General features: G+C 43.6%; 43 protein-coding genes and 5 tRNA genes (1 of these 48 only partly in view). 12 read left to right on the top strand and 36 right to left on the bottom strand.

Annotated elements, in window-relative coordinates:
• From ACQKMP_RS08560 to ACQKMP_RS08570, 3 genes are all read right to left on the bottom strand, one after another.
• Nucleotides 1–575 carry the 5' portion of an SAF domain-containing protein gene (locus ACQKMP_RS08560; protein ID WP_042185555.1) on the bottom strand. It extends 166 nt beyond the left edge of the window, so 575 of the gene's 741 nt are visible here — the first part of the coding sequence; the start codon lies at nt 573–575; its stop codon lies beyond the left edge, outside the window.
• 178 nt (nt 576–753) lie between these two features.
• Entirely contained in the window at nt 754–1,653 is a 900-nt protein-coding gene (gene purU, locus ACQKMP_RS08565; RefSeq protein WP_042193405.1) for a formyltetrahydrofolate deformylase, read from the bottom strand.
• Between the two features lie 65 nt (nt 1,654–1,718).
• Nucleotides 1,719–2,828 carry a deoxyribonuclease IV gene (locus ACQKMP_RS08570; protein ID WP_042185553.1) on the bottom strand — a complete coding sequence of 370 codons (1,110 nt, stop codon included), beginning with the start codon at nt 2,826–2,828 and terminating at the stop codon, nt 1,719–1,721.
• Nucleotides 2,829–3,000: 172 nt separating this feature from the next.
• Here ACQKMP_RS08570 and ACQKMP_RS08575 point away from each other — a divergent pair, with 172 nt between their 5' ends.
• Nucleotides 3,001–3,465 carry a DUF2621 domain-containing protein gene (locus tag ACQKMP_RS08575; RefSeq protein WP_042124904.1) on the top strand — a complete coding sequence of 155 codons (465 nt, stop codon included), beginning with the start codon at nt 3,001–3,003 and terminating at the stop codon, nt 3,463–3,465.
• 40 nt (nt 3,466–3,505) lie between these two features.
• Nucleotides 3,506–4,411 carry a TIGR01777 family oxidoreductase gene (locus ACQKMP_RS08580; protein ID WP_427469174.1) on the top strand — a complete coding sequence of 302 codons (906 nt, stop codon included), beginning with the start codon at nt 3,506–3,508 and terminating at the stop codon, nt 4,409–4,411.
• Between the two features lie 28 nt (nt 4,412–4,439).
• On the opposite strand, the gene ACQKMP_RS08585 is transcribed toward ACQKMP_RS08580, so the two are convergent.
• The 14 genes from ACQKMP_RS08585 to ACQKMP_RS08650 all read right to left on the bottom strand — a co-directional run bounded on the left by ACQKMP_RS08585 (nt 4,440) and on the right by ACQKMP_RS08650 (nt 17,393).
• Complete coding sequence (locus ACQKMP_RS08585) at nt 4,440–6,095, bottom strand: DUF6382 domain-containing protein (protein ID WP_042185549.1); 1,656 nt, start codon at nt 6,093–6,095, stop codon at nt 4,440–4,442.
• An 18-nt stretch (nt 6,096–6,113) separates the two neighbouring features.
• The gene (locus ACQKMP_RS08590) at nt 6,114–6,623 is read right to left on the bottom strand and encodes an A24 family peptidase (RefSeq protein ID WP_042185547.1); all 510 of its coding nucleotides are present in this window, start codon (nt 6,621–6,623) and stop codon (nt 6,114–6,116) included.
• 24 nt (nt 6,624–6,647) lie between these two features.
• The gene (locus ACQKMP_RS08595; protein ID WP_042185545.1) at nt 6,648–7,640 is read right to left on the bottom strand and encodes a TadE/TadG family type IV pilus assembly protein; all 993 of its coding nucleotides are present in this window, start codon (nt 7,638–7,640) and stop codon (nt 6,648–6,650) included.
• An 18-nt stretch (nt 7,641–7,658) separates the two neighbouring features.
• Entirely contained in the window at nt 7,659–9,917 is a 2,259-nt protein-coding gene (locus tag ACQKMP_RS08600) for a hypothetical protein (protein ID WP_042185543.1), read from the bottom strand.
• 60 nt (nt 9,918–9,977) lie between these two features.
• Nucleotides 9,978–10,652 (bottom strand): TadE family protein, encoded by a 675-nt coding sequence (locus ACQKMP_RS08605; RefSeq protein ID WP_427469175.1) that lies wholly within the window; start codon nt 10,650–10,652, stop codon nt 9,978–9,980.
• Complete coding sequence (locus tag ACQKMP_RS08610; protein WP_042185540.1) at nt 10,649–10,837, bottom strand: Flp1 family type IVb pilin; 189 nt, start codon at nt 10,835–10,837, stop codon at nt 10,649–10,651. Before ACQKMP_RS08610 ends, ACQKMP_RS08605 begins: the two co-directional genes overlap by 4 nt.
• A gap of 13 nt (nt 10,838–10,850) precedes the next feature.
• The gene (locus ACQKMP_RS08615) at nt 10,851–11,726 is read right to left on the bottom strand and encodes a type II secretion system F family protein (protein ID WP_042185538.1); all 876 of its coding nucleotides are present in this window, start codon (nt 11,724–11,726) and stop codon (nt 10,851–10,853) included.
• A gap of 10 nt (nt 11,727–11,736) precedes the next feature.
• The gene (locus ACQKMP_RS08620; protein ID WP_042185536.1) at nt 11,737–12,540 is read right to left on the bottom strand and encodes a type II secretion system F family protein; all 804 of its coding nucleotides are present in this window, start codon (nt 12,538–12,540) and stop codon (nt 11,737–11,739) included.
• A gap of 22 nt (nt 12,541–12,562) precedes the next feature.
• Entirely contained in the window at nt 12,563–13,804 is a 1,242-nt protein-coding gene (locus tag ACQKMP_RS08625; RefSeq protein ID WP_427469176.1) for a CpaF family protein, read from the bottom strand.
• A complete protein-coding gene (locus ACQKMP_RS08630; protein WP_427469177.1) occupies nt 13,797–14,960 on the bottom strand; it encodes a hypothetical protein in 1,164 nt (387 codons plus the stop codon). The genes ACQKMP_RS08625 and ACQKMP_RS08630 overlap by 8 nt, the downstream gene beginning before the upstream one ends.
• Before the next feature lie 187 nt (nt 14,961–15,147).
• Nucleotides 15,148–15,582 carry a DUF6526 family protein gene (locus tag ACQKMP_RS08635; RefSeq protein WP_427469178.1) on the bottom strand — a complete coding sequence of 145 codons (435 nt, stop codon included), beginning with the start codon at nt 15,580–15,582 and terminating at the stop codon, nt 15,148–15,150.
• Nucleotides 15,583–15,618: 36 nt separating this feature from the next.
• Complete coding sequence (locus tag ACQKMP_RS08640; RefSeq protein ID WP_042185528.1) at nt 15,619–16,527, bottom strand: copper amine oxidase N-terminal domain-containing protein; 909 nt, start codon at nt 16,525–16,527, stop codon at nt 15,619–15,621.
• A 74-nt stretch (nt 16,528–16,601) separates the two neighbouring features.
• Nucleotides 16,602–17,021 carry a thiol-disulfide oxidoreductase DCC family protein gene (locus tag ACQKMP_RS08645; protein ID WP_427469179.1) on the bottom strand — a complete coding sequence of 140 codons (420 nt, stop codon included), beginning with the start codon at nt 17,019–17,021 and terminating at the stop codon, nt 16,602–16,604.
• Between the two features lie 93 nt (nt 17,022–17,114).
• Nucleotides 17,115–17,393, bottom strand: a complete 279-nt coding sequence (locus tag ACQKMP_RS08650; protein ID WP_042124803.1) for a hypothetical protein — start codon at nt 17,391–17,393, stop codon at nt 17,115–17,117.
• A 339-nt stretch (nt 17,394–17,732) separates the two neighbouring features.
• Here ACQKMP_RS08650 and ACQKMP_RS08655 point away from each other — a divergent pair, with 339 nt between their 5' ends.
• Entirely contained in the window at nt 17,733–18,212 is a 480-nt protein-coding gene (locus tag ACQKMP_RS08655) for a glutathione peroxidase (protein ID WP_042124801.1), read from the top strand.
• Between the two features lie 174 nt (nt 18,213–18,386).
• Here the strand turns inward: ACQKMP_RS08655 and ACQKMP_RS08660 are convergent.
• Both ACQKMP_RS08660 and ACQKMP_RS08665 read right to left on the bottom strand, forming a co-directional pair.
• A tRNA-Leu gene (locus ACQKMP_RS08660) sits at nt 18,387–18,469 on the bottom strand.
• An 83-nt stretch (nt 18,470–18,552) separates the two neighbouring features.
• Nucleotides 18,553–18,918, bottom strand: coding sequence for a helix-turn-helix domain-containing protein (locus ACQKMP_RS08665; RefSeq protein ID WP_149645200.1), 366 nt, complete (start codon nt 18,916–18,918; stop codon nt 18,553–18,555).
• A 230-nt stretch (nt 18,919–19,148) separates the two neighbouring features.
• On the opposite strand from ACQKMP_RS08665, the gene ACQKMP_RS08670 reads away from it, so the two are divergent.
• Nucleotides 19,149–19,772 carry a hypothetical protein gene (locus tag ACQKMP_RS08670; protein ID WP_427469180.1) on the top strand — a complete coding sequence of 208 codons (624 nt, stop codon included), beginning with the start codon at nt 19,149–19,151 and terminating at the stop codon, nt 19,770–19,772.
• 74 nt (nt 19,773–19,846) lie between these two features.
• Here the strand turns inward: ACQKMP_RS08670 and ACQKMP_RS08675 are convergent.
• The 12 genes from ACQKMP_RS08675 to ACQKMP_RS08730 all read right to left on the bottom strand — a co-directional run bounded on the left by ACQKMP_RS08675 (nt 19,847) and on the right by ACQKMP_RS08730 (nt 25,821).
• A tRNA-Leu gene (locus tag ACQKMP_RS08675) sits at nt 19,847–19,929 on the bottom strand.
• Between the two features lie 6 nt (nt 19,930–19,935).
• Nucleotides 19,936–20,007: transfer RNA gene (locus ACQKMP_RS08680), tRNA-Glu, on the bottom strand.
• An 84-nt stretch (nt 20,008–20,091) separates the two neighbouring features.
• The gene (locus ACQKMP_RS08685; protein WP_340974473.1) at nt 20,092–20,952 is read right to left on the bottom strand and encodes a cation transporter; all 861 of its coding nucleotides are present in this window, start codon (nt 20,950–20,952) and stop codon (nt 20,092–20,094) included.
• A gap of 139 nt (nt 20,953–21,091) precedes the next feature.
• Nucleotides 21,092–21,283 (bottom strand): hypothetical protein, encoded by a 192-nt coding sequence (locus ACQKMP_RS08690; protein ID WP_379423106.1) that lies wholly within the window; start codon nt 21,281–21,283, stop codon nt 21,092–21,094.
• 48 nt (nt 21,284–21,331) lie between these two features.
• Entirely contained in the window at nt 21,332–21,505 is a 174-nt protein-coding gene (locus ACQKMP_RS08695) for a hypothetical protein (RefSeq protein WP_427469226.1), read from the bottom strand.
• Entirely contained in the window at nt 21,459–21,938 is a 480-nt protein-coding gene (locus ACQKMP_RS08700; protein WP_427469181.1) for a class I SAM-dependent methyltransferase, read from the bottom strand. Before ACQKMP_RS08700 ends, ACQKMP_RS08695 begins: the two co-directional genes overlap by 47 nt.
• A gap of 48 nt (nt 21,939–21,986) precedes the next feature.
• Nucleotides 21,987–22,412, bottom strand: coding sequence for a GNAT family N-acetyltransferase (locus tag ACQKMP_RS08705; RefSeq protein ID WP_427469182.1), 426 nt, complete (start codon nt 22,410–22,412; stop codon nt 21,987–21,989).
• 23 nt (nt 22,413–22,435) lie between these two features.
• Complete coding sequence (locus ACQKMP_RS08710; protein ID WP_427469183.1) at nt 22,436–22,885, bottom strand: oxidoreductase; 450 nt, start codon at nt 22,883–22,885, stop codon at nt 22,436–22,438.
• Nucleotides 22,886–23,268: 383 nt separating this feature from the next.
• Nucleotides 23,269–23,892: a hypothetical protein gene (locus ACQKMP_RS08715; RefSeq protein WP_427469184.1), complete on the bottom strand. Its 624-nt coding sequence runs from the start codon at nt 23,890–23,892 to the stop codon at nt 23,269–23,271.
• A gap of 851 nt (nt 23,893–24,743) precedes the next feature.
• Nucleotides 24,744–24,832: transfer RNA gene (locus ACQKMP_RS08720), tRNA-Ser, on the bottom strand.
• A gap of 7 nt (nt 24,833–24,839) precedes the next feature.
• A tRNA-Asn gene (locus tag ACQKMP_RS08725) sits at nt 24,840–24,915 on the bottom strand.
• Nucleotides 24,916–25,068: 153 nt separating this feature from the next.
• A complete protein-coding gene (locus ACQKMP_RS08730) occupies nt 25,069–25,821 on the bottom strand; it encodes an MBL fold metallo-hydrolase (protein ID WP_427469185.1) in 753 nt (250 codons plus the stop codon).
• Nucleotides 25,822–25,947: 126 nt separating this feature from the next.
• Between ACQKMP_RS08730 and ACQKMP_RS08735 the strand changes: the two genes are divergently transcribed.
• On the top strand, nt 25,948–26,379 hold the full coding sequence (locus ACQKMP_RS08735; protein ID WP_427469186.1) for an Lrp/AsnC family transcriptional regulator: 432 nt from the start codon (nt 25,948–25,950) through the stop codon (nt 26,377–26,379).
• A 200-nt stretch (nt 26,380–26,579) separates the two neighbouring features.
• On the opposite strand, the gene ACQKMP_RS08740 is transcribed toward ACQKMP_RS08735, so the two are convergent.
• A complete protein-coding gene (locus ACQKMP_RS08740; RefSeq protein ID WP_427469187.1) occupies nt 26,580–33,407 on the bottom strand; it encodes an S-layer homology domain-containing protein in 6,828 nt (2,275 codons plus the stop codon).
• A gap of 203 nt (nt 33,408–33,610) precedes the next feature.
• On the opposite strand from ACQKMP_RS08740, the gene ACQKMP_RS08745 reads away from it, so the two are divergent.
• Nucleotides 33,611–34,249: a pentapeptide repeat-containing protein gene (locus ACQKMP_RS08745; protein WP_379423118.1), complete on the top strand. Its 639-nt coding sequence runs from the start codon at nt 33,611–33,613 to the stop codon at nt 34,247–34,249.
• Nucleotides 34,250–34,262: 13 nt separating this feature from the next.
• Here the strand turns inward: ACQKMP_RS08745 and ACQKMP_RS08750 are convergent, their stop codons facing one another.
• Entirely contained in the window at nt 34,263–34,733 is a 471-nt protein-coding gene (locus ACQKMP_RS08750; RefSeq protein ID WP_427469225.1) for a SprT family protein, read from the bottom strand.
• 120 nt (nt 34,734–34,853) lie between these two features.
• Between ACQKMP_RS08750 and ACQKMP_RS08755 the strand changes: the two genes are divergently transcribed.
• Nucleotides 34,854–35,216, top strand: coding sequence for a hypothetical protein (locus ACQKMP_RS08755; protein WP_042124766.1), 363 nt, complete (start codon nt 34,854–34,856; stop codon nt 35,214–35,216).
• 65 nt (nt 35,217–35,281) lie between these two features.
• Nucleotides 35,282–35,419, top strand: a complete 138-nt coding sequence (cmpA, locus tag ACQKMP_RS08760; protein WP_094874036.1) for a cortex morphogenetic protein CmpA — start codon at nt 35,282–35,284, stop codon at nt 35,417–35,419.
• A 75-nt stretch (nt 35,420–35,494) separates the two neighbouring features.
• On the opposite strand, the gene ACQKMP_RS08765 is transcribed toward cmpA, so the two are convergent.
• Nucleotides 35,495–35,665: a hypothetical protein gene (locus ACQKMP_RS08765; protein WP_156113060.1), complete on the bottom strand. Its 171-nt coding sequence runs from the start codon at nt 35,663–35,665 to the stop codon at nt 35,495–35,497.
• Nucleotides 35,666–35,787: 122 nt separating this feature from the next.
• The gene (locus tag ACQKMP_RS08770) at nt 35,788–39,150 is read right to left on the bottom strand and encodes a DUF5107 domain-containing protein (protein ID WP_427469188.1); all 3,363 of its coding nucleotides are present in this window, start codon (nt 39,148–39,150) and stop codon (nt 35,788–35,790) included.
• 174 nt (nt 39,151–39,324) lie between these two features.
• Between ACQKMP_RS08770 and ACQKMP_RS08775 the strand changes: the two genes are divergently transcribed.
• Complete coding sequence (locus tag ACQKMP_RS08775; RefSeq protein ID WP_427469189.1) at nt 39,325–40,218, top strand: helix-turn-helix domain-containing protein; 894 nt, start codon at nt 39,325–39,327, stop codon at nt 40,216–40,218.
• Between the two features lie 79 nt (nt 40,219–40,297).
• Here the strand turns inward: ACQKMP_RS08775 and ACQKMP_RS08780 are convergent, their stop codons facing one another.
• Complete coding sequence (locus ACQKMP_RS08780; protein ID WP_427469190.1) at nt 40,298–40,792, bottom strand: DinB family protein; 495 nt, start codon at nt 40,790–40,792, stop codon at nt 40,298–40,300.
• 168 nt (nt 40,793–40,960) lie between these two features.
• Between ACQKMP_RS08780 and ACQKMP_RS08785 the strand changes: the two genes are divergently transcribed.
• From ACQKMP_RS08785 to ACQKMP_RS08795, 3 genes are all read left to right on the top strand, one after another.
• Nucleotides 40,961–41,524 carry a CGNR zinc finger domain-containing protein gene (locus ACQKMP_RS08785; RefSeq protein WP_042185500.1) on the top strand — a complete coding sequence of 188 codons (564 nt, stop codon included), beginning with the start codon at nt 40,961–40,963 and terminating at the stop codon, nt 41,522–41,524.
• A 138-nt stretch (nt 41,525–41,662) separates the two neighbouring features.
• Entirely contained in the window at nt 41,663–42,748 is a 1,086-nt protein-coding gene (locus ACQKMP_RS08790) for a stalk domain-containing protein (RefSeq protein WP_427469191.1), read from the top strand.
• Nucleotides 42,749–42,936: 188 nt separating this feature from the next.
• The coding region (locus ACQKMP_RS08795) for an acyltransferase family protein (RefSeq protein WP_427469192.1) at nt 42,937–43,529 on the top strand (593 nt) is incomplete at its 3' end.

The following is a 43,529-nucleotide window of genomic DNA, read 5'->3' on the forward strand; positions in this document are numbered from 1 at the left end:
TCTGTTCGCACATAATTCACGGTGACTCCAGATATAAACACCTCCTTTGCAGGTTCACTAATTGAGCTCTGCACGATCAGTTCCTCCTCTTCCTTCTTGTTTGGGCTAAGCGATTCACTCCGCCTCTCTCGGTCTCCATCAACAAGATAAATATCTACCTTATCCCGGCTGCGCAGTGAACCATTGATGGCATAGATCGCTTCCTTTGGTATAGGGAAAATCCCTTCATCCTTGAGAGGTTCTAAATCACTAACATCCACTAAGGATGCCGTCAAAATACTTCCGTTGGTCAGATTTACATTCGTAATTTTATGCTCCACTTGTGCGATTTCTGTAATTACACCCGAAGGTATATCCTTGGTCTGAACAGAATCCAGATATAAATCACTTGCTTTCAGCTCATAGTTTTTTGGAAGAAGCTCCCCGCCTTCCACCTTGATTTTGACCACAGTTCGGGATAGTACGTAGGGCTTGAAGTAGAGATCATAGCCTAGCAATCCGCCGACTCCAGTAATCAAAATGAGACTTGCGAAGAAATAATTGCGTTTCAACAGTTGCCTACGCTGTAAAGCCAAGCCTTCCACCTCCTCAAAAACACAGTTTTGAAAAACGACAAAAAGCAACTTGGCGTAAATAGCCAAGCTGCTGGTAAAATGCTTTTTTACCTGTAGAGATTTAGAGAGCTATTAGATTATAGAGTTCCGGTAAAAGCGCTCAGGTTCATACCATAGGCTCTCACCGGAAAATAACCTTTTATTTAAACACTACGGTCTTATTTTGATGGACGAGGATACGGTCTTCGATATGCCACTTCACTGCACGAGCCAGAACAACCCGTTCAATGGTGCGTCCAATCCGCTTCAGCTCGATGACATCATCACCGTGACTTACCCGCTGCACATCTTGTTCAATAATCGGGCCACCATCAAGCTCTTCTGTAACATAGTGAGCAGTTGCTCCGATAATCTTTACCCCGCGTTGGTACGCTTGAGCGTAAGGATTACCGCCAATAAAGGCCGGAAGGAAGGAGTGATGAATATTAATAATTTGGTGGCGATAGTGCTCAATAAACGACGGTGAGATAATCTGCATATACCGAGCCAGAATTATAACATCAATGTCGTCTCCGATGACCTCAAGCTGACGTTTTTCCGCCTCAGCCTTAGTATCAGCTGTAACTGGAATATGGTGAAAAGGAATGCCGAAGGACTCGACATACGATTTCATATCCAAATGGTTGCTCACGACGAGAGCGATGTCGGCTTCTAGATCACCAGCTTGCCACTGCCAGAGCAGCTCCACAAGACAATGGTCTTCTTTAGAGACAAATATGGCTAATCTTTTCTTATGACGAACATTGAAAATTTTCCAGTTCATCTTGAAACGTTCAGCCACCCCACCGAACAAAGAACGTATCTCTTCCAGACGATCTCCTAATTCGGGAAGGTCAAACTCAACTCTCATGAAGAACATTCCGCCATCTGGATCCATTGTGTACTGATCCGATTGCACAATATTCGCGCCATGCTGATACAGAAAGTGTGATACAGCCGCCACGATTCCCGGTCCGTCAGGACAAGAAATGAGCATACGCGCCCGGTTGGAATAAGACTCAACACCTGACGAATTGTTTCTTTTTACGTGTAATTCCATGATCCTCATCCCATCCCCTCATCTACATGTGCAATCTGAAGTCTAACTTATGCGTGAACGAGCACTTACTTGCCTGCTAACCATGCAATCAAGCGATGATTAATGGCTTCCTCGCTCAATTGCGGGAACAGCTCGGCAGCGATGACTTCATCATATAGACGCTCCAGCGGTTCACGTGGATCAGCTTTTTTAGCTTTGGCATCGTTCTTCAGCATCTCCCAGACATTAAGCACAAATTGACGGGAATCGATCTCTTTATTAGCAAAAAACTCACGCAGTTTTTCAACATCCTCTATAAACTCCGGTCCAAATCGTTCCGCTACGTTTCCACGGAGCAAAGCGATCTCCACCTCATACATCGGACGCTGTTTCTTTGCATCTTTACCAACCCACGGCGTCTCTAAAATGAATGGCAGACCTGCCAATTTCTCATGATGGACGATTTTGTTAATCGTATCAAAACCGATCCAACCCGAGCCAATTGGAGTGTGACGGTCTTTACCTGCTCCACATGGATTTTTGCTGTCATTGATATGGATAACCCCAAGACGATTCAAGCCGATAATCTCATCAAACTTGTTTAGAACGCCATCCAAATCATTAACGATATCATAGCCAGCATCATGAATGTGACAAGTATCAAGACATACGGACAAACGCTCGTTATGTTCAACCTTATCAATAATAGAAGCAATCTCCTCGAAGCTGCGCCCGATCTCTGTTCCTTTACCAGCCATAGTTTCTAGGGCGATATGAACTTCAGTTTCATTAGTTCCCCCAAGAACCTCATTAAGTCCATCTGCAATCCGCTGAATACCGTATTCTGCATCCTTATCAGTGAAGGCACCCGGATGTAATACGATATGCTTGACCTCAAGCGCATGCGTACGACGGATTTCCTCTTGTAAGAAATCAACGGCCAACTGATACGTGTTCTCTTTATAGGAAGCGAGATTAATAATGTAAGGTGCGTGGACGACAATCTCCTCCACACCGTTTTCTTTCATTGCTTGCTTTCCTTCAACCGGATACATGGCATCAATCGGCTTGCGGCGCGTGTTCTGTGGCGCTCCTGTATATATCATAAATGAGCTGGAACCATACTCATTTGCTTCATTTGCTGCGGTCAAAAGACCCTTGTCCGAGCAAGACACGTGTGAACCTATTTTCAGCATACTTCTTCCCTCTTTCCTTCACGAATTACCCCCTATTCTACCGTGATCAGAAAAATAAATCTAGACAAGGTCAATATGCTGGGTTCTGCTTCGCAAAACTTTGGAAATAAGCTATACTTTAATATGAGATTAAATTATGTGAGAATACTCATTGCCAAAAGGTGGTGTATGCATGTCTATCCAATCAGGACTTGGTTTATTATCCGCAACACCGAGCAATTGGTTCATGAACTCTATCGCTTTCTGGACATTTATGCTGCTGGGTTCCATGTGTATCGGCGGTTTTTTTATGTTCCGGAAATTCCTAAAGGTGTTGCCGAAAGCTGATGGAAAATCAAAGCTGGACTGGCAAAATTACTGGGTAGAACGCAGTCGTTCACTCTGGAGTGATGAATCAAAAGCTTTCTTAGACCAGCTTGTTCAGCCTGTGCCTAGCCCTTTTCGCGATATCGCCAAACATTCCATTGCTGCCGAGATCGGTAAGATCGCTGTGGAAAGTAATGCAAAAGAGGTAACTCGTGATCACTGCATTAAAGGTTACATAGTCGCCACACCACGGCGTGACAATCGTTTCCTCGTCAATTTTCTTGAAAAGAATAAAATCGACTACTCTGCTTACCAGCATTTGTTCAAGTGATTGATAATCTGATGTTGCGTTCAGAACGGAGGCCAACCTTATGAAATATGTAATATGTGGCGGCACCGGTTTTATTGGCAGCGAACTAGCAAAATACTGGCTACTAGCAGGCAATGAAGTTGCAATCGTCGGTCGCAATCTACCTAAGGCTGCACCTTATCATCCTAAGCTGAGTTACCACACATGGGACAGCCTTAACAATGATCAAGTGCCTATAGAAAATGCGGATGCCTTGGTCAATCTTGCTGGTGCTTCTCTTAGCCAGCGTTGGAGTCCAAGTGGTAAAAAGGCAATCATGCAATCCCGTCTTGCAACCGTTTCCGCTGCTGCTAAGCTACTCGACCGTTTGAAACACAAACCTTCTGTAGTCATTCAGGCGTCCGCTGTAGCTATTTACGGAACCTCTTTGCAAGATACCTTTAGTGAATCATCACCAGCCCATGTCATGGACTTCCCTTCAGAAGTGGTTAAGACCTGGGAAGAGGCTACTGATGAAGCATACAAGAATATCCGTATGATCAAGTTGCGTACTGGGGTTGTGCTCGGCAATGAAAGCGGTGCTTTCCCAAAAATGAAGCTACCTTATTTACTGGGCTTTGGTGGTAATATCGGCGCGGGAAACCAGTGGGTATCCTGGATTCACCTGACGGATATCGTCCGTCTAATCGATTTTTGTGTTCAGAATCCCACCATCGCCGGACCTGTTAATGCGACTGCACCACATCCGGTCACGAACGAAGAGTTCGGTAGAACGATCGGCAAAGTATACAAACGGCCGCATTGGTTCCCACTACCCGCCATTCTGTTAAAAACAGCAGTAGGTGAATTGTCTGAGATCTTGCTCAAAGGACAACGCGTTCTTCCATCGGCGGCATTAGAACATGGCTTTATCTTTACCTTCCCCACACTTCAAACCGCTTTAGAAGATTTGAAAAGCCAAAAATAGCAGAATTAACATTCTTTGCTTGTACTCTTCATCCCATGTGGAATGTGTAACTTCCTTTTACAATCTTAAATACGGTCCCCTCTGACAGCGGGTACTCTTTGTAAGGGATCATGGCTTCGCCTTGAAAAAGCGTTCCATTTCTGGAGTCGAGATCCTTTAGTACGTATCCGCCAGGGCTCCTAGATATCTCCGCATGTACTCTAGAAGCTCCTTCCGATCTTTCTACATACTGAGCTACTTCTGCCGATCGGCCAATGATAAAGCTAGTTCGGTTTAACGCTATGGTTTCCGACTCTGCCTCTTCCTCATCGCTTCTTTTGAGATAAGGAACATTTCGAGCTAGCTTCTCATTTCGTTTGCCTTGCTCAGGTGTTTCCTCCCGTGATAATAAAGCGGTTGGGGCTATTGGACCTGGTGGTATTACAAAACTATCCTCCTCTTTCCTTGATTCAGATCGCACAGACGGAATGTTAGATAAAGGGTCGGATGGATGCTGATCTCCCTTTGGAATCGATGCTGCTGGACGCACAGGGGTCACAGGATACCTACCGAAATCCCACTCCAGTTCTCTTCGATTCGGACTCCGGTTTGTATCTTCAGAATCCTCACTCGTATGTTCCTTTTCTTCGTCACTTCCAAACCTAATTCTTTCGCTCCATACCATCCAGCTAAAAGTAGCCAAGGCAATCGTTGCGATCCCACAAACGGCTAGCCATAACGGTTTTGGGTTATTCAAATATAGGAATTTCCATAATAATGCATCACCCAATAAGCAACCTAGAATAATATAGGTTCTTGAGCTTGAGGGTTGTGAATTCGTCAACTTATTATCGTCTGTAGACCGAAGAAACCTTTCCTCTTCTTTCACCCTAAAATTCGGACTGGAATAGCTATTTAACCACGGAGCTGAATTCTGCTGCGTACGCAGACCCTTATCCTCGTTCCGCTCACTCATTTTTTTCTGGGGAGCAGGTACCTCATTCACAAACAGTTCCCTTACTCTCTCTTGCATTCGTCCTTCAGGCTCTGCCGGACGTACTTCTGTCAACTTAGGTGATGTGTATGCCATTTCTGCGTTATTACTGAATTGTCCTCTACTAGAGTCGCCCTCTGTCAACAGCTCTGAGAGAAGACCCTTTAAGCCCGCTGGTGTAAATTCTTCTTCCCCACAGTATTGCAGCACTCTTTGAACACCACTGCCAGTAAGCTCTGTGATAGAAGCCATCATCACCATGATCAGCGATTTGAGAGACTCTCCCAGCCTAGAAACAGGCTCATTCCCCTGAACAGGGATATAGGTGAGATATACCTTACCACTCTGCAATGATCCTTCAATAAAAATATAATCTTCATGCAAAGCATACTGATCCGCCCGAAGCATATATAACCTGCCATCTTCCATCCCTTGCGCAATTTGTAGAAGTAATCCAAAAAATGAGGTCATGCTCAACTTCTCACTTTTGAGCAAATGACTGAGCATTTTTTTACGCAGAACAGCATATTCCATCGTAACCTTTAAATCAATTTCCCTAAGTAACAACCTTAAATGATGAGGAATGTCAGTGTTCATCAGCATACGAGCTTGAACCATATTAAGCTTACCTACCGGCATTCCTTCTGGTTCGCCAAGCATCATATATATACCGTCCTGCTGTATAAAGTCACGGGATAATCCGTACAACAAGCATCACCACCTCCTATTTTAAAAATAAAGATAAGCGCAAATGGTACCAGGGACTACAGCCAGCATAAAGGGAAATCTCAACAGCTCATCATCTTTATTTATTAATAGGAATGAACTCTTCAATAATATGAATCCGGAAATTGTGTTAAATATCCTGCGCGTACGCCTGCCTGTCTCCCGTCTCTTTAAGACAATTAGCCAGCCTATCAAGGCCCCAAACAGTACGGAGTACATCACGACCTGCAATGTAAATAGCATTCCTGTCCACGCCCCAATCCCGGCAAAAAGCTTAACATCCCCTGCACCAACCGCCCCTATCAAATGCATAATTAGAAGCACTGCAAATCCTGCAGCGGCACCCACACCAGCCTTAAGCAGACCATCCCAGCCGTTCATCAGCGCTTGAGCAAGCAGACCAGCAAGCAAGCCTGAGACAGTGATCCAGTTTGGTATTCTCATCGACTTTATATCCGTAATAAATGCAGCTGCCAGAAACGGCAGACATCCCCAGAAGGCCCACTCCGCCATGGATTACACTCCTTTCCCCTTCACTCATTTCACTACTGTGAACATCACCTCAATAGATCTACCGTCATCGAGCTGAATTACAAATGGCCACGAGCCCGGTGTGGTATTCACACCAATTTTCCACTCCCACTCGATATATCCGTCCGCATCCGCTTGTTTCCAGCCTAAATATTTAGCAGTGCTTCCCCCGCTTTTATAAAAAACGGATAAGCTAGCGGAAGCATTCGGCGGAATTTTAGCACGAACTTTGCCTTGCTTATTGGCTACAGCTGGATTCGGTTTCTCCAAAATCTTAATAAAATCCTCTGGTTGACCAGTGCCGTCATTGCCCTTATTTGTACCCTCTCCTGTATCCCCGATCCAAAGACGTTCAACAGCACTTGCCTCAAGTACAATGCGTTGGTTTAGAAAGGGAACCTTCATCGGCAGCTCATAGCTAACCACCAATCCAAAGTAAGGTCGGGTACCCTTCTTTAACTCAGGCACGATAATGTTGGATACATGAATTCGATCATAATCCAGTAATTCTGATGACAGATACGGCTTTAATAGGGGTTTTATCGCTAGATCCAGTACACTTTCTGAGGTCTCAGCCTGTAGCTTCTGCAGAGGTCCCTCGCCCTTCTCTAAAGCTGACATGACCCACTCATTCAGCGGCTTAGGTAATGACATTGCATAACTACTGCCCCAATCTGTAAGTGACAAGCGAGGAATCGTCCAATTCGATTCGGCTTGATTGCCAGCGGATAGGTCGGTGCCATCCTTCACTGGATTAGCGCCAGCTTCGCTTGTTGCTCCCCATTTCTGCACAGCCAAAGCTGCCGGGTACATATGCGTTGAAATAGATTTCACAGTATCAGATGCTGTGCTTTGTAAGGCTGTTGAATACAAGGTCATCTGTACGATAGAAATTAGGAACAAAACAAACAGTAGGAAGATCGGAAGTACCATCGCCGCTTCTACTACCATGCTGCCTTCTTCCTGCGTCTTCCTCCTAATCCGGTACCCGTCCCCCATATCCTTACCAACCTCCTGCTAGTATGAAAAATCAGCCTGCACTGCTCTCATATATGTACTGCCTTGCACTTCTCCAGAATACCCAGCGCTATAGTCCAATAGCTTCACAACACCCGGTAGAAACCATAGTCGCATTCCAAGCTTAATATTCGATGAGACATACGTACTTCTTTCATCTGGATTTATTCCTGTGTTCAGTCGAATGAGAGCCAGCATCCGAGATAATTGAACATTCCCGCCTCCATGCAGCATCATGAACAGACGCAAATGATCACGATAAGTCAGCTGGGCCGGTAAATATTTAGACAGTGGTATGGAATCTTTCTCACAGAGTAACAACATGTCCTGAATAGCTTGCTGGATCCCATACAACAGTGCTGCGGCCAGAACAGCCAATGGGTTTCCTAAACTTGCCCTCTCAATAAAACCTTCCATCGTTCGAATAGACAGCCGCATGGCAAATATTTCAGCATACGCTGCGGCTACATTTCCAGCGGGATTATGAAATCCGTAAAGAATGTATTCCAGCTCTTGCGCTTTAGGATTAAGCTGGTCTGTAAGTTCGGCTGTGCCCTCAGAACCTTGTGCTAGAGTAGCTAACTTGGAAACATCAAAATGTTGAAAATAGAGAGCAGAATACTCCGTTTGAAAAAGTCTATCTCTAGCCCCTCCCATAATGCCACCCATCGCTGCATAGATTCCGTCCATATCCTCCATCGCCGAACTCCCAGCAGTATACGGGTTAGTGCTGACTTCAGATTTACCAAGTGGATCTGATGCTAATTCCTTATTAAAAGCAATATTCTCCTCGTAATATTGACGAAGTGTATCATAGCTTTTCAGAGAATCCGTCACTCCGTTACCCATCATTCGAATCTTATCAAGTAACGCTTTCGCTTCACCCAGCTTCGATTTTGCTTCTCTCTCCAATTGCTTACGCTCTTTATCCGAGCTACGGTGCTGTTCGATTAAAGCCAAATCACTAACGATAATACTTCCCTTCTTACCGTAATTCTGTAGATAGTTATTCACTACGCGTGAAGCTTCAAGAACAGAAGAGATCATTTGATAGGAGTCACCATATTCACTCAAAGCTTCATACAGCACACCCGACATTCCTGTTACGATAGGTTCAATGGCCTCGTAAGAACTTTTCTGCATAGATATACTATTCTCCATCTGACTTAGATCAGTTGAGGAGAGAATCAGTGCATCTTCCTGCTCACGCAGCTTTTTAAGCGGGTCTGAGCTTATCTCTCCTGAGCTCGCCGGAATATCCCAGTCATTAGCAGGAACATTTGATAGATCCACCCCCTCCATTCGTGACTGTTCCAATATATTTCTCATCTCGTCATTCAATTGCTCTGCCTTCTTTAACGCTTTATTCGCTCCCTCCATTGATCTTTCATGGTCTTCACGAAAAGCTGTTAATAAGGCAGGAAGCCGCGATAACATTTCAGTAGTTCGACTCCGGTAGAGAGACAATTGATAAGTGTACTTTGCAGGCTTTTTACTATCACGATAAAGATCATCGTAATATTTCCCAAGATAGTCACTATACTGTGCGGGAATATCCGCCGCCGATTGCATACTTCCGAGTGAACTGGCAGAAATGGATTCTGCAGGCGGATTCATAATCCATTGAAGTAACCTTCTTCCACTCTCCGCAGCCAGGCTTCTCTGCTCTAACATAAGATCCAAAGCCTCTTCTCGCTCGTCATATAACGGCTGTAGCTTACTGAGTAGTTCAGTAGCCCGTGAGGCCTCTGCCATTACTCCTGACATCGGCTTGAATTTACCTGCCAATTCCAAAGCGAAATCCACCGGAGCCTTATACTTCATTTCCTCCAGTATTTGTCGACTCACAACATCATAGCTACCCAGCGGTCTGCTCCATTTCAAAGACGACGATTCCAAAGCGAAGGGTACAAGATTGAACGCGTCACTCCTACCACTTTTATGCATATTATCATTGAGTACCTGAGACAGCAGCATATCCCCGTCACTCTCTCCAAAGGCGAATAAACCATACTTTTCTCGTAGCTCAACATCGTAAGATGACATTACAGAGCGAACGCTAGCCCTCGCTAAACGTTCCTCCTGAACATTGAAGGCAGCAATCCGCGCATAGTCAATCAGCACAGCGGTAAATAAAAAGACGAAAGCCAGCACCATAATTAAAAAAATTGAGACTGAACCTTCCGTTTTGCCTTTACCCTGCCTCTGTTTCTTTCGACTCTTACCGCTAACAAGGCAACTGGTAAAGATGCTCCTCATCAAAACCTCCCTCCTTATCCCTACCTTCAATAGATACAAGATCCATTAGCAAGGAAATATTCACTTATCCTGAAGCTTGGTCATCATCGCGGATGCATCCTTCTTCTCCATGTGGACTCCAGACCCACTAGTACCCTCTGAACCTCCCTTGAACTTAGCCCCGAAGTAACGCATCAGGTCGACCGTACGGATAAACTCAACAGGCTCAGCGATGATAGATTGAGTTTTTACAGTTGGCTTTGCCTCATCAGACAAAACTTCATCAAGTACAGGTAAGTGCAGTAGACGATTTAATTCAGCACTTACTTTCCGTCCTGCAAGTGAATATGCGTAGTTCAAATTTCCCGGCATGTTATTCGGAATCATAGTGGACAAATGTCTGAGTTTAAGCACTGGTAGATCACTTTCCTCTGACACTTCACCAGGTAGCTCTATTGTCGCGCCATCACTTCCAGCTTCTCCGCCGAATAAAGAGGCTAGTAAAGCATCGTCTCCAATTCTCCAATAAAGGGAGTCATACTCACCTGCAGCATAGGAGCCAGAAACCTCTTTGTGGCTGTTGTCCCAATTGTAAGCCGCACGCTCAGTAGCCCCTGAGGCCACTTGCAGGAGCATAGATTTCTGGTAGCTATACAAACAGAAGAACAGAAGAAGCATTGTAATACACATGACCATTGGTAGTAGAATTGAAGCTTCAATAGTAAAGCTGCCTCGATCGTCCTTAAGCTTTTTCACTCGAATACTTCCTGGCTCTTTTCTCCTGCAGTTTTAATCAAAGCCTCCACTACTTCCTGAATTTTGTCCTTAAACAAAAGAACGACCGCAATCAGCACTGCAATAATCAGAATCATTTCCAGTGTCCCCAGGCCTTCCTCGTCCTTCCAAAAATTCTTCACGCTACCCAACATTGTCGTCATCATTAGTTTCACCCTCCTACATTTTTAACATCATGAATGCTGGCGTTCCCACCAGTACAATTACTATTAAAAAGATAACTACCATCGGAAAGACTAGTTTAGAGGAAGCTTGCTCCCCTCGCGTTCGGCTGATAGCTTTCCGTTTATCCCACAGCATCCGCGAGAGATCGCGTAGCGATAACACAAAATCCGCTCCACCTCTGCGATAATTCAGAAGAACCGTCGTCGTGAACAACGATACCTCCTGCACTGCACATCTCTTGCTAAAATTCTCGAATGCCTGCTGAAATGAATAGCCTCCTTCCCATTCACTGGTCATGATCCTAAGCTCCTTATACAATGGGTGATTAACATCACCTCGGTGGCTCTCCACACAGCGAATAATCGCCCGTTGCACGGTCTCACCTGCTCCTACCAGCAATACAATGCTGTTCAGAAGTTCTGGTAGCTCGAGCATAATATTCTGCTCTCTCACCCTCACCTTTTTATGTAAATCACTCACCATAGCAGCTGGTAGAGCTACCGCCAAGAAAAAACCTAGAATCAGACCTGTCTGATCGCCGCTAAATCCTGTGATCAAACTTCCACCCACAAGCAGCAACCAACTGTAGCTAAGCATCTCACCCATGAACAACAGGGTTCGTTCTGCACTGTAACGCATCCCATAACTTCGCTGCAGGGAACGTTGAATCCTGAACATCAACGATGGAAAACGACTGACAATGCCGGTTTTCTCAATGAGCAGCAACAGCGGTTCACCCAGCTTCCGAAGTCGTAATCCTTCCATAGGAAGTTCTCTTAATCCGTCATATCTTTTTCCGCATTTAATTCGTAACAGAGCCCAGACAACAAGTAAAAATATAGTGACTACTGCACATAGCCATCGCATGATTTCTTCCCCTTCACAGCGGAATGTCCATTATTTTAGTAGTCCAGAGATAACATAAAAACAAAGCTACTAATGCAAGCGTCGATATGGCTATACCCGCTCCTGTGTACATGGGCTGCATGTAGTCTCCTGCAGTCAAACTCATAAAGATCACCATAATTAGTGGAGATATTAACAGCGCTTTCGCTTCGAATTTCTTCTGTGAAATGCTTACAGTAATATCTTGCTGAATATCCAGCTTCTCTCCAATAATCGTAGACGTACGGCGCACTACTTCTACCAGATCACCGCCTGTACGTTTACATACAGTGAACACGTCAGCGAACCGCTCAATATCTTCCATTCCTGCTCTTTCACTGAAATCCCGAAGCGCTTCCTCCACTGGCTGACCGTATTCCATGCGCGTACAGATAATATTTAGCTCCGAGATCATATCGCCGCCCCCCTCCGGGTCCAGCATACGTAAGTCTTGGACCGCTTCCCGGAAAGCATTCTCGACCGATCGCCCTGCTGAGAGTGAGGAAGACAATGAAAATAACGTCTGTTTAAACTGTAAATTAAGCATACTCCGGCGTCTTTTCAGCAAATAATTACGCAGCATACGAGGTGCATACAGCCCACCTGGCATAAGTAGTAACGACAGTATCCAATGATGATAAAAAAGATATCCCACTCCAAACAGCAGCAAACCACCTACTGCAATAGCCAGAGTTTTCTGTATCAAGGTCAACTCATATACCGTATAATCCGGCAATAATGAATGGCCTCTGGAATCAGTTTTCTTAGGCTTTTCAGCAGCAAACTTAATCTTAAACACTACCTCTTCCCCCTTTTAGAATTCAGAATCCAGCCTGTGATAACGGATAGGAGGTTACACCAGCCATTCTAAGCTTTGCTGTATGCATAAGCGGGTTTGCGCAAGAAACCAGCCCTCCTTGTACCCGGCCCTCTCGTTCACCGGACTCTCGAAATTCATATAGAGGGTTCAAGACCACTTCTCCATCTTTCAGGCCTGCAACCTCACTAATCTCCATCACTCGCCTAGAACGATCACGGAGTCTGGATAAGTGTACGAATATATCAATCGCCGATGAGATTTGCTGACGAACAACCGTTACCGGCAGGTCCGCAGCACTTAACACCATCGTCTCCAGTCGACTGACCATATCGTGCGCGCTGTTAGAGTGACCCGTTGATAACGAACCATCGTGTCCAGTGTTCATCGCCTGTAGCATATCGAGGCATTCCGCTCCCCGTACCTCACCCACAACAATTCGATTGGGTCTCATCCGCAGCGAAGAACGAATCAAATCTCGAATAGAAATCTCCCCTCTACCTTCCGTATTCGCGTTCCTAGTCTCCAGGGAAACAAGATTTGGCACCGTTACAATCTGTAGCTCAGCAGAATCTTCTATTGTGATGACCCTCTCCTGTGAAGGGATAAACTGAGATAACGCATTTAGAAAGGTGGTCTTCCCCGAGCCCGTTCCCCCGCTTATAAAAATGTTGTATTTAGCAGCTACTAAGATTTGCAGTAGCTCTGCTGCTTCCAGGCTTAAAGCTTCACGGCTCACCAATTCATTCATCGTCATCGGCTTCTCCGGGAATTTACGTATGGTCATCGCTGGTCCTTTCAGCGAGACTGGCGGAAGTACAATGTTCACGCGGGATCCATCCTTCAACCGGGCATCAACGATAGGAGAGGAGTCATTTACTACCCTGTTAACACCGGATACTACCGTTTGGATAATGTCCTCCAGCCTGCTACTGGACTCAAATTCCAAAGGAAGACGACGAATCTGACCCTCCTCTTCTATAAAAATCTCAGTATGACTATTGATCATAATCTCCGTGATCGCCGGATTATCCACTAATGGCTGAAGCACATCCAATCCTCGGAAGGAGTCAAATAGTCTCTTAACTAACTCATGCTTCTCCTGTGCTGTTAAGTAACGGAGGCTTTCACTTTCTAGAATCGTTCGTTCGATAAACCCAGTAAGTTCACGGTTTCCTACTGCAGAAGTCACATCAAGCCCTGCACGAATCTCACTACGCAGCGCCCTGAACATCTCCTCATTCATGGATATTCTTCCCTGTAAAAACTAATGGGAGCGCTGGCTCTACAATCCGCTTGCACAACTGCAAGATCTCCTGCTGAAATTGTGGAGAGTTCAAAAAGAGCTCCTCACGGTGTTGCAGCGTCCATGATGGGATAAAGGGACATACGCCTTCAATGATAATTCCTTCAGGAGGCACCCACTCTTCCAAACGATCCACTGCAAAATTCACTACAAATTTACTCTTCTCCATCACATAGGGGGGCATGCCAGAGTTAGGAGCGGTGCAATGCGACAACCATCTCATAGTCTTATACATGCTTACATCATCATTTTTCAGGACCCAAAGTAAAATCCCACTTCGCTGCAGCACAGCTTTCGCACGCTCTTCCTCGATGCTGCCGGTGTCCACAATAACAACATCAAAGTTTCTCTCCGCAACCAGCCGCTCTAACAAATCCAGCGTATCTTGCAAAGTCATCTGCAGCATTTCCTTCACATTAATAACTGGTCTGAAAGCAGCAGTTCGGAGGTGATCATATCTAATGAAGTATTGTCCTAATTCGATCGTATCCGCTTCATCCTTGTCTCGATTGGCCTTTATTTCATATAGCAGCCGCTCTAGTCCAGGCGTATAACCTGCAGGGATTCTGAGAAACAACCCACTGCTGTCTATACTCTCAAGGTTCAGATAGAAAACCGAAAGGCCCATTTCACCAAGCTGCTTCGCCATATTCAATGCTATCGTTGTTTTGCCCATGTTGCCGCTGGCAGAGACAACCCCCAGCAACAGCGTTTCATCTAGCACAGAAGATCCTCTACCTCTCTGAACTTCACATAACTGGAGAAATGCTTCAAGGAGGGAAGGAAGCGCCTGATATTTGGCAATCATCACTCCCCCTCCCAGACTCTTAACACTCTTACCGAGATAACCTCCATCCTCACTCAAAACTGCCCATGGAACCGTGCTTTTCCCCTCTACTAGCCAAGCCTCGATAAAAGAAGAGTCCCCCACAACAGCATCCGGGATGTCCTCTCCCCTCATAAATTCGATAAAAGCATCCATTCGGCTAAAAGCCGTAATACGCAGCATTTCTCCGTACTCGCTGTGATGAAGATAGTGCAGTAATGGTTCGATATATTGACTTTCACGCACTGCGAGCACAATCCTTGCCGCCATGAAACCACGCTCCTTTCGATAAGAAGAAATCCATTATTTCCTCAAAAAAAGACAGCAAAAAAAGCACCGACAATAACCGTGGATACGGTAATTGAACGGTGCTTCCGTTACTATTCCTTTAATTTACAGCTATAGTAGCATATATATAAGAAGGCAGCAATAAGTTTTTTCGCACACTAGCTGGATACTATACTCTCATCTTATCTTCGCGCCAGTTCTTAATGGCAGACCGAATATCAGCAGGAATGAGCTTCTCCTTCACCGCCCGTTGACACAGTGCTGGAAATTCATCATCACCCGCATAACGTAGCGCTATAATTTGGGCTATTTCAAGCTCTGGGCTCAAAGCTTCGCCTGTCAGACGGAAATAGCGGAACTGCTCTTCCACTCTCGCCACACGGTCCTGATTTTTTGTCGCATATATACGAATTCTTGTAATCGCAAAAAGTAAGCATAAGGACATACCGAATAACAGCAGTGGCACCGTTAAAGCACCATCATCACGTATCTCTTGAACAGCATAAATCGCCGACCACACAAACAAAATTAGCGCAAGCGGCATCGTCACAAAATGAAAAGGCCAATCAAAACGCATAAATCCCTTGGGCTTGCCTTTATTCATAATTCATCTCCATATTTTATATGACTTGTAGAGCGCTTAAAGCTTCGTCTCGCCGGGAATAGCCACGATAAAGGGCTTGTTGTTCTCCCAGTTCAGCGACTTCCCTGATACTTTAGTCGTTCCATCCGCATTAACGATTCCGCAAATAATCTGACTTCCCCATACACTCGTATAATAATAGGCATAGGATGGGGCTAAAACAGGGGCTTTACCATATTCCTTCGCAATGGGGTGTCCGAATATCGCGGTAAAATCCTTTTTATCAGCCTCTTTCGAATTGTCCAAATCTGCTTCCCATACGACTGTTCTAATGTTGTCTTTAATCTCATAATACGATACAAAATGCCCATAGATTATGAAATATCCATCAGATCTGCCTTCAGGAAAATAATACGACATAGACAACGCTTCATTATCACCCGTTAATTGGGACGGTTCTCTTTCTTCAACCGGGAATTGTAAAGCAGCAATGCGGGAAACTACCAAGTCCCTACTATTATAATTCTGCACAAGCTTCGCATTGGCACGTTCCTGAACCCAGACAGTATTCGTAGTAGCATCTACCGTTACTCTTGCTCCAAGAGCTTCCGCAATAAATCTCAGCGGCACTGTAACTCTTCCATCCATGATGCTAGCAGGTGCATCCAGTTGTACAGATTCGGAGTTCTTCCACGCCGTTCGAGAACCCACAGCAAGCATAATCTTCATGGAGTCTCTAACGATCGTTACTTGCTTTGTACGGGCTTCCCACTGAATAGAAGTATTCTTGAAGCTCTCAAAAGCCTTCAGCGGAACCATCGTCTGTCCAGAGACGATTTGCACGCCATAATTCACGCTCGAATTATTCACCATTACCTTGAGCTTAGCATCAGCGGATACCGTTCCCATCGTACCTAAAGAAACTAGCATAACTATTAATAGATAAAGCCCTGCCTTTCGCAACATCCCTTCGCCCCTCGCTAAATGCCCTTAATTATACCAAATTATGGTTACATTATAACATCTAGCCAAATCCCGGATTACAAAAATCTTTGTTTAATCTCCGGTGTTGGGAGTAGACACTGCTCATCGCGCCCGAACCAACGGTAACGATTCCTTGCAACATAGCGGTAGAGGGTATTCCGTATTGGGCGCGGCACTATAATGAAGATATACGCAGCAGGCCAAGGCCATCTCAATCTACGTGCAATCCGCAGTACAGCAGCCGACTCTGTATAATACACACCGTTCTCCAGCAATACAACTGTGTTCAACTGCCCAGGTTGAAGTCGAGCCTCACTCATTAGCTTAGCGGCAATTTCACTTTGTAAAGGGGCGAATAGAAATTTAGCCTTGGGATCACGCGGGATGATGAAACGAATCAAACCTTGGCAAAGATGACACACCCCATCAATCAACACAATGGACTTATTTTGCATAATGTTCAGCTCCTCGTTCATAGCTCCCCCTCCCTATAAAGATAAGTGTATCGCATATTTTGGGTAAACAAAAACGCGGGATAGAATCCCGCGCCAACATGTACCGTTCTTTAATTATTCAGCAATTGCCTTTTCAATCCATTGATCACCGATCATTTGTCCTTCGAAATCAGCAGTGAATGCCTCCATGCATTTACAGATGAAATCTTTGCGGCAAATTGGACATGGAGTTTTAAGCAGGCGGCTGATGTTCGTCATTTTCCATTCCGGAAACCGATTATAAAACGCACGGCACTCCGTTCCATCAGCAAGCTTGATAATGAACTCGTACAATCCTTCCTTATCGTTGCTGCTGGCTTTGGTCACATTCGTAATATTCGGTCTGTAAGACATCTTCATCACCCATTATTTAAATTTTTGGTTGTAAATTGCACACGCAACATATTCTCAGATACTTAGACATATTAAAGAATTTTAAGAGTGATGTCAACCAAAGACGCCTAACACGGAGGCTATTTATTGCTCTTTTCTGATCAACGCCTTTATTCAGTCATTATTTCCATAAAATATATACAGATACATTTAATTTATGATCATTCATTTTGCTGTGATTTGATAAACCGAATGGGCGTTAATGGTTCATAGAATTTTCTTATTTGGTTCCCCATCATAAATAGTGTACAATTAAATTGCGATAAATTAAAATTAGAAATTACAAAGGAGGTGGCATCCATGAGTATTTATGATTTTGAGGTCAACACTCTTCGGGGTGCAGAAGAATCATTGTCCAAGTACAAAGGTAAAGTACTCCTTGTTGTGAATACAGCTAGCAAATGTGGGTTTACGCCTCAGTATAAAGGGCTTCAGGAAGTGTACGAGAAATTTAAGGATCGTGGATTTGAGGTACTTGGTTTTCCAAGCAATCAGTTTGCTGGCCAAGAGCCTGGCGAAAGTGATGAAATTGCAGAATACTGCGAGATTAACTATGGGGTAACTTTTCCAATGTTCGAGAAGATTGATGTAAAAGGTGATGAAGCACACCCATTATTCAAATACTTATCAAAGGAAGCACCTGGTGTTCTAGGCTCAAAAAGCGTGAAATGGAACTTCACCAAGTTCCTGGTGGATCAAGAAGGCCGTGTCCTTAAGCGTTTTGCTCCTAAAACTACTCCTCAGCAGATCGAATCCTATATCTCCAAGCTTCTGAAATAATCCATTCAATAAGAAATTTTAAAAAAGGATACTGGCCACATCACTCAACCCACTAGGTGATATGCGGTCAGTATCCTTTTGTCATTATTCAATATACGAAAATACAGCTTTCCGATTGCTCGTTAAGCATAAAAAAGAAGCCTTGCATCGCAAGGCTCCTTTCGTCATTCTGTATGCGGTAGAGAGGACTCGAACCTCCACGGGTATACACCCACTACCCCCTCAAGATAGCGTGTCTGCCATTCCACCACTACCGCGCGGTGAGATAAAACATAAAACTTTGTTTGAGGTCAACATTCATTATTATAAATGTACTTCCCCGAAATGTAAAGGCGTTGATTTAAGAATTTTCGTCGGCCCATTTCTGCTTACGATATTCAGTGAATGCTAGGTATTCTTTAATGAATTCCTTTTCCTCTGGAAGCAATTCATTCGTTCGATCTTCATTCAACTTCGCTTCTCCGAAATCATAGTCCTCATTGCTCTCTTTCAATATTTCAGATGTATTTCTACCTAAAATAAGCCAGTCCAGACTTACATGAAAAAAAGCGCCGATCTCAATTAATTTATGTGTTCCCGGAGTAGATTTGCCCCGCTTCCAATCTCCCATATTACCTGTGCTTATATTTAACTGCTCGCAGAATGATTTCTTGGTGAGACCTTTTTGCTTAATTAAGTACTCTATACGTTCGTATATGGTCTGCATCCGTAAACCGCCCTTCACAAAAAAATAAAAAAAGACTTATTTAAGTAATTACCTATTGCAAAATAACGCAAAAAAGTATATAATTGGTGTTACTATGTATTATCCGATTATATCATATGGTTAGAGTGACGATAAGAGGCGACTCAGGTGACAAGTGTCTGATGTAATGCCGTCTGACCCCCTTAATTAACATGTCATCCCGAAGGATCTCTAGGAGGGAGCGATGACTTTTGTCAAAATGCTTATCATCTTCCATTATCCATTCACTTGAATATCTGCCGCACAATGCAGTGGTCATCAACAGCCAAGGAGTTATCCAGTTCACCAACAGGAAGTGGAAAGCATTTAGTCATGAATATGGCCTCTCCCCTCACAAACAATGGATTGGAGCTTATTATTCGGAGCTTCTGCAAGATGTGATCATCGATTCCGATCAATGGGCCAAGCTTTATGATTCGGTGAAAATTATACTCCGCAGAGAGCAACAGATTTATACCTCTGAGTTCATCATACAAACCGCCTATAAAGGGACGCGTATCTTTCGATTGGAAATCTATCCGCTACTCTCTGATTATTATCTAGAAGCTGCTTTTATAATTTCTCTATATGATTTGGGTGTATTTATAGAAGGAACTAAGATGTCGGGGATCACAAGCATCTGTTCGACATGTCAGCCAACACAAGAGTTAATCCCCATCTGCGCTTCCTGCAAATCCATTCGAAATTCTAAGGATGAATGGATCAACATTGAACTTTTTTTAAAACATCAGCTTTCTCTGCAATTCACCCATGATATTTGCCCAGAATGTGTCAGACAGCTCTATCCCCAATATGCAAGAGCCTTCAAGAACTAATCAACTTGTCTAACCCTATAAAAAAAAGTAAGAAAACCTCTGCGAAGCAAAGGATTTCTTACTTTTTATTTGTATGCGGTAGAGAGGACTCGAACCTCCACGGGTATACACCCACTACCCCCTCAAGATAGCGTGTCTGCCATTCCACCACTACCGCATAATATGACCCGTATGGGATTCGAACCCATGTTACCTCCGTGAAAGGGAGGTGTCTTAACCCCTTGACCAACGGGCCTTAGCAAGGTTGTCTTAACGTGACAACAAAAATTATGATACCAGAAATATAAGGACATGGCAAGCACTTTTTTTTCATATCACTTCAGCCTATAGCATTCTTCGATTCTTCAATCATCTCTATATCCCAATCACGTCTAATCCTTGCCTTGATCACCTCATATTGTTCCCTGGAGTCGCTGTGTATCTCATGAACATAAAGAAGCTTCCTTCTAGGACCATGATCCTCGTAACGAATAAGTTCAATAGAAAGATTCACGCCGCAAGACTGTATAGTTTTGATTAGCTTTCTCCTAACAAAAGGATAATGCTTAGCAATCAGTACGAGATGCATATGTAGCATCATACCAACGCCGATCAACGCAGCAAGCCCACCAAAGATCAGTCCCGCAAGACCGTTATAATAAGACATATCCCCTTGATGTGTAAACGAAAGTATAGCTGTCTGTGTAAGAACGAGAGATATTAAAGAGGCCGCTAGATTGGATAACTTGATTGCCGAAACGGCTGGCGCTTTTCCTTTTCTCATCATAACGATCGACCCATGCACCGCCATAACAATTTCTACAAAAGTCATGCATGCGATGGCGAGTGCTACATTCTTCGAATAACTCACGGAACTGCCATACAAAAATAACAGCAAACAATAGATGATAAAAACAACGCTAGACGTAGTTAAGATGACTCCAACCTTGAAATAACTCTTATATTCTTCTCTACCGTAACCGTAGGGATGTGTTTCGTCAGGCAGCTGCTTCCCCGCGTAATGTCCCTTGACCGCCGTTGCCTTCGCCAAGGCCAGCCCTACATTGTAAAAAGCATATATGCATAAGAAGACCGAGGCAGTGTATAACCCTACAATCATTTTCCCAACGGCCATAACAATGTTCATATAGTACGATACTTTTGCATAGGTGATTGAACGTTCTATTTTCCTATAATCCATGTTCCTCACTCCCGCCAACTAACAAAAAAAGAGCCATAATAGGCTCTAACTTGTGTGCTCTGTCAAATAGGTTTATAACTTAACATACTATTTTGAACAAAACAAATGCTTTTTCTTACAACCAGATTAAAAGATAACTTTACACTTTAACCATCAATTTCTTCTTTAAGCGGGTTACGAACAGCTCCATCAGAACGGCTAGGACTAAAATGAAATACGTTATAGCCCCAATCTCAATATTCCCGATGATCAGCTCTGGCGAAGACTTCGTAGAGTTCCAGTCAAAATGAGAATGGCCCGAATATGAAATAGCAAACCAAGTTGCGAACAATTTATTATTGCTATATCTTTATCTGACCTTATTCTAAGTTGTTCTTAACTATTTTTCATATATGTAATCGATAAATCCTTGCCGTATCCATTCGCCTTCAAACTTTCTTTCAAGCACTCGATCTTCTTTATATATTAATTGCATATCTTCAAACATAGAATCCGCCTCATCATAATCATAATAAGAGTGAATTACGTAATTCATCATCTTCCATTTGCTCATACTGATGTTCTCCTAAATCAACTCCGTCACCGACTCGAAAATCCTTGATAGTTAAAAAATTAACAAATAATAACCCACCAGGTTTTAGCACCCGTTTCAATTCATTTATTGCTTCTTTCACTTCTTGTTTTTTCATATGAAAAATAGAATTATAAGAATACACAAAACTCATCGACTCATCGTTTAATGCCAACTGTCTCATGTCACCCTGATGTATGTTTAAATTCTGCCCTCTTTCTGCTGCGAACTGATTAGCTCTGTTCATTTGTTCAACATTCATCTCTATTCCATATGTAGCGTATCCATAATTCGCAAACAAACTTAGTGGAGGAGTATCCCCTCCTGCCCCACAATCTAATATGGTCTTTTCCATGCCACTTTCATTACATAAAGCCAAAAATCTGTACAAGGGTATTTGTTTAAAAAGCTCCACAGTTGTTTCTCTCCTTTGATTTTAGGTTTATGCCTTCCTCAAGCCACCTTAATCATAGCTAAGATCCTTCTTGTAGTAAAAGTGTTTACTTCCAAGCGGAGCATCTTCGATAGTTGCAATTACTTTATATCCATACTTCTTATAAAATTCGGGCGCTTGAAAACTGAATGTATCTAATTTGATAAAAGTACATTTCTTTGCTTTGGCAACTTTCTCTGCTTCTTCCAATAATCTTTTCCCGTAACCTTGACTACGATAGTTATCATCCACCCACAAAATACCAATTTCCATCCAATTCCAACATATCGCACTGTTGATACCGGCAACAATATCTCCGTTATCATCCTTCAAGCATAAATTTATCTCCTCATAAATGCCGTTTGGTACTTGTTTAGAGTTGAATTCAATAAGTTTTTTTCTGACGTAATCTGTTTCTTCATTTGAGCTATAAAGTATCTTAGGATTAATCGACATAAGTTCCTCCTGATGGTTTATCTCTAACATTGAATCTCCGCAGTTCCAAAAGTCTCATTTATAACTTTCTCGTACTCATCCCATTTAAAATAAAAAGGCCCAACATCAATAGCTTTATTGCTGGGTTCCCGTTTGAAATCTCTCCATATGATAAGATCCTCTTCTTTCTCAATAAATACGGATATAAAGCCACACTCTTTATCTCCACACCAAGGGCAGACTAATATTGGGTATCTGTAGTACATATATTCATGCATTTGGTTTAATAAAAAATAGTTAATCATTTTCCTTTGATGCTGTTCACTCCCCCACCCAAGGGACGGAACCATATCATGCCTTTTCAGCATTTGATAAAGAGACCTGCCATCAATTATTATGTCAGCAAATTTGGTATTTTTATTTCCTTCTTGATCCGGATCAAAACTATCATATCTACTTGAAGGTTTAGTTTGTAATTGATTTATAGTTTTCATGTTCCCTCCTCTGTTTCTTGCAGGGATTCTATCTATCTTTTTCCTCGTGCACTATACGAAGAGTTTTAAGGCAGCTTCGCCCTCAGCGTGAAATTAATGTTAAATGGTATAACTGACTGAATTGAATTACATAATATACAATGATCCTCCTAAGTTTTTCTTCGCTATTTCTTTTCATGTACTATTTCCTAACAGTTTTGAATTTAATTTTGATTCTTTAGTATACTTAATTTCTATTAAACCTTTTATAGTGTTTTTAAGCCCTCTGATTTTCTTCATGTTTCCTACATTTCTTCGATGACTCCAGTTAAAGTTTCCATGGAATCAGGGTCATCCTCATATTTAAAAACTCATTGTTAGGTGATTTATTCATCTTCCTCGAGTTAATTAATGAACAGTTTTCCTTCTGAGGCATCAAGAAAATATTCTGTGTTCATATATAGTGGATGTACTGGGTAACTTACATTTGATATGTTACCTTTTATGTTAATCTTATTTACTATTATTGCGTTAGGATAATTCAGTTTTAAAAATCGTTGGCGATCTAGATTAACCTTTACGCTTCCCCAAGCTAAAAAAACAAATTGATATTGCATATTTATTTTTCTAGTCTGAAACATAATTTCGTTGGTTTGAGTTAATCTTTTAGAGAGATTCACAGCTTCTTTACTGTTTTTCTCTCTAATATTAAAAAGGTTTTCAATATGAATTGTATATCGATCAGGTAAGGAAATATTATTACTTGTATATAGTCGTTGAATCAATTTAAAGACTTTATTCATGGTTCTATCTGACTTTGTCAAAACAGGTTCACCTGTTTCATATTCACCGTTAATTAACTGATTGAATATAACATTTGAATCAGGACGTGCATCACCCGGATTCATCATTACTATTAAACCAATCGCTGGACCTGGACCAGATATAGCTTGAAATTCAGTATTATATCTAAATACTTTAATCCCTTCCGAAGTTTTAATTGATTTATACATTGCAAATGTATTCAATCAGTTAGCCCCCTTTTTCACCTTTTCTACGTTCATGACCCGCGAAACTTGAGGCAGCATGCTGTCGAGCCAACTTCCGCAGACTAAAGATGAGGTAAAGAACGTGAATACTGTATTATGTATTCATCGTATTAATATATATTTTTTCAAGATACTTATATTCTTCTTTATTAAATTTCATTTCTGGAACCTTTTCTAACCAAGTCACCTTTGTTCCGATCATCTCATAATTATTATGCTTTATGGGAGAATGATCGACTCCGATTCGTCTCCACTTAATGTAATCCCTACTCATAATGACCTCAGCCACAATTAAAGTACATGATAAATCACAATCATCCGGACACATAAGTATCGGTACTACCTTACACTCTTGATTTATTGTGAATCTCTGCTGAACAAAGTTTGCTTCCTCATCTAGATTGATCCAATCTACAATTGTCGGTATTAACCCTAAGAACAATTCTTTGGGGTACAATTTATGAAGTATTAAATCAAGTGGCTTACCGTCTATTAAAATAACATAGTGGTCTTGGTTAATATATTGACTTTTAGCCTCTATCACTGAGATATTATTGATATTTTCTCCCTCTCTCTATTTAATTCACTTGTCAATTCACAACTATGCGCCGACTTATCAAGTAAACATTCGCCTTTTCCACTCTATTCACCTTCCAAAATATTGAATATGATCACTGATAATTCAGATAAAAAAAGACAAATCACACATCCGCGTGATCTGCCCCAGGTACTACCTCAATTCCAGATAATTCGAATTTAGCCACCTCAAATAAATTCATACAACAAAAAAAGAGCCCCCATAATGGAAGCTCTTCTTATGTAATTCAGAACGGAGAGAGTGGGATTCGAACCCACGCACCGCTTACGCAGTCTAACCCCTTAGCAGAGGGTCCCCTTATAGCCACTTGGGTATCTCTCCATAAAAATGGCTCCCCGAACAGGACTCGAACCTGTGACAACTCGATTAACAGTCGAGTGCTCTACCAACTGAGCTATCAGGGAACATTAGAAGTAAATTAGAAGTGAACATGAATTAATTTATCATGATTTGAAGGTCTAGTCAAGCGGGTAAAATAATTTTTGTGATCGTTTTCAAATTCATGCATTATTTCTGCCATTAGCTAGATATAAGAGGGGATCACTCCCCCCTTTAGTTTATGCGTAACACCATTCCCCGTCTTGCGGAAGCTGTACTCGATCCCGTAGCTCCTCCTTCTCCAAGTGAGCTTTTAGCTTATCCCGGGTAACAAGGCAATGGTTGATGGCGTCCATGTGTACAGCGATCACCTTAGTAGAAGAGGCATATTCGCATAAGTCTACGACATCCTGCTCATTCATTGTGATATGACCTCCGGTTAAAAACTGCGCTCCACCAGCATTAACGATCGTCACCTCAGGTTTAAAGGCATCGAGTGCAATCTTCACCTCATCACACCAAATCGTGTCTCCTGCCAAATACACAACTGATTCGTTTTCCGCCTGAAAGACAAACCCGGATACCTTCCCCATCAGCTTGCTAATCTCTCCGGTTCCATGCTGTCCACCGGTACGTGTTATAGTTACTCCTTGGAATGTCAGCTTATCGGTGATTTCCGAGACGTTCTCAAATCCCTGCTCTACTAGGGTATGCTTGTCCCCCTCCTGACAAAATAACGGGAGATTATGCGGCAGCAAGGAAACGGCAGCGGCATCCCAATGATCTGGATGAAGATGCGTGACTATTATTGCATTAGGATTCAGCCATTTTTCTACTGATCCCGGTAACAATACAAGCGGATTCCGACGGTCATTTTCCGTATTAAAAATGGGAGGATTAGCGCCCTGCTCACTCAACATAGGATCGATCAGAAATGTACTTCCCCCATACTCCATCCATAGGGTCGCGTTGCGAATATGCTGTATTTTCATCGTAAGCCCTTCTTTCTTTCAGATATCTTCTGCTACAATTAATTATAGTTGGACCTTGAAACAGAATACATTGAGATTGGAAAGAGATTGGCCTGTTCAACTTTCACGCAGAAAGGATTTTAAATAATGACGAGTTCTTATTCCATAGATGATGTGGATTTTCGCATCTTAGAGCTTCTAATTGATGATTCCACGATCAGTCACAGAGACATTGGGCAGCAAGTGCATATGACAGGCCAAGCAGTGGGTGCACGTATTCGCAAAATGCAGGACACCGGAGTGATTGAAGGCTACACCGTCCGCTGGAATCCAGATAAAGTTGGTGAGGCGATCAATGCCTTTATAACGGTCTTTCTAGGTTCGAATACGGTACATCCAGCCTTTCAAACATTCGCAAAGCAGCATGACAGCGTAAAAGAAATGCATCGCGTCAGTGGAGAAGGCTGCTATTGGATACGCGTTCGTGCCGGAAGCCAAGAGGATTTGAATATCTTTCTCGACGAGCTGCTAAAGTTCGGAAATTACAGAGTCAATTTGTCGATGGGGAAGCTTAAATAAGGCTGTATCGCCTATGAGGCCGCTATCGGAGCTAGTTGACCTTATACGCAGTATAATCGAATATTCGGCATACTAACGGACCCTCTAGTCGCTATTGGCATGAAAATAACCAAATATGTTCTGGCAGACAGTCTTCGTCCAAAAAACGCAGAGCAGCTATTCTTCAATTACTGGAGAATAGCTGCTCTTTTAGTAGAAATTTAATTCAATAATCCGGCAGCTTTAAGTAATCTTGTTAGGATCACGGCTGCCTCTGCACGGCTAGTATCACTGCCAGGCGCAAAGCTATCTGCCGATTGGCCTTTCATGATTCCTTTTGCTGTTAAGACATTCACAGCCTCTTTAGCCCAAGTAGAAATAGCAGATGAATCTGTAAATACATTTGTCGCAGGGTTAGCTCCCGATTCTCCTGCTCCAAGGTTTAACAGCTTCAGTGCCCTAGCTACCATAACAGCTATTTGCTCCCGTGTAATAGGGGCGTTCGGACGGAAGGTTCCATCCTCATAGCCTTGAACCAGTCCTAAGGCTGCTGCAGCTCTGGCGTCTGCAGCATACCATGATAAATCAGACACATCACTGAAGGTCTTCGTTGTGTTCGCAGCGGCTAGGCCTAAAGAGCGAATTAGCATAGCTGCGAACTCAGCACGACTAACGGAATTCTGAGGTGCAAAGTTATCTGTGGATTGTCCGGTCAAGATCAGTCGACTGGCAAGCGTTTCGATCTCGTTCTTTGCCCAGTGTGAAGAAATATCTCCAAAAGTTACAGGATGTTGTGCAACGACGAATATCCCGCTAGCACTGCTGCTCTTAACAGTAACCTTGGTCAACCCGCCTACGATCTCGAATAATGCAGGTACATAACGGAAGGAACCCGTCTGCTCATCGTAAATAAGGACTACTCCCGTCTTTGCAACCAGTGCTCCCTCCATCATAAATGTACGATCTACATACGTAGTGCCGAACCCATTAGCAGCTACAGTGTTTTTGCCATCTGTGACCCTTAAGGTGACACTTGCCGGAGTTCCTTGCACATTAAAACCTTGCTGCTTAGCCTTGGCAAGCAGTTGTTCCAATCCTTTTCCGTTTAGCGGATTTAGTTGGAACTCTAAAGTGCCTGCCGGCATTTGTGCAGCTTTCAGCACGCTCTCCACGAGTCCTAACGGAAAGCGATAGCTCATATCGCCACTGGCAATGACAAGCACCGCATTCGGGCTAAGTGCTGCTGCATCGCGTAAAGCTTCTGCGCTAAAGCGAGCTATACCCTCTCCGTTAGCTGAAATCTCGATAAGAGCTTGCCCAGCAGTCGCCTTAGCTTTTAGCTGCGCATCATGATTAGCAGCTGGTGTTGGAGTTGGTGTAGCGACAGGTGCAACAGGATTTACTGACCCCGCCGGATCAGGAGTACTCGTTGGTTCAGTCGGATCCACAGGATCCGTCCCACCATTAGGTAACACCACCTCAACTGTATACACCCTCTTATCGTTGCCAACAGTTACCGTGAAGTCTGTGCTTCCCGCTTTAACTCCATGAATACTGTTGTTTGTAAAAGTAGCAATGTCACTGCTCATAAAATTAAGTGTAGCTTGTGTAGTAATATCCGCTCCTTCTTTGTCCAACACCTGAAGAATAGCTGACTTTCCTTGTTCTAGTACAACAGGTCCGCTCTGTCCATCTGCTAGCTTGATGGAGAAAGGTTTAACAGCTGTGGCTATCCCTTGATTCTGTTCAATGATGCTAAATTCAGGAGATGCATTGGACAGGAGGTTCATCCGTTCACCACGAATAATCAAGTTGTCGACGAGCAGGTTACCTTTCAGATTTTTCGTTACTTCTATACCGCTCGTACCTGCACCGTCTAATACATTATTCGTCAGAACAACTCCATCAATCGTCGTGAGAGCGTTTCCCTCCAGATTACCGTGGGCAATCAGGCCAGAATAGGTGCTGTCGAGCGCCGTATTGTTACGGATGAGTACTTTTCCTTTTAGGTCGCTCTCACCAGCGTACAGCCATAACGCACCGAGGTTTACCCCGTAGCCCGAATCATAACTACCTGTGCGAAGCAATGTATTCCGCTCAACGATTGTCGTTCCTTGGAACGGCTCTGCGGAGAAACGGGTAGATACAGCGAGCCCGGCTCCATTAGTTACAGTGTCTTTTACCACGTTATCTTGAACTTTGTTATCTTTACCACCGAAGACCACAATGTTATCGGCCAACCATGGCAGTGAGACGTTATTAAAACGTGCCGTATTGTTATAGCTAAAAGTCCGTTCCGCGCCATTCACTTCATTCAATTTGGCATCTGTGAACGACCACATCGCAATACCATCATCCCCTGGATAGCGGATGTCACTTTGTTCCATCATGCTGTTGCCAGTGCCTACAGCAAAGTTAATTCCATCCGCCATCAGATTGCGGATTCGAAGACCTGCCATATACAGACCATTCGTACGAGCCTTCTCACCAATAGGTTGTGTTAACCACAAGCCTGCTTTGGTATGTTCAATCCATACGTTCTGAATGACCGAGCCTTGGCCAAAAGCACCATGGAAGGCGTTAGTGAACGCTTCATCATCCCGTACATTAATGCCACCTTCAATCAATAGATCGTATACGCCAACCTTATCACCGTGACCGTAAAATTTGGCGCCATTCAGAACCGTATACCACATGCCTGCTCCACGGATTTCGGCTGTATCCAGATCCAGCAGACCCTCTCCGACATTAAAGGTACCTACCGGGAACCAAACCCCTTTCCCTGTTGCCTTCGCTTCGGCAAGCGCTGCCTTAAAGGCTGCGGTATCATCTCCCTCATCATTGGCTACTGCTCCAAAATCCGTTACAGAAATAAAGCCGTCAGGGCGAGTCAACTCAGGGGCTACCTGCTCCATATCCACCAAGTCGATGACGTATGAAGTCGCTTGGTCTCCTGTTCCCTTCTCTAAACGAATGGTTGCTCCGGCAGGAGCATCGCCAATCAGAGCATGAATTTCATCAAAGAAGCGATGTCCACTACCTTGACGAGGATCATTTGACCATGGGTAGCTGCCATATTCCCAAGCATATTTTGAAGTCAAATTAAGCTGTTTCTTAACTCCATCTACATATAGAGTCAATGTTTCTTCAGCACCAGCACCATCCGAGCTGTCCGGAATGGAATAGCGCAGAACAATAGAATTAGCTGCTTCTGCAAGCTTGAACTCTATATAGTCCCCAGTATTCTTCAAGGCGACGGCTTGTCGTCCAGAAGCCTCAGAAGCCATAGTGCGATATTTCCGCGAAGGACCGATTAGTGTTCCGTTAGTCACTGCATCCTCAGCTTCATAGCTAATATAAGGAACTGTTGCCCCGCGGTAAACTTTGTTCACGCTATTTTTTACTGTCAGGCTATCAATGCCTACTTTATTCCAATCGATATTGTCGTTGCTTAGAGAAACGGTGTTGATTCCTGCACGCAGCTGCAGCTTCACCTGTACAGTCTTCCAAGAGGAAGTCTTGACCACGTTAACTTTATCTGATTCCTTCAGGCCGTTCACCTCAAGCAACAGATCTGTAACAGCGCTGGAAGTGTTCTTGTAACGAACAACGGCATCATATTCACCGGCTTGCTGGGCATTGACTGCAAACCGTATAACATGATCGCCTTGGAATGCTTCTTCTCCTGTATAAATTGCATCTGTAGGGATAGGCAAGAAGCTCCAAAGAGTGCTATCGGTTCCCACAGCAGAACCAAGTTGAACCGCCGATGCGCTGTGAGTAAGAAAGCCCGTTCTATCAGCACTTAGCAGGAGGTTGTAGCCTAACTTCTCTTCCAGCGTCCACTGGGAACGTTCTGTTTCCCCGGAAGATAACAAGACGACTTGATCCCCTTCATTTAAAGAAAGATATTGCTTCGTCTGAACATTCATTATGCGTTTACGTCCATTTACATCCTGAACGATCCACTGGGAGTGAGCCGTCTTATCAGAAGCTTCTGCAAATACGATTGCCCCTTCTTTTTCTGCCAATACTTTTCCAGTCGTCCCTTTCGGTACGATTGTTATAATGTTGGTATCGTTCTGAACTGGAGTTGTTGTATTGTTGTTGCGCAGTTCTCCAGACGGAGTAGTAAACTCCTGTGGAGCTGCTTCAAGCTTCCATTGAGCTGAGCCGTCACTCTCTAGTAGGAGTGCCCGTTCAGCATATCCCGTCTTATTCGCAATGTTTATTAATTCATCGTCGTACTCTCCATAGAGACTACGAATGGTGTAATTCGTATAATCGGAGGCCAAGCTTACTTCCCATGCAGATGCCCCGTCTATAGCCGGTTCCGCATTACTGCTCTCCAAGTAAGAATAATCCCCATTCACTGTTAAATAATGGCCTGTTGCTCGATTGATGATCGTCTGTTTGCCGTCTTGCACAGATATATTCCAATGCGAGAATCCATTCTCTGCTGACGGCTGCCCGTACAGAACAACTCCGTGCTCATTCTCGTATAAATACTCCCCACTACTTGCATTCTTAAATCTTACAGGGTAAGCAGGGATCGGTGGCGCAATTGCTTCAACGGCTTCAGCGGCAAAATGAGCACTGTTTCTATCCGCTGCATCGGGAGCCTTACTGATCTTTATAATCGGATTCCCATTCTCGTCAGAAGCCCCATACATATAGTGGCCAGCCCATCCACTCTTGAAAGTAGTCAGACCTGAAGGCTGCATATCCACAATCCACTTAATGCTGCCCCATACATCATAGACGGTTTGCAATGTCTGAACGGCAACATTAGGCTCAATCTCATCTACTGCACCACCTATATGCTCCAGGGAGAGGTAACGTCCAGTACCTTTATTTTTAATCTTCACAGATCCATTGCTGCCAGCTATTTCTTGCAGCTGCCAGACAAAGGAATCGTCGTTAATATCAAGTGGGCCATAAGTAGCCTGACCTACTGTCACATCCTCGTTTGCAGCAGCTAGAGGTGCAATTTTTGCATCAGAGATTGTAGGTTCCACCACCTTATCCTGCGGCACCATTGCTTCAGTGTCCTGTGAATCATAGACAGATTCAGTGACAGTCTTAGATTCTAGCAATTTCTCTAGTACATTTGGAGAAGTCAGCAAAGGACCATCTTTAAGATACTGATCCTCCCCATTTACAGTGTCTAGCTTAAAGCGGAATAAGTCCTGCTTTTTCTCTGTGACAGTAACGAATCTCCACTGTGGACTGCCCCAGCCTGGATTGATCACACCATACTCGGCGTATTTAGTGAGATTTTGAAGTGAAATGAACTTCTCAGGGAATTTATTTGGTTCCTTGTCGAGAACACTGCTAATTACGTATGTGTTGTCGCCAATATTTTTGCCTGTCCATATAAATTCCCGCTCCACATTATTCCTGTCTGGAAGCTCAGTGACCTGAATATGGCCATCTGGCATGTTCACTGTGTTAATGTAATGGCCTGTTTTCTTATTCTTGAATAGCTTGCGGCCATTATATTTCTCCACGAGCCACTGATCGGAGCCATCCTTCTGCATATTTCCATACTTCAAGAGGCCGTCAGCAGACTCATACCAATAAAAAGACTTCCATCCATTTTGAATTCGATAATATGGAATGGTTCCATCAGTCGGTATATTGGGATCTAGAAGCTGCCACTGGGCGCTCAAGGAAGTCGCATCCCCATTTGCTCCAGCATTACCTCCACCCAAGGTAGAGATATAGATGTCTTTGCTCTCAACATTTTCTAGTGTCAGGTAATCATCATAATCATCAGAATCTTTAAATTTCCACTGATCCGATGGCTGACTTTCGCTGATCTCTACAGCCTTGGCTGTGCCGTCAGTGTATGAAATATAATGATTAGTTTCCGCATTACGGATACGCTTATTGCCATCATAATCCTCTACATACCATAGATAATCGGATGAATCTGCATCCTCTGAAGCCATAACGCCATGCTTAAGCTCGCCGTCTGCAGCTTCATATAAAAAATCTGTAGCTACTTGTGCATCTGTATAAGTAGCCAATCGTACCGGCTTAAATTCAGAAATCGGCACGATGCTCCACTGCGCACTTGGATTAGAGGCTGATCCCGGCCAGCCGTTAGAGCGCACGTTATTGTCATCGTTGAATTGTGGATTTAGCCATAACGGACTCCCACTATCAGTTAAACCACTGTTACGAAGCGTAATAAAGCCTGTTCCATCTGGATCTGGTGCGCTCTCTTGGAACCACTCACTTAGCTTTACATTATTCGTATCGATTTCTTGTGAAAAAACTCCAGCCCAAGTCTGCTCATTCTGCTTAATATAATGACCCGTCTCACGGTTACGAATCATCAACGTTCCTTCGTCCGTTCCCTGATCAAGATACCACTGGGCTGCTTCATTTTTCAAAGGCTGTTTGCCGTAGAGAACATTTCCTTTTTCGTCCTCATACATTACCTGACCGGGACGCATCCGGCTTTCCAACCGTACAGGTACTGTTCCTGCGTTAGGATCGATAAAAGCCCACTGCGGACTCTCAAACGTAATATTGATATCCGAGCTTACTTGCGCGTAACCAAGCTGATTCTCCTCGTGGATAACCAGTTTACTCTCTGGCACTGTCGCACTGCGGATGATCATATATCCGTTTCTATTGGAAGTATCGATCAACCATTGATCCGTAACACTTCCTGATCCTTGGAGATCTGCCGCCTTTAGCGTATCCTCTTTGCCGTTATTACCAGCCATTGTAATGTAGTGGCCCGTCTTCACATTCTTAATTCGTGACAGACCATTTACCGTCTCCACTGTCCAATGCGATGATGTGTCCGCTGGATTGGTCATGCCATAACGCACGATACCATCAGACGTTTCATATAAAAAATTATTTTTCCACTTATTCTTGATGAGTACCATCCCTGATGGAATTTGCCCTGCGCCTGTTCCTCCAACCCCTTCTGCTCCTACGGAACCGCTACCGATTCCCATCACAGGCAAGCTTGAGAAAATCAGCAGCATCGCGAGCAGACCCGCCATCGCGGACCTGAATCGTTTCATAAATGTGCCCCCTCTACCTAATATGGACTTCCCTTCCATCTTAAGTTGGTAACGCTTACAAAACGATGTGTGATTTTATCCATAAAAAGGTGTATTTGTACGGATCTCCCGATAGGCCTGAGTACTACTGAAAATTGACAAATCCGCTGAACCCGATGATAGTTAATTTAATTAGAAACAAGCATTCATAAATGGAGGTACATATGAAATTCAAAATGGAATCACCTAAAATAACAGATCCAGAAGCTCTACTCCCTGAGCAAATATACTCGCTACAAACCAAAGATGAATTCAGTCGTTGCAGCATAAGCGATACAGTTATTGATAATCAAGAAGCTAACAAGGTCAGCTTTGATCAAGTGATTTTTAAAAATGTAACGATTACCGAGTCGTCTCTGACTGGAATTGAGCTGATGGATGTTGTTTTTGAGCGATGCGATCTGTCCAATGTGGATTTTACGAATGCGATTATTCATCGAACCGAATTCCGAAACTGCAAGCTTATCGGTACGGACTTTACAAGAGGCAGATTCCAGAATGTACGCGTGGTCGATTGTATCGGGGATTTTGCAACATTTCGATTGGCTAATCTGAAGCAGGTTTCTTTTGAGAATAGTTCATTGATGAGCTCTGATTACTACCAATCCAATTTCCAAAAGGTCAGCTTTAGTGAGTGTAATATTGATCAAGCCACATTGTCAGGATCAAAGCTTAACGGGATCGATCTTAGTGACTGCGAGTTCAGTGGCTTGATCGTGGATATACAAGATTTAGAAGGGTGCATCATTTCGCCTCAGCAAGCTGTTTCTTTTGTGGGATTGATGGGACTGGTTATAAAATAACGCCCTTGTCTGCTTACTGGACTTCCAGCGCTAATAGCTTCAGCTTACCTGAACATTTACCGCAGCGGTAGCGCTTTGGATCTACTTTTCGCTTACGCGGATACTCCATAGCACATGCTGTACAGATCAGCTTGTACCGATAAGGGAGTGACTTTCGAGCTTTCGCACCCGGCAATGTCTGACAGTAGCGACTCCCGCCGACTTGTGCCAGCAGTCTTTTGAAATCAGTGTCACGATGCATATACCCTCGCTTCGCCAAATGCAGATGATAATGGCAGAGCTCGTGTTTTATAATCTTCTCCGTCTCTTCTCTACCGAACATAGCAAGCTGATGGGGATTAATCTCTATATTATGGCTCTTGGTAAAATATCGACCGCCTGTTGAAGATAATCGGCTGTTAAAGCTTGCCTTGTGCCTAAAGGGTACGCCAAAGCTGTCCCGTGATACCTGCTCAATCCACTGCTGCAGCTCTTCGTTGCTCATCGTTTCCATAGCGTTCTATCACAAGTCCTTTCCACGGGAATTAAGATCTCTACTTGAATTGTAACTTGTGCATAGGCTAAACTGTCAAGAAGGAAGACAAGTACGGAGGGAGAATGACCAATGCCGAAAATGCGGTATGTAATTTTGCAACAACATCAAGAATTGCAATTCGTGGAAATGCCCGAGGAATATGCGTACCAGCTAAGTGCACTCAATTTACGTCTAAACAAAGAAATCGACAAGCTGACAGCCGATAATGTACCAGATCTGCCCTTGGCCATTGCTGAGTGTGATTCACTGGATCTGCTGCGTGAGGACTACTCCTTGGAGTCCGGTCTGGATTATATCAATAGATTGGAACAGGCCTTTGCCTCTGTACAGGAGCAGAAGAACTATCCACTTATCTCCCTGCTGACCGAGATTCGGGCGCTGCAAGCTCAATTAGAGCAGTGGTACGAAGAGGAAGCAGAAAGCATTCTGTAAATCGTCACCTTTAGGCTCATTTCTCCATATGCTAACTTACGTAAGCAGTTAGAGGAGTGATACCCTTGCCACAGTGGCTCTGCCATCAACTGATGAAAGCTTATTACAAAAAAGACCGCCGTCAGATCAAGCTGCTGAACGAGTGCTGGTTCTTTTATCGTAATTCTGCGGAATCACCGGATTCCATCCAGAGAAATTTATAGGATTCGTTAAATTCAAAAATCCATCCCGCTACTTACAGGGGATGGATTTTTGTATAGGATTCGTTGGAATCTGAATTAGAACATAGGGAATACATATCTGACCAAGAAGAAAAGTGCTCCGAAAAAAATAATAATATAAGCAGCATATTTAATAAAGGTAGATGCGACAACACTGGAATCCGATTTCCGTTGCACCTCTGTATGCTCCACTTCAACGCTTCTATCTTTATAGCCCGGTTCCATCATCAATCTCTCCTTTCGAATATAGGCTGGTAGATAGTCTCCATTAACCCGGGGCTTTCAGAGTTGAAACAAAATTCCAAATCAAACCAGTTATTTTCCGGCATCATGGAGCTGCTTTATTTCTTTTATGATTTCAAGCACATCGCCTTGTGAATTCGAGCTCCCTGATGGTTCGGCTCCAAGTGCAACGCTTCTTCAAATCGTTCTTTCGCTTCTGCCATTTTCCCTAAGCCTAATAAACCTAAACCCATCATGAACAAGCAATGAATTTGATTGCGTCTGTTCAGATCGTCCTCGAATACGAGGAAATCAGGCAATGATACGGCAAAATAGTCAATCTTCACATCATCAAAAAGATGTCTCTCTGCGAAATCAATCAGCTTGTTAAAACGACATTTCGCTTCCTTCGGATGATTCAGCTGTCCCCATGCTAAGCCCTGATAGAAGATCATTTCTGGCGGCTGATCGTTGTAGTACATCGCGCTGGCTGGTTCTTTCAAGCCTTGAGACGCAATCGCCCAGTGTCGTGCAGCTTCTTGCATATTGCCTAATCTGTTATAAGCCACACCAAGCTCGTAATACACATTATTCTCTTGCGCACCATCGAGCTTACCCTCACCTAAATTCTCTGGATAATGAAGCGCACGTGTTAATAATGAGATAGCCTCTTCATATTGGCCTACCTGATTCGCCTGCTTGCTCAGTTCAACAAGCGCCAAAACATATTGCCCCGTAGCTTTCCCTTCGCCACCTTCCCATGGATGGAATTGACGTCGTAATAGAACAGACAAAGCCTCTTCATGCTTGCTAAGCCAATTCAGTAGAGTCACATATTCAAGGTATAGATCATCCCGCTTCTCCACCAGCTCCATATGCTGCTGCAGTCTTGCCATACGCTCCTGAGCAGAAACACCCATCTTCTTATACAATTGGTCCAGCTCGTAGAATACTCTCGCATCATTCGTATTGCACTGGAAAGCTTGTTCAAGTGACTGCAAGGAAGTCTCAGCATCATTACGCTTATTGTAATAGGCAAGCGCAAGATTACGATGAACCGTCGGGAAACGATCATCAAGCGCGACGGATTGCTCCCAATGGCGAATGGCATCGTCGGTACGTTTTTTATCATAGAATAGATTTCCTAGATAATAATGAGCCTTACTATCTAGCGGATTGCAGGCAATCCCACTTTCTAATACCTGCAGCTCAAACAAGCTGTTCGGGAAGCAATAATCAGATGATGCTGCTTGAGCAAGCTGAAGCTGCGCTGTCGCTTCTTCCTCATGACCCATTTTCTCGTGTACATAAGCCAATGTGTAATGCACCATCGGATAATTGGGTTCATTCGATGTCCTACGAATTTGCTCTAACACCTGTGCAGCTTCCTCGAACAATCCACTACCTGCATAATCGGAAGCTAGATTTAAATAGTTATGCACATCGTTTCGCATGAACCGTGCAAGCTTCATCTGAGCCTCAGCTGCTTCCTCTTGTCGCCCGAGCAATGTAAGCGTAAGCACTCTCTCATACGCTGCCCCGAAGTCCGCGATATCTAGTTTCAATGTCTCCTCTGCGAATGTAATCGCCTCAGAGTAACGTCCAAGCTTGCGTAAAAGTGCTGTTTTCACATGTCTTGATTTATAGTTTCTTGTGTTACGTGCCAAAGCTCTAGTTGCGAGCTCCAACGCTTCTTCATACGCCCCTCGTTCACAAGCAATTTGACTCAATGCATAGTATCCACTGTCTTGGAATGCTGCAGACCATACCGCCTTGTAGAAGGCAGCAAATGCTTCTTCCTTGCGATCCTGCAGTCTGAGAACTACACCAAGCTGATAGTACGCTTCACTATCATATGGATTCGGATTGCGCCAAGTCAGCGATCGTATAGCTGTACGGAAATGTTCTTCCGCTTGCTTAAACAATCCTCGACGAAGCAGCAGCGTCCCATAAGCCACATTAAGCCGAATATCGGATGCATCTCTTCTTAAGCCTTCTTCATAATAATGCTCTGGCTCGAACGTGGCATGACGGTATTGCTCCAGGTGAACTCCAGCCAAATACAACTGCTCTGTGCTTTTTAATTCTTCCGGTAGTGGAAGTGGCTTGGCTGCATCTGGAACCTGTTCAATGCTAGGCTTCGCTGGACGATAAGATATGAGGCTGTTTCCGTTCACATCAAACACCGTTAGGATTAAGTGATGCGGCTGATCCACTTCATCTAACGTAATGACGGATTTATAGGTTAATTCTGGAGAGAGCGTAACGGTATCCTTTACGTACGTTCTATGCTGTCCTCTAAGTTCAATAACCGCTCCCTCGAATACCGAAGTTCCATAGGCCATCACAGTGGCAGTCCATAAAGTCTCATCCACCTCAAGATTAACGGCGGCATCAATAGAAGCATTTTTCACAACACCGATGTTCTTATATGGCATGAAATATTGTGTGAATGACTTCTCTTCATACGGCTGGAGCCAAGTGAAATCGGGTTGATTATCCGTAAATACCCCTGTCATTAATTCAATGTAGGGTCCGTCCTCATCGGTTAAATTACGGTCCCACGCTTGACCAAATTCGCCATTCCCCCAAGTCCACTGCTTTTTACCCGGAGATACATGGTGATTCGCTACGTGAAGCAGACCCGCTTCAACCCCATGATCATAGCCACCCACGAAATTATAATCCGATTTATAAGCCATGTATGACGTAGGAACAGGAATATTTTTATAGCGCGAAATATCTACACCTTCGGAATAGTCCATCTTGTAATACGTTCCTGTTGCAATAGGGAATCTGGACACATCACGCTTACCATGGTCGAATACGGCTGTGACATCCGGTGGAAACACAGATTGCGTATGGTCATTGACTGCAACCGCAGGGTTTGCCCACCATAAGAAGGTTTGTGGCTCCGAAGTTCGGTTATATAGCTGTGCTGTAACTTCGAGATAGGCTTTTCCAGGATGCAGCGTGAAGCCAGTTGTGACCTTCGTTCCATACATCCGGTCAATTTCACTCACCCATACGGTTGCACTGCCATCTTCATTCTCCGTAATTACATGCTCCACAGGGCCAAACGTGTTCGGACGATGATGCTGCGGCCAGTTAAATTCAATTCCACCTGAAATCCATGGTCCTGTCAGACCAACAAGCGCAGGTTTAATCACGCGATTATAGTAAACAAAATCATAATTGTTCGTCTTATCCAGAGCACGATAGATACGGCCGCCAATTTCAGGCATGATCTCGATGCGTACATATTCATTTTCGAGCATTACCATCTGATACGATTTCATTTCTTTCTCATCCATAATTTTATCAACCACAGGATGTGGATATACTCGCCCCGAGCTGCCTTGATAGACTCGCTTCTCGAGGAACATTGGATTTTTATCGGGTTCACCTGTTTCATAGGTAGGAATTTCAATCATTTCCTCCCATATGCGGACGCTGTTCGTTAAGATTGTAGAAGGCTCTTTCATACTCATTTCGTTCTCTCCTCCTTCGTGATATAGCTCTAATTTATCGTTGTATGCGCTTTTAAACAATTGACGATAATCTGTAACTGATGGACAATATTCTTATCCTAAAAATAATATTCTCCTTATGAATAGGTTGTTATTTCAAATAAATAAATTATGTTCTTAAAAAGGAGGGTTATCATGACAGATATTTCATTAAAGCCGGATGGCTTCGATGAGCAGAAGCTTTTTGTGCTGCCCGATTTCATGATGAATGAATTACTTGAGAATCCGTTAACAAATTCCTTCTATGTAAGTGACATTGGCTGCTTCCCAAGAGCGAAGTTTCATTATCGAGAGCGTCCACAAGGATGTGACTCGCATATTCTTATGTATTGCGTAGAGGGTGAAGGGTGGATGGAGAGTCATCACAATAAGCTGATTCAAATAAAAGAACGGCAATTAGCTGTCATTCCTGCCGGAACACCCCATCGATATGGTGCTTCAGATGTGAATCCCTGGACGATCTACTGGATGCATCTAAAAGGAACGCATGCCGCTGCGTTGATTCAAACTTATGCCATGGACGTAGAGCCGCTAACCTTTACACTGAACCTTCATACCCAATGGATCGAAGATTTCGAGCAATGTTATGCCCTGTTATCGGATAAGCCTTATGCGATGCGTAATCATATCTATGTGTCTCAGTGCATTCGTCATCTGATCAGCCACGTGGGATTGAGTACCATGAACTCTGAGCAAGATAAAAAGAACGAACGTTATCTTGAGCAAGCCATTCGCTACATGACAGATCGAATCAACAGCTCCATTTCACTCCCGGATGTAGCGAAGCATATGGGGTTATCGAAGCAGCATCTAATTTATCTATTTAATCAAGAAACCGGAGTTCCCCCGATTGAATTCTATCTGCGCCTCAAAATGCAGCGTGCCAGTCAACTGCTGGCATTAACCGATCTACATATTAAAGAAATCTCTAGTGCTATCGGGATGCAGGACCCCTACTACTTTTCTAGATTGTTCAAAAAAATAATGGGATGCTCGCCGACTCAATATCGAAGCACCCCAAAAGGTTAAAATAAAGAAAAGCCACACGCCCGCTGCACCAGGTAAACCAGTATAGTGGAGTGTGGCTTATATTTGTATTGTAGAGGTTCTAATTAAAACTACGGTTGGAAACCCAGGAGCCTTGCAGTTTACGAAGCATAATAATTTGTCCGGTGTGGTATGAATCATGCAGGATAAGACTCATTACCTCTTCCCCTGGGGCATGACCCGATCCACCCCAATCATACGCGCCTTCTTCCAACGCCTCAATGATTTCTCTAAGAGCAGCGTGCACATCCTTCAGGTCTGCAACGGCCTTCGCCCATGCTTCTTCCCCTTCCGTTGTTACAGTGAAGGTAACATCGTTGCTTTCAGCATCAGGTTGTTTGGGCAACCCTTTTAACTTTCGCAGCAAACGCACCTTATAATATGTTAGATGGTTAACCGTCTCCCAGATGGAATTGACTGTACTCCCCTCTGGCTTCCAAAGTGCCTGTTTACTGTCCACACCTTCCAGTGCATCACTTAACGGTGGGGCCCAATCCTCGATATCCATGCAATAATCCCAATTTTGCAGCAGAACCTCACTGATTTTATTATGCATGTTCAACCTCCTAATATTAACTAAATTATGTAACTACTTAAACCATCATATAGTGGTTACATTAAAAATGTAGCATATTTCCAGCGTTCAATCAAGTAACTAGCTAATCACAATTTTAACTGTTACAATCGTTGTAATCGAGAGTTGTGCGGAAAGGATGAACAGGACTTGTTGTGGGAGGATTTCATTAATAGTTACTGGCGGGATTGGCGAACAGGAGATAAGAACAAGGATCGGGATGAACTCGAAGATCCGGAGTGGATTGCGAAATGGCTGAAGAAGCATGCACTGCTAGAAACACAGCTGCCGAATACGATAGAACTGGAACAGCTAAAGAAGCTTCGATCCCTATTATGGGACTGGGTACAGGCTATTGTACAAGGAAAATCGATGGATGGAGAAATGCTGAAGCAGCTCAATATCTATATGGACAAGGGTCCTGTTACGCGGCGAATGGTATGGAAAAGTGCCGAGCAAGCGGAGATTTCATTATTGCCACTACATAGCGGTTGGGAGCAGGTGATGGCGGAGATAGCGGCGTCTTTTGCGGAGGCTTTGCTTGAAAAAGAACCCTCAAGATTCCGTATCTGCGAGAATCCTGATTGTCTCTGGGTGTACTATGATGATACACGTAACCGTTCTAAGCGTTACTGCGATGACAAGGCTTGTGGCAATCTCATGAAGGTGCGGCGGTTCCGGGCGCGGAAGAAGGCTGAAAAGGGTTCGGAGTGACTATTAAAGGAACTCTTGCGGGATGACGAATTTCGATCAACCTTTATCCCCCCCAAACTTTTCAACACTCCTAATACGTCTTGCTAGTAAGTGCGCTAATAACACACTTATTACAACGAAATGGAGCGTGAACAAACAATGAAAAAGAGCCCTTTTAACGTATTGAAGCTTGGTGTAGTCGGATTAACGGTTGTGGGAATAAGCGCTGGCATGTTACCAATGAATGGCACTGCTTTTGCTGATGCAGTGAACACGACTAAGCCTGCCATCAATGCCCCGATTTCAGCTGTAACGATTTCCACCATCAATAACACTGGGATCCAAATCAAAGAAGTAATTCTCACATCTTCAACGGAGCTTCTGAATACAAATATTAAAGTGCCACAGATCGTAGGTATGTTGGATACGAAGGCTCAAGAAGAGATCAACAGTGTCATTCTCTCTAATGCGCAGAAAGACCTTGCTCTTTGGGAAAAGGATGCAACTGAAGCAGCTGCAGACGCTAAAAAGGCTGGTTTTGAGTATCGCCCATATGAGCTTAATATTATTTATGACTTAAAGGAAAATAAAACGGATAACCCTTCTGGAATGATATCACTTGTCGTTACTTCTCAAGGTGAAACTGGTGGAACAGGTATGCCTCGTGTAGATACATACAATGTATTTAATACGAAACAAGCGAAGCGGATTGCCTTGTCAGATTTCTTTGGAAACGACTTTAAGGAAAAGTTGAATGCCGGTATCCTTGCGAAGATCAATGAGGAACCTGAGAACTATTTTATTGAGGATTTCAAAGGGATCGACGAAGAACAAGGTTTTTATATTGAAAATGGTGAGGTTGTCATCCTCTTCCCTAAATATAGTATTGCTCCAGGCGCCATGGGAACTCCTGAATTTCGTTTCAGTACCCATATTACGAACAACCCGAAGCTCGATTTAAGTACAATAGCTACATTTAAGAATGCTAATGGGGTTTCAATGGTGTCATTACGAGATGTGGCGAATCGTTTAGGATATGAAATCAAGTGGAATCAAACGTCGCGCTCAGCTGAGCTAAAGAAAGGTGCACAGTGGACAAATGTTACCTTAGGTAAAGATTCTTACTTTTTTGCCAAAATGGCACCTGTCACTTTAGGCACTGCTCCTATCCTAAAGAACGATACGATATACGTTCCGGTTAAAATGGTTACGGATATTTTACGTGTGGAAATTAAGAACGGCTAATTGGGCTAATGGCATTCCAGAATGATTTTTTGTTCTAGAATGCCTTTTTAAATTCATAGGCACTTGTGTACCGATTTCTGATCCATTCATGGTCACTCCTTTATTTACCAAGAGAAGTTAAGAACTTTTTTAAGTTAGTCATACGTCTTGCTGACATAAGACAACTGATGACGAAGGAATGAACTACCATGAAAGAAATCAAGGTTACACCACCGACTAACTCTTTAGAACCTGACAATTCCACGACTAGAAGGCGTTATATGCCGGGAATAGATGGACTTCGAGCACTCTCTGTGATCGCAGTTATCGCGTATCATCTCGACCTCAATTGGGCTCCAGGAGGACTTATAGGGGTCGGAATATTCTTCGTTCTGTCTGGATATCTGATCACGGATCAAATCATCCAAAGGTGGAAGCAAGACCGACGGTTCGACCTTAAAGATTTCTGGATCAGAAGAGCGCGACGGCTATTGCCTGCTATGTTTGTCATGCTTTTTGTCACTGCTATGTGGCTTCTGTTGTTCGATCGTTCACGATTAGCAGCATTACAAGGGGACTTTCTATCTTCAACGTTATACTTCAATAACTGGTGGCTTATTTTTCACGATGTATCTTATTTCGAGAGCTTTGGACCTCCTTCTCCTATCGGTCATTTGTGGTCGCTCGCTATTGAGGAACAGTTCTACTTCATTTGGCCATTGGTTATTATTGTAGGGTTACGCCTTGCACCTCAGCGAGGTAAACTCATTGTGATGTGTCTAACAGGGGCATTCCTCTCGGC

Origin of the sequence: Paenibacillus sp. NPDC101420, from assembly GCF_050277435.1 — a bacterium.
Taxonomy (GTDB): domain Bacteria; phylum Bacillota; class Bacilli; order Paenibacillales; family Paenibacillaceae; genus Paenibacillus_AQ.

What these genes read in the sequence shown, in the direction of transcription:
- ACQKMP_RS08665 (WP_149645200.1), bottom strand. Translation starts at nt 18,918, where the DNA reads ATGCAGACCATATACGAACGTATAGAGTACTTAATTAAGCAAAAAGGT.
- ACQKMP_RS08735 (WP_427469186.1), top strand. Translation starts at nt 25,948, where the DNA reads ATGACGAGTTCTTATTCCATAGATGATGTGGATTTTCGCATCTTAGAG.
- ACQKMP_RS08750 (WP_427469225.1), bottom strand. Translation starts at nt 34,733, where the DNA reads ATGAGCAACGAAGAGCTGCAGCAGTGGATTGAGCAGGTATCACGGGAC.
- ACQKMP_RS08765 (WP_156113060.1), bottom strand. Translation starts at nt 35,665, where the DNA reads ATGATGGAACCGGGCTATAAAGATAGAAGCGTTGAAGTGGAGCATACA.
- ACQKMP_RS08625 (WP_427469176.1), bottom strand. Translation starts at nt 13,804, where the DNA reads ATGAATGAGGAGATGTTCAGGGCGCTGCGTAGTGAGATTCGTGCAGGG.
- ACQKMP_RS08710 (WP_427469183.1), bottom strand. Translation starts at nt 22,885, where the DNA reads ATGAAAACTATAAATCAATTACAAACTAAACCTTCAAGTAGATATGAT.
- ACQKMP_RS08590 (WP_042185547.1), bottom strand. Translation starts at nt 6,623, where the DNA reads ATGGCGGAGTGGGCCTTCTGGGGATGTCTGCCGTTTCTGGCAGCTGCA.
- ACQKMP_RS08595 (WP_042185545.1), bottom strand. Translation starts at nt 7,640, where the DNA reads ATGGGGGACGGGTACCGGATTAGGAGGAAGACGCAGGAAGAAGGCAGC.
- ACQKMP_RS08655 (WP_042124801.1), top strand. Translation starts at nt 17,733, where the DNA reads ATGAGTATTTATGATTTTGAGGTCAACACTCTTCGGGGTGCAGAAGAA.
- ACQKMP_RS08740 (WP_427469187.1), bottom strand. Translation starts at nt 33,407, where the DNA reads ATGAAACGATTCAGGTCCGCGATGGCGGGTCTGCTCGCGATGCTGCTG.
- ACQKMP_RS08650 (WP_042124803.1), bottom strand. Translation starts at nt 17,393, where the DNA reads ATGTCTTACAGACCGAATATTACGAATGTGACCAAAGCCAGCAGCAAC.
- ACQKMP_RS08645 (WP_427469179.1), bottom strand. Translation starts at nt 17,021, where the DNA reads ATGAACGAGGAGCTGAACATTATGCAAAATAAGTCCATTGTGTTGATT.
- ACQKMP_RS08775 (WP_427469189.1), top strand. Translation starts at nt 39,325, where the DNA reads ATGACAGATATTTCATTAAAGCCGGATGGCTTCGATGAGCAGAAGCTT.
- purU (WP_042193405.1), bottom strand. Translation starts at nt 1,653, where the DNA reads ATGGAATTACACGTAAAAAGAAACAATTCGTCAGGTGTTGAGTCTTAT.
- ACQKMP_RS08790 (WP_427469191.1), top strand. Translation starts at nt 41,663, where the DNA reads ATGAAAAAGAGCCCTTTTAACGTATTGAAGCTTGGTGTAGTCGGATTA.
- ACQKMP_RS08770 (WP_427469188.1), bottom strand. Translation starts at nt 39,150, where the DNA reads ATGAGTATGAAAGAGCCTTCTACAATCTTAACGAACAGCGTCCGCATA.
- ACQKMP_RS08730 (WP_427469185.1), bottom strand. Translation starts at nt 25,821, where the DNA reads ATGAAAATACAGCATATTCGCAACGCGACCCTATGGATGGAGTATGGG.
- ACQKMP_RS08630 (WP_427469177.1), bottom strand. Translation starts at nt 14,960, where the DNA reads ATGGCGGCAAGGATTGTGCTCGCAGTGCGTGAAAGTCAATATATCGAA.
- ACQKMP_RS08575 (WP_042124904.1), top strand. Translation starts at nt 3,001, where the DNA reads ATGTCTATCCAATCAGGACTTGGTTTATTATCCGCAACACCGAGCAAT.
- ACQKMP_RS08570 (WP_042185553.1), bottom strand. Translation starts at nt 2,828, where the DNA reads ATGCTGAAAATAGGTTCACACGTGTCTTGCTCGGACAAGGGTCTTTTG.
- ACQKMP_RS08610 (WP_042185540.1), bottom strand. Translation starts at nt 10,837, where the DNA reads ATGATGACGACAATGTTGGGTAGCGTGAAGAATTTTTGGAAGGACGAG.
- ACQKMP_RS08580 (WP_427469174.1), top strand. Translation starts at nt 3,506, where the DNA reads ATGAAATATGTAATATGTGGCGGCACCGGTTTTATTGGCAGCGAACTA.
- ACQKMP_RS08705 (WP_427469182.1), bottom strand. Translation starts at nt 22,412, where the DNA reads ATGTCGATTAATCCTAAGATACTTTATAGCTCAAATGAAGAAACAGAT.
- ACQKMP_RS08640 (WP_042185528.1), bottom strand. Translation starts at nt 16,527, where the DNA reads ATGTTGCGAAAGGCAGGGCTTTATCTATTAATAGTTATGCTAGTTTCT.
- ACQKMP_RS08600 (WP_042185543.1), bottom strand. Translation starts at nt 9,917, where the DNA reads ATGAGGAGCATCTTTACCAGTTGCCTTGTTAGCGGTAAGAGTCGAAAG.
- ACQKMP_RS08685 (WP_340974473.1), bottom strand. Translation starts at nt 20,952, where the DNA reads ATGGATTATAGGAAAATAGAACGTTCAATCACCTATGCAAAAGTATCG.
- ACQKMP_RS08780 (WP_427469190.1), bottom strand. Translation starts at nt 40,792, where the DNA reads ATGCATAATAAAATCAGTGAGGTTCTGCTGCAAAATTGGGATTATTGC.
- ACQKMP_RS08695 (WP_427469226.1), bottom strand. Translation starts at nt 21,505, where the DNA reads ATGAGCAAATGGAAGATGATGAATTACGTAATTCACTCTTATTATGAT.
- ACQKMP_RS08745 (WP_379423118.1), top strand. Translation starts at nt 33,611, where the DNA reads ATGAAATTCAAAATGGAATCACCTAAAATAACAGATCCAGAAGCTCTA.
- ACQKMP_RS08755 (WP_042124766.1), top strand. Translation starts at nt 34,854, where the DNA reads ATGCCGAAAATGCGGTATGTAATTTTGCAACAACATCAAGAATTGCAA.
- ACQKMP_RS08635 (WP_427469178.1), bottom strand. Translation starts at nt 15,582, where the DNA reads ATGAATAAAGGCAAGCCCAAGGGATTTATGCGTTTTGATTGGCCTTTT.